This window comes from Nissabacter archeti, from assembly GCF_018257325.1.
Classification (GTDB): Bacteria; Pseudomonadota; Gammaproteobacteria; order Enterobacterales; family Enterobacteriaceae; genus Chimaeribacter; species Chimaeribacter arupi.
Genome location: NZ_JAERKB010000018.1, coordinates 1 through 57,671, shown reverse-complemented (window position 1 = coordinate 57,671; position 57,671 = coordinate 1). Strand labels below are relative to the sequence as shown.

Annotated in this window: 50 protein-coding genes and 1 tRNA gene (1 of these 51 running past the window's edge); 43 read left to right on the top strand and 8 right to left on the bottom strand. The window is 61.8% G+C overall.

Annotated elements, in window-relative coordinates; translation table 11 throughout:
* The 5 genes from ubiI to JK232_RS20840 all read left to right on the top strand — a co-directional run.
* Positions 1-626, top strand: partial view of an FAD-dependent 2-octaprenylphenol hydroxylase gene (gene ubiI, locus JK232_RS20860; protein WP_101828967.1) — the 3' portion only. It extends 586 nt beyond the left edge of the window; 626 of the gene's 1,212 nt are visible here — the last part of the coding sequence; its start codon lies off the left edge, out of view; the stop codon is at positions 624-626.
* A 496-nt stretch (positions 627-1,122) separates the two neighbouring features.
* On the top strand, positions 1,123-2,220 hold the full coding sequence (gene gcvT / locus JK232_RS20855; protein ID WP_101828968.1) for a glycine cleavage system aminomethyltransferase GcvT: 1,098 nt from the start codon (positions 1,123-1,125) through the stop codon (positions 2,218-2,220).
* Positions 2,221-2,246: 26 nt separating this feature from the next.
* Positions 2,247-2,633 carry a glycine cleavage system protein GcvH gene (gene gcvH, locus JK232_RS20850; RefSeq protein ID WP_101828969.1) on the top strand — a complete coding sequence of 129 codons (387 nt, stop codon included), beginning with the start codon at positions 2,247-2,249 and terminating at the stop codon, positions 2,631-2,633.
* Positions 2,634-2,712: 79 nt separating this feature from the next.
* The gene (gene gcvP / locus JK232_RS20845) at positions 2,713-5,592 is read left to right on the top strand and encodes an aminomethyl-transferring glycine dehydrogenase (RefSeq protein WP_101828970.1); all 2,880 of its coding nucleotides are present in this window, start codon (positions 2,713-2,715) and stop codon (positions 5,590-5,592) included.
* Between the two features lie 65 nt (positions 5,593-5,657).
* The gene (locus tag JK232_RS20840) at positions 5,658-6,404 is read left to right on the top strand and encodes an SDR family oxidoreductase (RefSeq protein WP_101857752.1); all 747 of its coding nucleotides are present in this window, start codon (positions 5,658-5,660) and stop codon (positions 6,402-6,404) included.
* Between the two features lie 16 nt (positions 6,405-6,420).
* Here the strand turns inward: JK232_RS20840 and garD are convergent, their stop codons facing one another.
* Complete coding sequence (garD, locus tag JK232_RS20835) at positions 6,421-7,986, bottom strand: galactarate dehydratase (protein ID WP_101828972.1); 1,566 nt, start codon at positions 7,984-7,986, stop codon at positions 6,421-6,423.
* 422 nt (positions 7,987-8,408) lie between these two features.
* Here garD and gudD point away from each other — a divergent pair, with 422 nt between their 5' ends.
* From gudD to rbsK, 12 genes are all read left to right on the top strand, one after another.
* On the top strand, positions 8,409-9,809 hold the full coding sequence (gene gudD / locus JK232_RS20830; RefSeq protein WP_079205320.1) for a glucarate dehydratase: 1,401 nt from the start codon (positions 8,409-8,411) through the stop codon (positions 9,807-9,809).
* A 28-nt stretch (positions 9,810-9,837) separates the two neighbouring features.
* Complete coding sequence (garL, locus tag JK232_RS20825) at positions 9,838-10,605, top strand: 2-dehydro-3-deoxyglucarate aldolase (RefSeq protein ID WP_072932739.1); 768 nt, start codon at positions 9,838-9,840, stop codon at positions 10,603-10,605.
* 68 nt (positions 10,606-10,673) lie between these two features.
* The gene (gene garR, locus JK232_RS20820; RefSeq protein WP_101828974.1) at positions 10,674-11,558 is read left to right on the top strand and encodes a 2-hydroxy-3-oxopropionate reductase; all 885 of its coding nucleotides are present in this window, start codon (positions 10,674-10,676) and stop codon (positions 11,556-11,558) included.
* A 101-nt stretch (positions 11,559-11,659) separates the two neighbouring features.
* Complete coding sequence (locus JK232_RS20815; protein WP_212589651.1) at positions 11,660-12,802, top strand: glycerate kinase; 1,143 nt, start codon at positions 11,660-11,662, stop codon at positions 12,800-12,802.
* Positions 12,803-13,310: 508 nt separating this feature from the next.
* Complete coding sequence (locus JK232_RS20810) at positions 13,311-14,132, top strand: DeoR/GlpR family DNA-binding transcription regulator (protein WP_072932734.1); 822 nt, start codon at positions 13,311-13,313, stop codon at positions 14,130-14,132.
* 57 nt (positions 14,133-14,189) lie between these two features.
* Complete coding sequence (locus JK232_RS20805; protein WP_072932799.1) at positions 14,190-15,173, top strand: substrate-binding domain-containing protein; 984 nt, start codon at positions 14,190-14,192, stop codon at positions 15,171-15,173.
* Between the two features lie 2 nt (positions 15,174-15,175).
* On the top strand, positions 15,176-16,714 hold the full coding sequence (locus tag JK232_RS20800) for a sugar ABC transporter ATP-binding protein (RefSeq protein WP_212589646.1): 1,539 nt from the start codon (positions 15,176-15,178) through the stop codon (positions 16,712-16,714).
* A gap of 76 nt (positions 16,715-16,790) precedes the next feature.
* Entirely contained in the window at positions 16,791-17,771 is a 981-nt protein-coding gene (locus tag JK232_RS20795) for an ABC transporter permease (protein ID WP_072932796.1), read from the top strand.
* Positions 17,772-17,790: 19 nt separating this feature from the next.
* Positions 17,791-18,810 carry an ABC transporter permease gene (locus JK232_RS20790; protein WP_072932729.1) on the top strand — a complete coding sequence of 340 codons (1,020 nt, stop codon included), beginning with the start codon at positions 17,791-17,793 and terminating at the stop codon, positions 18,808-18,810.
* Positions 18,811-18,851: 41 nt separating this feature from the next.
* Positions 18,852-19,523 (top strand): D-allulose 6-phosphate 3-epimerase, encoded by a 672-nt coding sequence (gene alsE, locus JK232_RS20785; RefSeq protein WP_101834820.1) that lies wholly within the window; start codon positions 18,852-18,854, stop codon positions 19,521-19,523.
* 14 nt (positions 19,524-19,537) lie between these two features.
* The gene (alsK, locus tag JK232_RS20780; protein WP_072932724.1) at positions 19,538-20,446 is read left to right on the top strand and encodes an allose kinase; all 909 of its coding nucleotides are present in this window, start codon (positions 19,538-19,540) and stop codon (positions 20,444-20,446) included.
* A complete protein-coding gene (gene rbsK, locus JK232_RS20775; RefSeq protein WP_212589645.1) occupies positions 20,443-21,369 on the top strand; it encodes a ribokinase in 927 nt (308 codons plus the stop codon). Before alsK ends, rbsK begins: the two co-directional genes overlap by 4 nt.
* Before the next feature lie 49 nt (positions 21,370-21,418).
* Here rbsK and JK232_RS20770 read toward each other — a convergent pair whose 3' ends face one another.
* A complete protein-coding gene (locus JK232_RS20770; protein ID WP_072932719.1) occupies positions 21,419-22,027 on the bottom strand; it encodes an HD domain-containing protein in 609 nt (202 codons plus the stop codon).
* Positions 22,028-22,222: 195 nt separating this feature from the next.
* On the opposite strand from JK232_RS20770, the gene trhA reads away from it, so the two are divergent.
* On the top strand, positions 22,223-22,879 hold the full coding sequence (gene trhA / locus JK232_RS20765) for a PAQR family membrane homeostasis protein TrhA (RefSeq protein WP_072932716.1): 657 nt from the start codon (positions 22,223-22,225) through the stop codon (positions 22,877-22,879).
* Positions 22,880-22,969: 90 nt separating this feature from the next.
* On the opposite strand, the gene ygfZ is transcribed toward trhA, so the two are convergent.
* A complete protein-coding gene (gene ygfZ / locus JK232_RS20760; RefSeq protein ID WP_072932794.1) occupies positions 22,970-23,965 on the bottom strand; it encodes a tRNA-modifying protein YgfZ in 996 nt (331 codons plus the stop codon).
* 229 nt (positions 23,966-24,194) lie between these two features.
* On the opposite strand from ygfZ, the gene sdhE reads away from it, so the two are divergent.
* Both sdhE and JK232_RS20750 read left to right on the top strand, forming a co-directional pair.
* Entirely contained in the window at positions 24,195-24,461 is a 267-nt protein-coding gene (sdhE, locus tag JK232_RS20755; protein WP_072932713.1) for an FAD assembly factor SdhE, read from the top strand.
* On the top strand, positions 24,442-24,900 hold the full coding sequence (locus JK232_RS20750; RefSeq protein ID WP_072932711.1) for a protein YgfX: 459 nt from the start codon (positions 24,442-24,444) through the stop codon (positions 24,898-24,900). Before sdhE ends, JK232_RS20750 begins: the two co-directional genes overlap by 20 nt.
* 78 nt (positions 24,901-24,978) lie before the next feature.
* Here JK232_RS20750 and fldB read toward each other — a convergent pair whose 3' ends face one another.
* A complete protein-coding gene (gene fldB, locus JK232_RS20745; protein ID WP_072932709.1) occupies positions 24,979-25,497 on the bottom strand; it encodes a flavodoxin FldB in 519 nt (172 codons plus the stop codon).
* Between the two features lie 120 nt (positions 25,498-25,617).
* Here fldB and xerD point away from each other — a divergent pair, with 120 nt between their 5' ends.
* From xerD to JK232_RS20685, 12 genes are all read left to right on the top strand, one after another.
* Positions 25,618-26,523: a site-specific tyrosine recombinase XerD gene (gene xerD / locus JK232_RS20740; protein WP_101855003.1), complete on the top strand. Its 906-nt coding sequence runs from the start codon at positions 25,618-25,620 to the stop codon at positions 26,521-26,523.
* Between the two features lie 41 nt (positions 26,524-26,564).
* On the top strand, positions 26,565-27,272 hold the full coding sequence (gene dsbC, locus JK232_RS20735) for a bifunctional protein-disulfide isomerase/oxidoreductase DsbC (protein WP_072932705.1): 708 nt from the start codon (positions 26,565-26,567) through the stop codon (positions 27,270-27,272).
* A 26-nt stretch (positions 27,273-27,298) separates the two neighbouring features.
* Positions 27,299-29,026, top strand: coding sequence for a single-stranded-DNA-specific exonuclease RecJ (recJ, locus tag JK232_RS20730; RefSeq protein ID WP_246538761.1), 1,728 nt, complete (start codon positions 27,299-27,301; stop codon positions 29,024-29,026).
* A gap of 129 nt (positions 29,027-29,155) precedes the next feature.
* A protein-coding gene (prfB, locus tag JK232_RS20725) for a peptide chain release factor 2 (protein ID WP_101828979.1) occupies positions 29,156-30,254 on the top strand; the annotation gives its coding sequence in 2 pieces (ribosomal slippage) (positions 29,156-29,230 and positions 29,232-30,254; 1,098 coding nt in all).
* A 9-nt stretch (positions 30,255-30,263) separates the two neighbouring features.
* A complete protein-coding gene (gene lysS / locus JK232_RS20720; protein ID WP_072932700.1) occupies positions 30,264-31,781 on the top strand; it encodes a lysine--tRNA ligase in 1,518 nt (505 codons plus the stop codon).
* 167 nt (positions 31,782-31,948) lie between these two features.
* Positions 31,949-35,098 (top strand): chitinase, encoded by a 3,150-nt coding sequence (locus JK232_RS20715; protein ID WP_212589644.1) that lies wholly within the window; start codon positions 31,949-31,951, stop codon positions 35,096-35,098.
* Positions 35,099-35,203: 105 nt separating this feature from the next.
* Positions 35,204-35,277: transfer RNA gene (locus JK232_RS20710), tRNA-Gly, on the top strand.
* 476 nt (positions 35,278-35,753) lie between these two features.
* A complete protein-coding gene (gene rfaQ / locus JK232_RS20705; protein ID WP_338086338.1) occupies positions 35,754-36,935 on the top strand; it encodes a putative lipopolysaccharide heptosyltransferase III in 1,182 nt (393 codons plus the stop codon).
* Between the two features lie 116 nt (positions 36,936-37,051).
* A complete protein-coding gene (locus JK232_RS20700; protein ID WP_246538759.1) occupies positions 37,052-38,200 on the top strand; it encodes an O-antigen ligase family protein in 1,149 nt (382 codons plus the stop codon).
* A 203-nt stretch (positions 38,201-38,403) separates the two neighbouring features.
* Positions 38,404-39,261 carry a glucose 1-dehydrogenase gene (locus tag JK232_RS20695; RefSeq protein ID WP_072932696.1) on the top strand — a complete coding sequence of 286 codons (858 nt, stop codon included), beginning with the start codon at positions 38,404-38,406 and terminating at the stop codon, positions 39,259-39,261.
* Between the two features lie 18 nt (positions 39,262-39,279).
* Positions 39,280-40,347, top strand: a complete 1,068-nt coding sequence (locus JK232_RS20690; RefSeq protein ID WP_212589642.1) for a class I mannose-6-phosphate isomerase — start codon at positions 39,280-39,282, stop codon at positions 40,345-40,347.
* Between the two features lie 42 nt (positions 40,348-40,389).
* Positions 40,390-40,569 carry a hypothetical protein gene (locus JK232_RS20685; protein ID WP_072932692.1) on the top strand — a complete coding sequence of 60 codons (180 nt, stop codon included), beginning with the start codon at positions 40,390-40,392 and terminating at the stop codon, positions 40,567-40,569.
* 23 nt (positions 40,570-40,592) lie between these two features.
* Here the strand turns inward: JK232_RS20685 and JK232_RS20680 are convergent, their stop codons facing one another.
* Positions 40,593-41,228 carry a glutathione S-transferase family protein gene (locus tag JK232_RS20680; protein ID WP_101828982.1) on the bottom strand — a complete coding sequence of 212 codons (636 nt, stop codon included), beginning with the start codon at positions 41,226-41,228 and terminating at the stop codon, positions 40,593-40,595.
* A gap of 166 nt (positions 41,229-41,394) precedes the next feature.
* Between JK232_RS20680 and JK232_RS20675 the strand changes: the two genes are divergently transcribed.
* The 3 genes from JK232_RS20675 (at position 41,395) to JK232_RS20665 (ending at position 45,335) form a co-directional block, all read left to right on the top strand.
* Positions 41,395-41,922, top strand: coding sequence for a winged helix-turn-helix transcriptional regulator (locus JK232_RS20675; RefSeq protein ID WP_241506109.1), 528 nt, complete (start codon positions 41,395-41,397; stop codon positions 41,920-41,922).
* Positions 41,919-43,193 (top strand): beta-ketoacyl-ACP synthase II, encoded by a 1,275-nt coding sequence (fabF, locus tag JK232_RS20670; protein WP_212589641.1) that lies wholly within the window; start codon positions 41,919-41,921, stop codon positions 43,191-43,193. The genes JK232_RS20675 and fabF overlap by 4 nt, the downstream gene beginning before the upstream one ends.
* A gap of 501 nt (positions 43,194-43,694) precedes the next feature.
* Positions 43,695-45,335: a PTS transporter subunit EIIC gene (locus JK232_RS20665; protein ID WP_072932686.1), complete on the top strand. Its 1,641-nt coding sequence runs from the start codon at positions 43,695-43,697 to the stop codon at positions 45,333-45,335.
* A gap of 57 nt (positions 45,336-45,392) precedes the next feature.
* On the opposite strand, the gene JK232_RS20660 is transcribed toward JK232_RS20665, so the two are convergent.
* A complete protein-coding gene (locus JK232_RS20660) occupies positions 45,393-47,138 on the bottom strand; it encodes an ABC transporter ATP-binding protein/permease (RefSeq protein ID WP_101828984.1) in 1,746 nt (581 codons plus the stop codon).
* Positions 47,139-47,297: 159 nt separating this feature from the next.
* On the opposite strand from JK232_RS20660, the gene JK232_RS20655 reads away from it, so the two are divergent.
* Together JK232_RS20655 and JK232_RS20650 are read left to right on the top strand one after the other, a co-directional pair.
* On the top strand, positions 47,298-48,026 hold the full coding sequence (locus tag JK232_RS20655; RefSeq protein ID WP_072932659.1) for a tetratricopeptide repeat protein: 729 nt from the start codon (positions 47,298-47,300) through the stop codon (positions 48,024-48,026).
* A gap of 279 nt (positions 48,027-48,305) precedes the next feature.
* Complete coding sequence (locus tag JK232_RS20650; protein WP_101828986.1) at positions 48,306-49,460, top strand: MFS transporter; 1,155 nt, start codon at positions 48,306-48,308, stop codon at positions 49,458-49,460.
* 63 nt (positions 49,461-49,523) lie between these two features.
* Here JK232_RS20650 and JK232_RS20645 read toward each other — a convergent pair whose 3' ends face one another.
* A complete protein-coding gene (locus JK232_RS20645) occupies positions 49,524-50,453 on the bottom strand; it encodes a LysR family transcriptional regulator (RefSeq protein ID WP_101828987.1) in 930 nt (309 codons plus the stop codon).
* Between the two features lie 136 nt (positions 50,454-50,589).
* Between JK232_RS20645 and lysA the strand changes: the two genes are divergently transcribed.
* Positions 50,590-51,849, top strand: coding sequence for a diaminopimelate decarboxylase (gene lysA / locus JK232_RS20640; protein WP_072932647.1), 1,260 nt, complete (start codon positions 50,590-50,592; stop codon positions 51,847-51,849).
* On the opposite strand, the gene JK232_RS20635 is transcribed toward lysA, so the two are convergent.
* Entirely contained in the window at positions 51,846-52,865 is a 1,020-nt protein-coding gene (locus JK232_RS20635; protein ID WP_212589640.1) for a LacI family DNA-binding transcriptional regulator, read from the bottom strand. The genes lysA and JK232_RS20635 overlap by 4 nt on opposite strands.
* Before the next feature lie 438 nt (positions 52,866-53,303).
* On the opposite strand from JK232_RS20635, the gene JK232_RS20630 reads away from it, so the two are divergent.
* The 5 genes from JK232_RS20630 to JK232_RS20610 form a co-directional block, all read left to right on the top strand.
* Positions 53,304-54,650 (top strand): PTS sugar transporter subunit IIC, encoded by a 1,347-nt coding sequence (locus JK232_RS20630; RefSeq protein ID WP_072932640.1) that lies wholly within the window; start codon positions 53,304-53,306, stop codon positions 54,648-54,650.
* Between the two features lie 2 nt (positions 54,651-54,652).
* Positions 54,653-56,080, top strand: coding sequence for a glycoside hydrolase family 1 protein (locus JK232_RS20625; protein WP_212589639.1), 1,428 nt, complete (start codon positions 54,653-54,655; stop codon positions 56,078-56,080).
* Positions 56,081-56,091: 11 nt separating this feature from the next.
* Positions 56,092-56,409: a PTS sugar transporter subunit IIB gene (locus tag JK232_RS20620; RefSeq protein WP_072932789.1), complete on the top strand. Its 318-nt coding sequence runs from the start codon at positions 56,092-56,094 to the stop codon at positions 56,407-56,409.
* Between the two features lie 76 nt (positions 56,410-56,485).
* Positions 56,486-57,253: an FCD domain-containing protein gene (locus tag JK232_RS20615; RefSeq protein WP_072932787.1), complete on the top strand. Its 768-nt coding sequence runs from the start codon at positions 56,486-56,488 to the stop codon at positions 57,251-57,253.
* The coding region (locus JK232_RS20610) for a GNAT family N-acetyltransferase (RefSeq protein ID WP_338086337.1) at positions 57,250-57,671 on the top strand (422 nt) is incomplete at its 3' end. The genes JK232_RS20615 and JK232_RS20610, both read left to right, overlap by 4 nt.

The following is a 57,671-nucleotide window of genomic DNA, read 5'->3' as shown; positions in this document are numbered from 1 at the left end:
AGCCGCATCAGGGCGTGGCGCGGCAGGTATTCCACGGCGACGGCATCCTGGCGTTCCTGCCGTTCTCAGACCCGCACCTCTGCTCGATTGTCTGGTCACTGCCGCCGGATGACGCAGCAAGGCTGGCCGCGCTGGATGAAGCCGCGTTCAACCGCGAGCTGGCGATGCAGTTTGACCTGCGCCTGGGCCTGTGCCGGGTCGAGGGCGAACGCCACACCTTCCCGCTGACCGGCCGTTACGCCCGCAGTTTTGCCGGCCACCGGCTGGCGCTGATTGGCGACGCAGCGCACACCGTGCACCCGCTGGCCGGGCAGGGGGTCAACCTAGGCTTTATGGATGCCGCCGAGCTGTCGGCTGAAATCCGCCGCCTGCAAAAGCAGGGCAAAGATTTCGGCCAGCATCTCTACCTGAAGCGTTATGAGCGCCGCCGCAAACACAGCGCCGCGCTGATGCTGGCGGGGATGCAAGGGTTCCGCGATCTGTTTGCCGGGCAGAACCCGGCGAAAAAGCTGCTGCGTGATCTCGGCCTGACGCTGGCAGACAGCCTGCCGGGCGTGAAACCGCGTCTGGTGCGCCAGGCGATGGGCTTAAACGATCTGCCTGACTGGCTTAATCCCCCGGCCTGAGGGGGATAACCGGCGGCAAACGCCTCTGTTTGCCGCCTGATACTGACTTTTCCCCCGGTTTTCCTGCTGTTCCTTCATTGGCCTCCTCTGACCTGACCGCCATGCCCCAAAACAGGGCAGGCTGCCGCGCGTTTGAAATATTCTAATTTCACTCCCTGTTTCGCATTAGTTTATTTTATCCGATGACCGGAATCTGTTTGTCGTATTTCAGGCTCTGAGCCTCTTTTTGTTATGGAATATCGTATGAACTGCGGGCGGATTGTTAATTATGTGCCGTGCACCGCAGTTTTTCAGTGGAATATTCTGCACGATAAGGCCGCACTTTTTTGGTGCCCGTCAGAATCCGGCCTATTTCAGCTTATGGAACAGCACCCGGTTCGGTGATAAGTTCAGCAAAAGGATAACGATTGCGTCGCTATACTTTTGCTGACGGGATTGATTAAAAAACCACCGGAATGATCGGCACAATCACATATCAGCAGGCAATGAGGGAAACATGGCAAAGCAGACCCCGCTCTATGATCAACACGTCGCGTGCGGCGCGCGCATGGTGGATTTCCACGGCTGGATGATGCCGCTGCACTACGGCTCACAGCTCGATGAACACCACGCCGTGCGTCAGGACGCCGGGATGTTTGACGTCTCGCACATGACGATTGTGGATGTGAACGGCGCACGCACCCGCGAATTCCTGCGTCACCTGCTGGCCAATGACGTTGCCAAACTGACCCAGCCGGGCAAAGCGCTCTACACCGGGATGCTGAACGCCTCCGGCGGGGTGATTGATGATTTGATCGTCTACTTCCTGGCGGAAGACACCTTCCGGCTGGTGGTGAACTCCGCGACGCGGGAAAAAGACCTGGCGTGGATCACCGAACACGCCGCGCCCTATGGCGTGGCCCTGAGTGAACGTGACGATCTGGCGCTGATTGCGGTGCAAGGCCCGCAGGCCAAAGAGCGCGCCGGCACACTGTTTACCGACGCACAACGTCAGGCGGTAGACGGCATGAAACCGTTCTTCGGCGTACAGGCCGAAGATCTGTTTATCGCCACCACCGGCTACACCGGCGAAGCGGGTTATGAGATCGCCCTGCCTAATGAAAAAGCCGCCGACTTCTGGCAGCAATTGCTGGCGGCCGGGGTGAAACCGGCGGGCCTCGGCGCGCGTGACACGCTGCGGCTGGAAGCGGGCATGAACCTCTACGGCCAGGAGATGGACGAAGGCGTCTCACCGCTGGCGGCCAACATGGGCTGGACCATCGCCTGGCAACCGGAAGATCGTGATTTCATCGGCCGTGAAGCGCTGGAGAAGCAGCGCGAGCAGGGCACGGAGCAATTGGTCGGCCTGGTAATGACGGAAAAAGGCGTATTGCGTAACGGCCTGCCGGTGCACTTTATCGATGAAGCCGGTAATACCCAGCAGGGCATCATCACCAGCGGCTCCTTCTCCCCGACGCTGGGCTTCAGCATTGCGCTGGCCCGCGTCCCGGCCGGTATCGGCGACCACGCGATTGTGCAAATCCGTAACCGCGAAATGCCGGTACGGGTGACGAAACCTATTTTTGTGCGGGCCGGAAAACCGGTCGCGCAGTAACTCATTATTTTAAAGGAGAAGGCCCGATGAGCAATGTGCCAACCGAACTGAAATATGCGAGCTCCCACGAATGGGTGCGTGACGAAGGCAACGGCGTTTATTGCGTCGGCATTACCGAGCACGCCCAGGAGTTGCTGGGCGACATGGTATTTGTTGACCTGCCGGAAGTGGGCCGTGAGGTCACCGCCGGTGAAGATTGCGCGGTGGCGGAATCGGTCAAGGCCGCCTCTGACATCTACGCGCCGATCGGCGGTGAAATTGTTGAGGTGAACGGCGAGCTGGATGGCTCCCCGGAGCTGGTCAACAGCGAACCCTACGCCGCCGGTTGGCTGTTTAAAATCAAGGCGGCTGGCCCGTCCGAGCTGGGGAACCTGCTGGACGCTGCCGCCTACCAGAGCAGCATTGACGAATAATCCCCGCAGCCCGGCCCCGCGCCGGGCATGATCCGCCGCCCGTGCCCGACCCGATGCATGATTTCAGGAATCTGTAGCAATGACCCAGACTCTCAGCCAACTTGAACACCGCACGGCGTTTGTTGAACGCCATATCGGCCCTTCCGACGCCCAGCAGCAACAGATGCTGGACGCCGTGGGCGCTTCCTCGCTGTCGGCCCTGATCCAACAGATTGTCCCGGCGGATATCCAGTTGCCGGGGCCGCCGGCGGTGGGCGAGGCCGCCACCGAGCATCAGGCGCTGGCGGAGCTGAAAGCGATGGCAGCACAGAACCAGCGCTACAAAACCTACATCGGCATGGGCTACAGCGCGGTGCTGACGCCGCCGGTTATCCTGCGCAACATGCTGGAAAACCCCGGCTGGTACACCGCGTACACGCCTTATCAGCCGGAAGTGTCGCAGGGGCGGCTGGAAGCGCTGCTGAATTTCCAGCAGGTCACGCAGGATCTCACCGGGCTGGATCTCGCCTCCGCCTCGCTGCTGGATGAAGCCACCGCCGCCGCCGAAGCGATGGCGATGGCGAAGCGCGCCAGCAAACTCAAACAGGCCAACCGCTTCTTTGTGGCGGATGACGTCCACCCGCAAACGCTGGATGTGGTGCGTACCCGCGCCGAAACCTTCGGCTTTGACATCATCATCGATCGCGCAGAAAACGTGCTGGATCTGGATGGCGTGTTCGGCGTGCTGCTGCAACAGGCGGGCACCACCGGCGAGCTGCATGACTACAGCGCGCTGATGGCAGAACTGAAAAAACGCAACATCATCACCGCCGTGGCGGCGGACATCATGGCGCTGGTGATGCTGGCCGCGCCGGGCGCGCAGGGCGCGGACATCGTGTTCGGCTCCGCCCAGCGTTTCGGCGTGCCGATGGGTTACGGCGGCCCACATGCCGCGTTCTTCGCCTGCCGCGATGAATTCAAACGCTCCATGCCGGGGCGCATTATCGGCGTCTCGCGTGATGCCGCCGGCAACACCGCGCTGCGCATGGCGATGCAGACGCGTGAACAACATATCCGCCGCGAGAAAGCCAACTCCAACATCTGCACCTCGCAGGTGCTGCTGGCGAACATCGCCAGTTTGTATGCGGTGTTCCACGGCCCGGAAGGGCTGAAACGCATCGCCGGGCGCATCCACCGCCTCACGGACATCCTGGCCGCCGGGCTGAAGCAGGGCGGGCTGACGCTGCGCCACACCAGCTGGTTCGACACCCTGACCGTCGAGGTGCAGGACAAAGCCGCCGTGCTGGCACGCGCGCTGAGTTTCGGCATCAACCTGCGCACCGACATCCACGGCGCGGTCGGCATCACGCTGGACGAAGCCACCCGCCGCGAGGATGTGCAAGCCCTGCTGGCGGTACTGCTGGGGGACGATCACGGGCTGGATGTGGACCAGCTGGACCGTGCCGTCAGCCAGGACAGCGCCTCAATCCCGGCCGCGCTGTTGCGCCGTGACCCGATCCTCACCCACCCGGTGTTTAACCGTTACCACAGCGAAACCGAGATGATGCGTTACATGCACCGTCTGGAGAAAAAGGATCTGGCGCTGAACCAGGCGATGATCCCGCTCGGCTCCTGCACCATGAAGCTCAACGCCGCAGCGGAGATGATCCCAATCACCTGGCCGGAATTCGCGGAACTGCACCCGTTCTGCCCGCCGGAGCAGGCGGCAGGTTATCAGCAGATGATCGGCCAGCTGTCACAGTGGCTGGTGCAGCTCACCGGTTATGACGCGCTCTGTATGCAGCCGAACTCCGGCGCCCAGGGGGAATACGCCGGTCTGCTGGCGATCCGCCACTACCACGAGAGCCGCAACCAGGGCGAACGTAACCTCTGCCTGATCCCAAGCTCCGCCCACGGCACCAACCCGGCGTCGGCGCAGATGGCGGGCATGGAGGTTGTGGTGGTCGCCTGTGACAAACAGGGCAACATCGACCTGAATGACCTGCGGGAGAAGGCGGCGCGTGCCGGTGACCAGCTCTCCTGCATCATGGTGACTTACCCGTCCACCCACGGTGTGTATGAGGAAACCATCCGCGAAGTGTGCCGGATCGTGCATCAGTACGGCGGGCAGGTTTACCTCGACGGGGCGAATATGAACGCGCAGGTCGGCATCACCACGCCGGGTTACATCGGCGCGGACGTGTCGCACCTTAACCTGCATAAAACCTTCTGCATCCCGCACGGCGGCGGCGGGCCGGGCATGGGGCCAATCGGCGTGAAAGCGCACCTCGCCCCGTTCGTGCCGGGCCACAGCGTGGTGGCGATTGACGGCGTACTCACGCAAAACGGGGCGGTCTCCGCCGCGCCGTTCGGCAGCGCCTCGATTTTGCCGATCAGCTGGATGTACATCCGCATGATGGGCGCAGAAGGGCTGAAGCAGGCCAGCCAGGTGGCGATCCTTAACGCCAACTACATTGCCACCCGGCTGAAAGAGGCCTACCCGGTGCTCTACACCGGCCGCGACGGCCGGGTGGCGCACGAATGCATCCTCGACATCCGCCCGCTGAAAGAGGCCACCGGCATCAGCGAAATGGACATCGCCAAACGCCTGATCGATTATGGGTTCCACGCACCGACCATGTCCTTCCCGGTGGCGGGCACGCTGATGGTGGAGCCGACGGAGTCCGAGGGCAAAGCCGAGCTGGACCGCTTTATCGATGCGATGCTGGCGATCCGTGCGGAAATCAGCCGCGTGGCTGCCGGTGAGTGGCCGCAGGATGACAACCCGCTGGTGAATGCGCCGCACACCCAGGCGGAGCTGGTCAATGACTGGCAGCACGCCTACAGCCGTGAGCTGGCGGTGTTCCCGAGTGAGGCCGCGCGTGAAAACAAATACTGGCCGGCGGTGAAACGCCTGGATGATGTCTACGGTGACCGCAACCTGTTCTGCTCATGTGTACCGATGAGCGATTACCAGTAAGCGAATCCGCAATGACTTTCCTTCAGAGGCCCGGTTATCCGGGCCTTTTTTTATCAGGAGCAAAGATGCAGAAAGTGGCAATCATTACCGGCGGAAGCCGGGGGATCGGGCGGGCAACCGCACTTTTGCTGGCGCACGAAGGTTACCGGGTGGCAGTGAACTACCGCAGCAACCAGGCCGCGGCGGATAATGTCGTGGCGGAAATCATCGCCGCAGGTGGGCAGGCGCAGGCGTTTGCCGCTGACATCGCCGACGAGGCGCAGGTGGTGGCGATGTTTGCCGCGGTGGATGAGGTGTTCGGCCCGCTGACGGCGCTGGTCAACAATGCCGGTATCTTGTGTAAACAGGCCCGGGTGGAGGAGCTGGACGCCGCGCGCATCAACCGCGTGCTGGCGACCAACGTGACCGGCAGCTTCCTCTGCTGCCGCGAGGCGGTGAAACGCATGGCAACGCGCCACGGCGGCTCGGGCGGGGCGATTGTCAATGTCTCGTCGGCGGCGTCCCGGCTCGGCGCACCGGGTGAATATGTGGATTATGCGGCGTCAAAAGGGGCGATGGACAGCCTGACCACCGGCCTCTCGCTGGAGGTGGCGGCACAGGGCATCCGGGTGAACAGCGTGCGCCCCGGCCTTATCTACACCGATATCCACGCCGACGGCGGCGAGCCGGGGCGGGTGGATCGGCTCGGCAAACTGCTGCCGATGCAGCGCGGCGGCCAGCCGGAGGAAGTCGCCGCGGCCATCAGCTGGCTGCTCTCTGATGCCGCCTCTTACGTCACCGGGTCGTTTATCGATCTGGCGGGCGGCAAATAGCCGTGATCGATCAGGGTCAGGTCACCGGTGCCGGGTTAAACACCGCCAGCGCGTTGTGAATACCCCAGCGATCTGACCAGGTCTGTTTGCGGCCGCTGGCGACATCCAGAATCAGTTCAAACAGCTGCCAGCCGACCTGCTCGATGGTCGCCTCGCCGGTGGCGATGGTGCCGGCGTTAATGTCGATCAGGTCGTGCCAGCGGTCAGCCAGCGCGGTGCGGGTCGCCATTTTGATCACCGGCACGGCCGTCAGGCCGTAAGGGGTGCCGCGTCCGGTGGTAAACACCTGAAGCGTGATGCCGGAGGCAAGTTGCTGCGTGCCGCAGACAAAATCGCTGGCGGGCGTGGCGGCAAAAATCAGGCCGCGCCGGGTCGGGCGCTGGCCGGGTGACAGCACTTCGGCAATCGCGCTGCGGCCCGATTTGGCAATCGACCCCAGTGCTTTCTCCACCACGTTCGCCAGCCCGCCTTTTTTATTGCCGGGCGACGGGTTGGCGCTGCGGTCAGTCTGCCCCTGTTCCAGATAATTATCGTACCAGGCCATCTCTTCCAGCAGCCGCTTGCCGACCTGCTCATCTGCCGCGCGCGGCGTCAGCAGGTGAATGGCGTCACGCACTTCGGTCACTTCAGAAAACATCACGGTGGCGCCGCAGCGCACCAGCAGGTCGGAGGCAAACCCCACCGCCGGGTTCGCCGTCACGCCGGAGAAGGCGTCACTGCCGCCGCACTGCATCCCCACCACCAGGGATGACACCGGGCAGGGCTGGCGGCGGCGGCGGTTAAGCCGTTGCAGGTGGCGGTCAGCAGTCTGCAAAATATCATCCACCATCGCGCCGAACCCGACATGCTGCTCATCCTGCAAGCGCACCACGCTGGCGGCCTCCATCGTCAGCGGCTGCACATCCGGCGTGCCGGTCAGCAGCCGCTCCGGTTGCAGTTTTTCACAGCCCAGGCCCACCACCATGATCTCGCCGCCGAAATTGGGGTTCAGCGCGATATTGTGGATCGTGCGGATCGGGATCACCGCCGCCGGGGCGTTGATCGCCACACCGCAGCCGTACAGGTGGTTCAGCGCCACCACCCCGTCCACGTTCGGGTAACGCGGCAGCAGATCGCGCTCAATCAGTTTCACCACATGGTCTACCACCCCGGCCACGCAGTGCACGCTGGTGGTGATCCCCAGCAGGTTTTTGGTGCCGGCGCTGCCGTCATCGTTCAGGTAGCCGTCAAAGGTGTAGCCCTCCAGCGGCGGCAGCGGGGCAGGCACACGGGTGGCGAGCGGCAGGCTCTCCAGCGGCGGCGCGACCGGCAAACTCACCAGCGACTCATCAATCCAGCTTCCCTGCGTGATGTCGCGCTCCGCATAGCCGATGATTTCGCCGTAGCGCACAATCGCGCCCCCGGCGGCAATGGCGCGCAACGCCACTTTATGCCCCTGCGGCACGTGCTCGGTCAGCGTCAAGCCGTCGGCAAAACGCGTGCCGGCTTTAAGCCCCTGATCGTTAACCACAATCGCCACGTTATCCTCTTCATGTACTTTGATGTAGAGCGGCTGGCCGGATGAAGCGGGAGAGGTAAGCATGGTGACATCCTTTTATTGCTGGACCGTTAAGGGGATCGGCGGCCACAGCGGGCCGCGCCAGTTGGCAGTATACGGGAGCCTTAGCAGCCTAATCATTATGCGGATGACCGAACCCCGCGCCGCTTTTTCCCCGGTTTCTGGGCAAGCGACCAACCGGGCGTGAACACCATCACGCCGCTGCACCCCCGGTACTGCGCAACCTTTCGTGAACTGTCGCGCAGTAACTTGGGCAGATGCCAGAACCCCTTCCGTTAATCCGCGACAATCCTGTTCTTTTGTCCAATGTGAAACGCCGGGGCGCTTCTTATACTTTTTGCTGTTTGCCGCTGTTCACGGCGGCAGCACGATCCCGTACCTCTACGCAGACATAACAAAAATGACTACCGGCACCCGCCGGCCGATGGACAAGGAGGATTCACCGCATGAGCCATAACGCCCCACACGCCGCATTCTCCGGCACCGCATCGCACCCTGAAAGCCCCTCCCACACCGACACCTCCGCCCCGCGCATTACCCGTATGCAGGTGATCCCGGTGGCCGGGCACGACAGTATGCTGCTTAACCTGAGCGGGGCGCATGCGCCGTTCTTTACCCGCAATATTGTGGTGCTGGAAGACAACGCCGGGCACACCGGCGTGGGTGAAATCCCCGGCGGTGAGGCGATTCGCCGCACGCTGGAAGAGGCACAACCGCTGGTGCTCGGCCGGACGCTGGGCGAGTACAAGAATGTGATGAACGCGGTGCGCCGCCAGTTTGCTGACCGCGACGCCACCGGTCGCGGCACCCAGACCTTTGACTTGCGTACCACCATCCATGTGGTGACCGGCATTGAAGCGGCGATGCTCGATCTGCTCGGGCAGTTCCTCGGCGTCAGCGTCGCCTCGCTGCTCGGTGACGGCCAGCAGCGCAGCGAAGTCGAGATGCTCGGCTACCTGTTCTACATCGGCGACCGCACCCGCACCGGGTTGCCCTACCAGAGCCAGCCGGATGACGCCTGTGACTGGTACCGGCTGCGCCACGAGGCGGCGATGGATCCGGCAGCGATCGTGCGGCTGGCTGAGGCGGCCTATGAAAAATATGGCTTCAACGATTTCAAACTGAAGGGCGGCGTGCTGGCCGGTGCCGAAGAGGCGGAGGCGGTCACGGCGCTGGCGCAGCGCTTCCCGCAGGCGCGCGTGACCCTTGACCCGAACGGCGCGTGGTCACTGGATGAGGCGATCACGCTGGGGCGGCAACTGCGCCATGTGCTGGCCTATGCAGAAGATCCGTGCGGGGCAGAGCAGGGCTTCTCCGGCCGGGAAGTGATGGCGGAATTCCGCCGCGCCACCGGCTTGCCGACCGCCACCAATATGATCGCCACCGACTGGCGGCAGATGGGCCACGCGCTGTCATTGCAGTCAGTGGATATCCCGCTGGCTGACCCGCACTTCTGGACGATGCAGGGCTCGGTGCGCGTCGCGCAGCTCTGCCACGAATTTGGCCTGACCTGGGGTTCCCACTCCAACAACCATTTTGATATTTCGCTGGCGATGTTTACCCAGGTGGCGGCCGCCGCGCCGGGGCAGATCACCGCGATCGACACCCACTGGATCTGGCAGGAGGGCAACCAGCGCCTGACGCGCTCGCCGCTGGCGATCCGCAACGGCAAGGTGCAGGTGCCGGAAGCGCCGGGGCTGGGCGTGGAGCTGGACTGGGACCAGCTGATGAAAGCCAATGAACTCTATACCTCCCACGGGCTGGGTGCGCGCGATGATGCCGCCGGTATGCAGTGCCTGATCCCCGGCTGGACTTTCGACAACAAACGCCCGTGCCTGGTGCGCTGAGCCACCCGCTAACCCGAGGAAACCGACCATGACCGCGATTTACCCTAACCTGTTCCGCCAGAAGCTGTTGCAGGGCGACACCCTGATTGGCTGCTGGTGTGCGCTCGCCAACCCGACCTCCGCCGAGGTGCTGGGGCTGGCCGGGTTTGACTGGCTGCTGCTGGACGGCGAACACGCGCCGAATGACATCACCACCTTTGTGCCGCAACTGATGGCGCTGAAGGGCAGCCCGAGCGCTGCCGTGGTACGCCCGCCTTACAACGAGCCGGTGATCATCAAACGGCTGCTGGACATCGGCTTCTATAACTTCCTGATCCCGTTTGTGGAGACCGCAGAGCAGGCGCGCAACGCGGTGGCCGCCACCCGTTACCCGCCGGCAGGCATCCGCGGCGTGTCCGTCTCCCACCGCTCCAATAACTACGGGCTGGTGCCGGAATATTTCACCTCGATCAACGACAACATTGCGGTGATGGTACAGATCGAGAGCCAGCCCGGTATCGACAACGTCGATGAGATCGCGGCGGTTGACGGCATCGACGGCCTCTTTGTCGGCCCAAGCGATCTGGCCGCCACCCTCGGCTACCTCGGGCAGGCCAATCACCCTGAGGTGCAGGCCGCCATCCGCCACATTTTCGACCGCGCCAGAGCGCACGGCAAACCCAGCGGCATCCTGGCACCGGTGGAAGCGGATGCCCGCCGCTACCTGGAGATGGGCGCGACCTTTGTGGCCGTCGGCAGCGATCTCGGCATCTTCCGCGCCGCCACCGTGGCGCTGTGCGATCGCTTTAAAAAGTAATCCTTTATGCGCGCTGCGGCGCGCCCCTGTTTCCACGCGTCAGCGTGTTTTTTCAAGAGGAATGAACCATGAAGATTGGTTTTATCGGGCTGGGCATCATGGGCAAACCCATGGCGAAAAACCTGCAAAAAGCCGGTTATGACCTGGTGGTGCTGGACCACCACCCGGAAAACATCCAGGCGCTGACCGTGGGCGGTGCCGTCGAGGCCGCCACGCCGCGCGAGGTGGCACAGCAGAGCGACATCATCATCACCATGCTGCCGAATTCACCGCAGGTGAAAGAGGTGGTGCTCGGCAAAGAGGGCGTGATCGAGGGCGCAAAAGCCGGCATGACGCTGATAGACATGAGCTCGATCGCCCCGCTGGCCAGCCGGGAGATCGGCGAGGCGCTGGCGGCGCATGGTGTGGCGATGCTTGACGCGCCGGTGAGCGGCGGCGAGCCGAAAGCCATCGAAGGCACGCTGTCAGTGATGGTCGGCGGTGACAAAGAGGTGTTTGACCGCTGCTACGAAGTGATGAAGGCGATGGCCGCCTCGGTGGTGCACACCGGCGACCTCGGCGCAGGCAACGTCACCAAACTCGCCAACCAGGTGATTGTGGCGCTCAACATCGCGGCGATGTCCGAGGCGCTGACGCTGGCAACCAAAGCCGGGGTCAACCCGGATCTGGTGTTCCAGGCGATCCGTGGCGGGCTGGCGGGCAGCACGGTGCTGGAGGCCAAAGCGCCGATGGTGATGGACCGCAACTTTAAACCGGGTTTCCGTATTGATCTGCACATCAAGGATCTGGCGAATGCGCTCGACACCTCACACGACGTGGGCGCGCCGCTGCCGCTGACCGCCTCCGTGATGGAGATGATGCAGATGCTGAAAGCAGACGGGCTGGAGAAGGCCGACCACAGTGCGCTGGCCTGCTATTATGAGAAATTAGCGAAAGCTGAAATCACCCGGTAACCGGCCCGGCCGGGGCGGCGCACAGTGTGGCTGCCCGGCAGGATTCAAAAGGCAGGGCAAGGCCCCTGCCACGTTACAGGATGTTGATGAAAGGGTTATCTATGAAAATTGTGATTGCTCCCGACTCTTACAAAGAGAGTCTGTCCGCGCTGGAGGTCGCCACCCAGATTGAGGCGGGTTTCCGTGACATTTTCCCCCAGGCAGAGTATGTGAAGCTGCCGGTGGCGGATGGCGGCGAAGGCACGGTGGAGGCGATGGTGGCCGCCACCGGCGGGCGCATTATCCGTGTGACGGTCACCGGCCCGCTGGGTGACCCCATCGAGGCGTTTTACGGCCTCTCCGGCGATGAGCAGAGCGCGTTTATTGAGATGGCGGCCGCCAGCGGGCTGGAGCAGGTGCCGCCGCACCAGCGTAACCCGCTGCGCACCACCTCGTACGGCACCGGCGAGCTGATCCGCAATGCGCTGGACCACGGTGTGAAGCACTGCATTATCGGCATCGGCGGCAGCGCCACCAATGACGGCGGGGCCGGGATGGCGCAGGCGCTGGGGGCGAAACTCCGTACCGCGCAGGGCGAAGAGATCGGCCACGGCGGCGGGGAACTCACCCACCTGGCGAACATTGACATCAGTGAGCTTGACCCGCGCCTGGCGCAGTGCCAGATCGAAGTCGCCTGCGATGTGACCAACCCGTTGACCGGCGATCAGGGTGCCTCGGCAATTTTCGGCCCGCAAAAAGGTGCCACGCCGGAGATGGTCAAACAGCTCGACGGTTACTTGGCGCATTATGCCCAGATCATCCAGCGGGATCTCGGCATCGACGTCGACACCGTGCCGGGCGCAGGTGCCGCGGGCGGCATGGGCGCGGCACTGCTGGCGTTCTGCGGGGCGGATCTGCGGCGCGGCATTGAGATTGTCACGGAGGCGCTGGGGCTGGAGGCACTGGTCAAAGACGCCGATCTGGTGATCACCGGGGAAGGGCGCATCGACAGCCAGACCATTCACGGCAAAGTGCCGATTGGCGTGGCGAAAGTCGCCAAGCGCCACAACAAGCCGGTGATCGGTATCGCCGGCAGCCTGACGGCGGATGTCGGCGTCGTGCATCAGCACGGGCTGGATGCGGTGTTCAGCGTGCTTTATACGATTTGCACACTGGACGAAGCACTGGAAAATGCCGGTGACAACGTCCGCATGACGGCGCGCAACATTGCCGCCACCCTGAAGCTGGCCGGATCTTTCCACTGACCCTGCCCAGGCATTGAAACGGTCTGCTGCGGCAGGCCGTTTTTTTTTGCAAAATTGAAAACGGTTGTCCGGTTATTTTCCCCGCCTTTTCTCCCTCCTGCGTCTGTTTATTTCTGCCCGATCCCCTTTTCCGCCCGTTTTATCGGTCAGTTTTGTGGTGCAACGCAACCGGTTTACCCGCCGTGCTGCCTGAAGCGTGGCTACGCTTTAAAGGCGGGGGAAGAACCAAAAACGGTCATCGCCACAGAAACGGGCATGAACGGTCAGGCCGGGGCATGAGGGATTGTGACCGTTTACAAATTCCCGTTTGCGGCGGCTGCCCGGAAAACCGCGTTTACTGCAGGGCACACCACAGATCAGATATTTAACATTTCATCCTTTTCCTTGTTTTCGTGAGCCATATCACAGGCCGCGCCGGGCAATTTTATGCGCCCGGCGGCTTTGACTGCTCCCGCAAAACCACATTGACCTTTTACGTATCGTAATCACATCAGCCAGGAGAAGACCCATGTTGCCTGTAGAACGCCATCGCTTTATCGCCGACCTCCTCAGCCAACGGGGCCGGGTGCTGGTGCAGGAAGTGGCCGCACTGTGCCGGATTTCGCTGGAGACCGCCCGCCGGGATCTGACGCTGCTGGAACGGCGCGGGATTTTGCAGCGCAGCCACGGTGGCGCGGTGTACATCGATTCCCCCAGCCCGGAGAAGCGTCCGTTACCGGGGCAGATTGAGCAGGGGGAGTCGTTCCGCCAGCGCAGCAACCAGGCGCCGGAGATGAAAACCCGCATCGCCAAACGGGCACTGGGGTTTATTGAGCCGGGCGATTGCCTGTTGCTCGACAGCAGCTCCACCAGCTGGTTTCTGGCGCGCCAGATCCCGGACATTGAACTGGTGGTGCTGACCAACTCGCTGCACATCATCCAGTCGCTGGCTGCCAAGCCGAATGTCCGCACCATCGGCCTCGGCGGCGAGTATTCAGCAAAGTATGAGGATTTCATCGGCGTGCTGGCCGAGCAGATGCTGAAGGAGTTTGTGATCAACAAAGTCTTCTTCTCCTGCCACGGCCTCAGCCCGGAGGGGGGCATCCGTGAAAGTAACGAGCACCATGCGCGGCTGAAGCAGCAGATGTTGCTGGCCTCGGAGCGCAAATTCCTGCTGGCGGATGCCAGTAAATTTGGCCGCCGGTCATTCGCCCGTATCTGTCACTACCGCGAGATCGACACCCTGATCACCGACCGGCTGGACGATGAGGAGTTCCGGCAGGAGCTGGCCTGGAACAACGTGGATGTGATTGAGGTGGCCCCGGCTGCCCACCGCCGCCGGGGCGGCTGACTTTACCCCCGTGATCGCGACAGGTGGCATCCGGCCACCGCTTATGGAGAGAACATGATGAAAAAATCGGTACTGGCCTGCTTGTTTGCCTCGGCGTTGTTGTCATTGTCGGCGCAGGGCGCGGAGAAGATCCGCATGGGCGTGGTGGTGAAGATTGGCGGCATCCCGTGGTTTAACGCGATGGAGGCCGGCATCAAAAGCGAAGCGGCCAAACGCGGCATTGATGCCTGGCAGGTCGGGCCGACTGCCGCCGACCCGGCGTTGCAGGTGCGGGCGATTGAAGACCTGATCGCGCAGAAAGTCGATGTCATCGGTGTGGTGCCGAATGACGCCAAAGTGCTGGAGCCGGTGCTGAAACGTGCGCAGGCGGCGGGCATCAAGGTGATTGTGCATGAGTCGCCGGGGCAGAAATTCGCCGACTGGGATTTCGAGCTGGTGGACGCCAAAGACCACGGCATCAACCACATGAAAGCGCTGGCCGCCTGCATGAAAGAGCAGGGCAAGTATGCGGTCTACGTCGGCAGCCTGACGGTGCCGCTGCACAACCTCTGGGCGGATTCCGCCATCGACTACCAGAAAGCGCACTACCCGAAGATGGAGATGGTGGCGGACAAATTCGGCGTGGCTGAATCGCTGGATGACACCATGCGCACCACCAATGACCTGATGGCCAAATACCCGGATCTGAAAGGCATCGTGGCCTTTGGTTCCCAGGGGCCGATCGGGGCCGGGCGCGCGGTAATGAACCGCGGCAAAACTAAGGACATCTGCGTGCTTGGGCCGTTCAGCCCCGGCCAGGGCGCCTCGCTGGTCAACCGCGGTGCCATCCGGGGCGGGTTCATCTGGAACCCGATGGTGGCGGGCGAGGTGTTTGTGCGGGTGGCGGACATGCTGGAGAAAGGTGAAAAAATCACCGACGGCATGACCATCGAGGGCATGGGCAAAGTGAAAGTGGACGAGGCGAGCCGCACCATCCTGGGCAATGAAACCGAAAGCCTGGACAAAGCCAACCTGCCGAAACTGGTCAAAATGGGGCTGTAATCATGGCAATTGCTGACACTCTCCCGGCCGGTGCGCCCGCTGATGCGCCCGGCACCGCACCGCTTATTGACGTGCAGCACCTGTCGATGACCTTCGGCGGCCAGCGGGCGTTAAATGACATCAGCCTGACGCTGATGCCGGGCGAGGTGCACTGCCTCGCCGGCACCAACGGCTGCGGCAAAAGCACGCTTATCAAGGTGATCTCCGGCGTCTACCAGCCGGATGACGGTTGCAGCATCCGGCTTAACGGCGAATCCTTCCGCCGCCTGACGCCGGATCAGGCACGCGCCTTCGGCATCCAGGTGATTTATCAGGATTTGTCGCTGTTCCCTAACCTCACGGTGGCGGAGAACATCGCCTTCGAACACAACCTGCACGGGCTGTTCGGCTGGTTCCGCCCGGCGCGGTTGCGCACCACGGCTGAACGCATCCTGGCGGAGCTTAACTTCTCGCTCGACCCGGAGAGCCTGGTGTCAGAGCTGCCGATCGCCCAGCGCCAGCAGGTGGCGATCTGCCGCGCGCTGGTGGCGGATGCCCGGCTGGTTATCATGGATGAGCCGACCGCCTCGCTGACCCGCACCGAGGTGAACCAGTTGCTGCGCACCGTGCACTACCTGAAAAGCCGCGGCATCAGCGTGGTGTTCGTCAGCCACCGGCTGGATGAAGTGCTGGAGATCTCCGATCGCGTCACGGTGATCCGTGACGGCAAAAAAGTCGGCACCTTCCCGGCCGCGGAGGTCAGCAGCCAGCGCCTGACCGAGCTGATGACCGGCCTGACGCTGGACTACAAATTGAAAGGGGCGAACCGCCACGCCGGGCGCATCATGCTGGAGGTGGAAAACCTCAGCCGCGCCGGGCAGTACCAGGATGTCAGCTTCAGGCTGCATCAGGGCGAAGTGCTCGGGCTGTGCGGGCTGCTGGGGGCCGGGCGCACCGAGCTGGCGCTGAGCCTGTTCGGCATGACCCGGCCCGACAGCGGCAAAATCTACCTCGACAGCAAACCGGTGCGGTTCCGCAGCCACGAGGACGCGATCAAAGCGGGCATCGGCTACGTCTCGGAAGACCGGCTGACGCTGGGGCTGGTGCTGCAACAGTCAGTGGCGGACAACACCGTGCTGGCGATCCTCGACCAGCTGCGCGGCCGTTTCCACCTGATTGATGAGTACCGCAAAAACAAACTGATCCTGCAATGGATCGAGAAACTCGGGGTGAAAGTCAGCGATCCGGACCAGGCGATCGCCACCCTCTCCGGCGGCAACCAGCAAAAAATCGTGCTGGCGAAATGGGTACTGACCCAGCCGAAAATCCTGATCCTCGACTCGCCCACCGTGGGCGTGGATGTCGGGGCCAAGGCCAGCATCTATGCGCTGATCCACCAGCTGGCGGATGAGGGCATCTCGGTGCTGCTGATCTCCGACGAAGTGCCGGAAGTCTATTTCAACTGCGACCGGGTGCTGCACGTCAGCGAGGGCCGCATCCTCGGCGAATACCTGCCGCAGAACATCAGCCAGCAACAGCTTGCGGAGGCGGTCAATGCTTGACGTTAACTCCCCTTTGCCGGTGAAAAACACCCCGGCCAAAAAAACGGTACCGCCTAAAAAAAGCCTGGCACACCCGCTGCGCCGTTTGCTGCCGCGCCACAACGAAGGCTACCTCGCCTGGGTGCTGGTGGTGGTGGTGGTCACCTTCTCCCTGTTAAGCGACCAGTTCCTGACGCTGCAAAACCTGCTCGACCTGAGCGAGAGCTACGCGGTGAGCGGCATCTTCGCCCTCGGGCTGTTTGTGGTGCTGGTGACCGGCGGCATCGACATCTCCTTCGCGGCAGTGGCCTCGGTGGTGCAGTACCTGATTGCCACCCTGGCGATGCATTACGGGCTGGCCAACCCGGTGCTGAGCATTGCGCTGGCGGTGGCCGCCGGGGCGCTGCTCGGCATGGTGAACGCCCTGCTGATTTACGGCCTGCGGATTGTGTCGATCATCGTCACCATCAGTATGCAGGCGCTGCTGTTCGGCATGCTGATGTGGCTGACCAACGGCCGCAGCCTGTATGACCTGCCCGAATGGTGGACGATGCCGCTGCAGGTGCTGCCGTTTTCCGTCGGCGGCCAGGAATACCAGATTGGCCTGCCGTTACTGGTGATGCTGGCGGTGGCGCTGCTCACCTGGCTCTTGCTGAACCGCACCCACCTCGGCCGCCAGTTGTTTGCGATGGGCGGCGATCAGGAGTCGGCACGGCGCATCGGCATCCGCGTCGGGCTGCTGCACCTGTTCGCCTACGGCTACCTCGGCGCGATGGCGGCGCTCGGCGGGCTGGTGCAGGTCTACCGCGTCGGGGAAGTGGTGCCGAATGCGCTGGTCGGCGGCGAGCTGGATGTGCTGGCGGCGGCAGTGCTCGGCGGGGCCAGCCTCAACGGCGGCAAAGGCAGCGTGGTCGGCACGCTGATGGGGGTCTTCCTGATCGGCATGCTGAAAAACGGCCTGAACCTGATCGGCGTCTCCAACTACTTCATGAACGTGGTGATCGGCATCGTGATCGTCGCCGCCATCACCGTGACCCACTACAAAAAGCGCAAAGAGACCGATGTCGGTTTTGTGTGATGACGTAACCGGAGGAGCGATGTTCAAACAGTTCAACAAGGTGGACACCACCACCCGCAGCCTGCTCGGCTTGCTGGTGCTGGTCATCGCCGGCTTTACCCTGGCGCTGCCGGGGCAGTTCTTCAACGGCGGCACCTTTATGAGCGTGGCGTTCCAGTTGCCGGAGCTGGGGCTGCTGACGCTGGCGATGTTCATCCCGATCCTCAGCGGCGGCCTGAACCTCTGCATTATCGCCACCGCCAACCTCACCAGTTTGCTGATGGCCTGGGTGTTCCTGACCTGGCTGCCGCCGGAGGCGGGGCTGGCGATGCAGGCGCTGTGGCTGGTGCTCGCGCTGGCCGGGGCGATGCTGCTGGCGGCACTGATTGGGGTGTTCACCGGCGCGCTGGTGGCGTACATCGGCGCGCACCCGATTCTGGTGACGCTCGCCACCATGACGATGGTCAACGGCCTCGGCATCTACCTGACGCGCGGCGCGGCCCTGAGCGGGATGCCGGAAATCGTGCGTTTCATCGGCGCGGAAACTGTGCTGGGCATCCCGGTGCCGCTGATCATCTTCCTGGTGACGGCCGCGCTGCTGGCGCTGTTCCTGGAGAAAACCCGGCTCGGCAAAACCATCTACATGAGCGGCAGCAACATCAACGCCACCCACTTCAGCGGCGTGAATACCCACCGGGTGCTGATGGCGATCTACATGATCTCCAGCCTGCTGTGCGTGATCGCCGGGCTGGTGATGATGGCGCGCTTTAACTCGGCCCGCATGGGCTACGGCGACTCCTACCTGTTGCTGACGGTGCTGGCGATCATCCTCGGCGGCACCGATCCGTTCGGCGGCTTCGGCCGCGTCAGCGGCGTGGTGCTGGCGCTGGTCGTGTTACAGGTGATCGCCACCGGCCTCAACCTGCTCAACGTCAGCCCGCACTTCAGCCTGGCGATGTGGGGCGCGGTACTGATTCTGGTACTGGCGGGTAAATTCTTCCGCCAGCATTTCCTGCAACGGCGGGCGGTGCGCCGCAGCGCCGCACAGGCCCGGCGCTGACCCTTTTTTTCACCCTCTCTTTTACCCTGGGGACTTTGATCATGGATTACAAAATTTCGCCCTCGCTGATGTGCATGAATCTGATGGAGATCCGCCAGCAACTGGCGGTGCTCAACCGCCGCGCCGACATGCTGCACATCGACATCATGGACGGCCACTACGTGAAGAACATTACCCTGTCGCCGTTCTTTATCCAGCAGATCCGCCCGCACACCCCGCTGGTGCTGGATGTGCACCTGATGGTGGAAAACCCCACCGATTTCATCGTGCCGATTGCCGAAGCCGGGGCGGACTTTATCTGCCCCCATGCCGAAACCATCAACCGTGACGCCTTCCGCGTGATCAACCAGATCCGTTCGCTGGGCAAACAGGTCGGCGTGGTGCTTAACCCGGCGACGCCGGTGGGCTACCTGCGCCACTACATTCACCTGCTGGACAAGATAACCGTGATGACGGTGGACCCAGGCTACGCCGGGCAGCCGTTTATCCCGGAGATGCTGGAGAAAATCCGGGAGCTGCGCGATCTGAAGCGCGAGCACAATTATCGCTACCTGATCGAAATCGACGGCTCCTGCAACACCGGCACCTACCATGACCTGATGGCCGCCGGGGCGGAGGTGCTGATCGTCGGCAGTTCCGGCCTGTTCAACCTCGACAGCGATCTGGACGCGGCCTGGGACAAAATGCTCGATCACATGCGCCGGGCGGCGTAAACGCGGAGAGGCGTATGCAGCAATTTCTTGGGGTCGATATCGGCGGCACGCACACCCGGCTGATCGTGATGGACGCACAGCAGCAGTTCAGCGGTTACCGCAAGGTGAAAACCGCAGAGTGGGCGCAACAGCCGCAGCCGTTGCAGGGGCTGACTGACCTGATTGGCGCGGCGCTGCCCGCCTTGGGGGAAACGCGGGTGATGCTCGGGCTGCCGGGCATCTTGTCCCGCGACCGGGCGCGGGTGCTGTCACTGCCGTTTATCCCGGCGCTGGATGACCAGCCGGTGGCGGCGCAACTGGCGCAGGCGCTGGGTGTGGAAGTGCGGATGGACAAAGACGTCAACCACCTGATGTGGTGGGATTTAACCCGCCTGCCGCAACTGCCGCGCGTGGCGGCCGGGGTCTACCTCGGCACCGGCATGGGCAACAGCCTGTGGCTGGACGGCGCGTTTTACCACGGCGCGCACGGGGCGGCAGGCGAGCTGGGGCACATTCCCTGGCCGGGGCTGGAGACGCAGTGCCGCTGCGGCAAACAGGGCTGCGTGGAGAGCGTGACCGCCGGGCACTGGCTGGCGGCGTGGGCGGCAGAACACGCGCCTGGGACGGCCATCGGCGCGCTGTTTGTGGAGCAGGGGGCGCACCCCGATGTGCAGGCGTTTATCACCCGGCTGGCGCAGGCGATCGCCACTGAGATGAACATCCTGGACCCGGAGCACCTGGTGCTGGGCGGCGGCGTGCTGGCGATGCCGGGCTTCCCGCAGGCAACACTGGTGGCGCAGATCCGCGCCCATCTGCGTGCGCCGCAACCGGCCTCAGGGCTGGCAATCACCTTCAGCGATGTCACCGATGAGACCGGCTGCCGCGGCGCCTGTCTGGCGGCCGCACGCGACCCGCTCTTTTCCGGCAGCAGGAGACAGGCATGAGCAACAAAGTATGCGTTTTTGGATCGTTTAACCTGGATATCGTGGCCGGCATGGCGCGCTTTCCCCAGCCGGGTGAGTCGCTGATTGCGCGCACCAGCATGATGGGCGCGGGCGGCAAAGGGGCCAACCAGGCGATTGCGGCACTCAAAGCGGGCGCGCGGGTGCATTACATCGGAAAAGTGGGGCGCGATGACTTCGGCCAGTTTGCCCGCCGCCACCTCGACAGCGCCGGGTTTGACGCCGTGACGCTGTTTTCCACCGGCGAACGCCCCACCGGTAACGCGCTGATTTATGTGGCGGGTGAAGACGCCGAGAACATGATTGCGGTGGACCCCGGTGCCAACCTCACCGTCACCGATCAGGAGATTGACCAGTGCCGCCCGGCGATTGCTGCCGCCGATATCCTGCTGACCCAGCTCGAGAATAACCTGTCGGCCGTAACGCGGGCGATTGCGCTGGCACGCGAGGCGGGCACGCCGGTGATCCTCAACCCCGCGCCGTTCCAGCCGGTGCCGGATGCGCTGTTGCCGCAACTGTTCCTGCTGACGCCGAACGCCACCGAGTGCGCATTGCTGAGCGGCGTCCCGGTCACGGATGTGGCGTCCGCCCGGCGGGCGGCAGAGGTGCTGCACCGCAAGGGCGTCACGGCGCTGATTATCACGCTCGGCACCCAGGGCGCGCTGCTGTCATTGGACGGTGAAACCACGCTGATCCCGGCCTGCCGCGCGACGCCGGTAGACACCACCGGCGCGGGGGATGCCTTTAACGGTGCGCTGGCGGCGCGGCTGGCGGCCGGGGCGACCCTGACGCAGGCCGCGCAATTTGCCTCGGCCTATGCGTCGGTCTGTGTGGAACGGCCCGGTGCTGCCGCCTCCATGCCGGAGTATGCAGAAGCGCTGGCGCGCCAGCAGGCCTGCGCCTGAGGCGCTTTTTTCATCCTGCGCGGGGCGCTGTTTCCGCCTGCGCGGGACGTTATTTCAGCCAGCCTTGCTGGTGGGCCGCCTGCAAATGGGTTTCCAGGTAACGCCACAGCTCCGGGTGCACCTCGCCGATAAAGGCGTTGCGGTTCAGCACCTGCTCCAGCCGCACGCCGTTCTCTACCCAGCTCTGGCCCTGGTTGTTCAGGTTCATGATCACCGGCAGCACCCGGTCAATCAGCAGGGCGAAGCGCGCTTCCGGCGTTTCACCCTGTTCATACTCATGCCATAACGCCAGAAAACGGCTGCTCTGCGGCTCCGGCAACAGGCCGAACAGCCGCACCGCCGCCGCCTGCTCTTTCTCCTGCACCGCCGCCCGCCCGGCGAGGTCATACACCAGCACATCCCCCGCGTCGATCTCCACGATGTCATGCAGCAGCGCCATCTGAATCACCGTCGGCAGGTCAATTGGCTCCCCGGCGTAGGGGGCCAGCGTCATCGCGGCGACGGCAAAGTGCCAGCTGTGTTCGGCAGAGTTCTCATGCCGGGTGGTGCCGAGCACTTTGGTGCGGCGCTCCACGGTTTTGAGCTTGTCGATTTCCATCAAAAAATGGAACACCTCGGTCATGGAACCAAAATCAAGGGCAGGGGACAGCAAAGACATGGCGACTCCAGAGCAAACAGTGAAAAGGGATAGATTCGTTAATGCCGAGTATTTCGTTAACGGCGTGTTGTGACAAGGTTTCACCGTTTATTTTAAGCGTACACGTGTACACTGGAATAATTCTCAGTTAGGCTGTGGGGTGACTGATGACGATGAGTGGTGAAATTTTTTTATGCTGAAAGGAACCGGAAAACGATGACGGAAACCGTGACCACCCAGAAATCCGCCGCTTACCCGTGGGCGGAAGAGGTAGCAAACAGCATCAGCCACGGCATCGGGTTGTTGCTGGGCATCATCGGCACGGTGATGCTGCTGATGGGGGCCTTCGGCGAAAAGGCCGGGCTGACCACCTTAATCAGCTACAGCGTCTATGGCGGCAGTATGGTGCTGCTCTACCTGGCCTCAACGCTCTACCATGCGATACCGCACGCACGCGCCAAATACTGGCTGAAGAAAATTGACCATTGCGCCATCTACCTGCTGATTGCCGGCACCTATACGCCGTTCCTGCTGGTGGGGCTGAACTCGCCGCTGGCGCAGGGGCTGATGGCGGTGATCTGGGGGCTGGCGCTGGTCGGGGTGCTGTTCAAACTGGCGTTTGCCCACCGCTTCGAAAAGCTGTCGCTTATCACCTACCTGACGATGGGCTGGCTGTCGCTGGTGGTGATTTACCAGCTGGCCGTGACGCTGCCGTGGGGCGCAGTGGCGCTGCTGGCGCTCGGTGGGGTGATTTACAGCCTGGGGGTGATTTTCTACGCCTCTGAGCGCTGGCGCTTTGGCCACGCCATCTGGCACCTGTTTGTGCTGGGCGGCAGCCTCTGCCACTTTCTGGCGATTTACCTGTACGTATAATGAAACGTGCGGTGATCGCGAGGCGATAAACGCGCAACGTATAAAAAACGGAACCCCAGGGGTTCCGTTTTTTTTCATGCCGCCAACCTGTTATTTCTCTTCGGCCAGGGAATAGGGCAGCGGCTGGATAGACAGGGTGCCGGAGGCGTCGTCACGCACGCGGAACACGCTCTCCGGGGCCAGATCGTTATTCATCACTACCTGTACCCACAGGCTGCCGTCGCTGAGCTGAACGGCCGCCAGCACCGTGCCGGTGCGCCGCCAGTTTTCGCCCATCTGCATCTCCAGGTCCTCCCCGGCTTCCGGCACGCGCGCTGCCTGCCCGGCCAGCCAGTAGAGCGCACGCTTGTTTGCCCCGCGGTATTTGGCGCGCGCCACCATCTCCTGCCCGGCATAGCAGCCTTTGCTGAAACTGATGCCCGCGGGCAGGGCCTGCAGGTTGGTGGCCTGCGGGATAAACTGCGCGCTGTTGGCGCTGTCGATCACCGGGTAACCGGCCTCGATGTCCAGCGCCAGCCACTGTTCGCTGTCATTGTACTGCGCCTGTTCGCCCAGTTTTGCCATCAGCGCCCCGGCTTTTTCCGGGGTGGTGACCAGCAGGTAACGCTCGGCAGGCAGGGCGAAGTGCAGCAGCGTGGAGTCGCCGGCGTGCACCACCGGGTGCTCTGCCGTCGGCAGCTCATCAAACAGCCCGGCCAGCGCGGCGCGAGCCTGGAAACCGGCCACGCCCAGCAGCGCCGCCTGATCGTCGGCCGCAAAGGTCACTTTGGAGAATACCGCGTACTTCTTGATCTCAGCCAGCTGGCTGTCACGCACGCTGCGGCGCTCCAGGTAGGCCCAGCCGTCACCGTACGGGAACAGCCGCAGGTTGCTCCACATTTTGCCTTTGGCATCACAGTGGGCGCACAGCACATGCTGGTCAGTGCCCAGTGACGCCAGATCGGCCGTGACCTGGCCTTGCAGGTAACTGACGGTGTCAGCACCGGCCACCGTCACCAGCGCCCACGCCTCCAGGGAGATCAGGGTCAGGGGCAGATGGGAGGACGCCGAGGGTTTTTGTGGGGGAAACGGGGTGGTATACGCCATATAAGGTTCCTGCCGGTAGAGGGCCATAAGGGTTTGCCTTAATGGTAAAAGAGGCTCAGGGGATTGCAACAGGTATTCGTGGCATCCGCTGCGCAGAACCCTGCTGCCCGGCAAGGGGTTGCAGACTCTTTTTCCGGCATGTGCCGAATTGTTACGTCGCCGCGCGTGCAGAATGTTAAAATCAATTTAAACTGATGCACTCCCCTGACAGAAAAGGCCGGTAAAACACATGGATATTAACAACAAGGCACGCATTCACTGGGCATGCCGCCGCGGTATGCGCGAGCTGGATATCGCCATCATGCCGTTCTTTGAACACGAATATGACACCCTGAACGAGACGGACAAACAGCTGTTCGTCCGCCTGCTGGAGTGTGACGATCCGGATCTGTTCAACTGGCTGATGAATCACGGCGCGCCGCAGGACAATGAATTGCAGCGCATGGTTACCCTGATTCAGACGCGAAATAAAGACCGTGGCCCAGTGGCGATGTGATATCCGGGTCTCCTGGCGGACGCAATTACTCTCCCTGTTCCTGCATGGCGGGCTGATCCTGCTGGTGCTGCTGGCCCCGTGGCCGGAAGGTTACCTGCTGGTGTGGCTGACGCTGGTGGTGCTGCTGGTGTTCCAGTGCATCCGCAGCCAGAAAAATATCTCGGCGCGGCACGGGGAGATGGTGTTTCTGGCGCCTGCGCACCTGCGCTGGAAACAGCGTGAATGGCTGGTGGTGCGCCCGCCGTGGCTGATGCGCAGCGGCATGATCCTGACGCTGCAACCGCTGGCGGACGGCACGCGCCTGCCGTTCTGGCAGCGCCGCCGCCAACGGCTGTGGCTCGCCTCAGACGCCCTGACGCCCGCGGCGTGGCGGCACCTTTGCCTCTATGCACGCCAGCAGGGCAGCGCCCCGCACGGGGCCGACAACCACAGCCCCTGAACGGCATGACAGACCTGAACGGGATTACAGTCCTGATCGGCGTTACAGTCCTGAACGGGATTACAGTCCTGAACAGTGTTACAGCAGTGGGGCCATCTCCTCGAGGATCTGTTCGCACCACTGCTGGAGGCGTTCGTCGCTCAGCTCATACTGGTTCACCTCATCCAGCGCCAGCCCGACAAAGTGTTTGCCGTCCGGCGTCACGGCTTTGGGGCTGGTGAACTCAAAGCCCTCGGTGGGCCAGTAGCCGATAAAATGCACGCCTTTCGGTTTCAGCTGGTCATGCAGCAGGCCGAGGGCATCCAGGAACCATTCGCCATAGCCGAGCTGGTCGCCCATGCCGTACATGGCGACAATTTTGCCTTTCAGGCTCAGGGTCACCAATTGGTTCCAGACGGCTTCCCAGTCCTCCTGGATTTCGCCGAAGTCCCAGGTCGGGATGCCGAGGATCAGTACCGGGTATTCTTCCATCAGTTTGGGGTCGGCATCGCGCAGGTTGTGCAGGTCAACCAGCTCCTCGCCCAGGATGTCGCGGATCTTTTCCGCGGCCATTTCGGTGTAACAGGTGCTTGAACCGTAAAACAGACCAATCTTCATCTTTATGTTGCCATTTGGTTACTGAATTGCAGATAAGGTGAGTGTATCAGATTTGCCCCACTATTTTGCCCGGCGATAAGGCATAATGGCGGGCGAATTCACCTCATTCCGGGAGCCGGTGTGACAGAGCATGAGCACGATCACAGCCTGATTGAACAGTTTCTTGATGCCCTCTGGCTGGAGCGCAATCTGGCACAGAATACCCTTGATTCCTACCGTCTGGATCTCCAGGCGCTGGCCGCCTGGCTGCATCACCATCAGGCCGGGCTGCTGAGCGCCGATGCCCCGGCGTTACAGGCGTTTCTGGCCGAGCGGGTGGAGGGCGGCTACAAGGCCAGCAGCTCGGCGCGCCTGCTCAGCGCCATGCGCCGTTTGTTCCAGTACCTCTACCGTGAAAAGCAGCGCAGCGATGACCCGACAGCGCTGCTCTCGTCACCCAAGCTGCCGCAGCGGCTGCCGAAAGATCTCAGCGAGGCGCAAATCGAGGCGCTGTTGCAGGCGCCCAGCACCGAAAACCCGCTGGAACTGCGCGACAAAGCGATGCTGGAGCTGCTCTACGCCACCGGGTTGCGCGTCTCGGAGCTGGTGGGGCTGACGCTGAGCGACGTCAGCCTGCGGCAGGGCGTGGTGCGGGTGATCGGCAAAGGGAATAAGGAGCGGCTGGTGCCGCTGGGCGAAGAGGCCGTGCACTGGCTGGAGAATTACCTGGAGTTTGGCCGCCCGTGGCTGCTGAACGGCCAGGCGCTCGACATCCTGTTCCCCAGCAACCGCAGCCAGAAAATGACGCGCCAGACCTTCTGGCATCGCATCAAGCACTATGCGATCCTTGCCGGCATTGACAGTGAGCGGCTGTCGCCCCACGTGTTGCGCCACGCTTTCGCCACCCATCTGCTGAACCACGGTGCGGATTTGCGGGTCGTACAGATGTTGCTGGGCCACAGCGATCTCTCCACCACCCAGATTTACACCCATGTGGCGACGGAACGGCTGAAACAGCTTCACCAACAGCATCACCCCCGCGCCTGAGTGCCGGGTGAACCCATCAGGATATGCACAAGGAACTGACCATGAAAAACCATTTTGTGTCGCTGGCACTGCTGACCGCCGTGTTGTGCGGCAGCGCGCAGGCGGACGATGCCGCCATCAAAGCCAGCCTGAAAGGGCTGGGCGTGCAGCATGTTGAGATTTTGCCTGCGCCGGTGGCCGGGCTGAAAACGGTACTCACTGAAAATGGCGTGCTTTACACCACGGACGATGGCCGTTACATGGTGCAGGGGCCGCTGTATGACGTCAGCGGCAAGCAGCCGGTCAACATCACCAACCGCCTGCTGCTGGACAAGCTGAACAAGCTTGAGCCGGAGATGATCGTCTATAAAGCCGCCCAACAGAAACACGTGATCACGGTGTTTACCGACATCACCTGTGGCTATTGCCATAAGCTGCATGAGCAGATGAAAGAGTATAACGATCTGGGCATTACCGTGCGCTACCTGGCGTTCCCGCGCCAGGGGCTGGACTCGGTGACCGAGAAAAAGATGCAGGCCATCTGGTGTGTCGCTGACCGCAAGAAAGCGTTTGATGACGCCATGCGCGGCGAGGCCATTTCCCCGGCGACCTGCGACACTGACATCGCCCGCCACTTTGAGCTGGGCGTGCAGTTCGGCGTCTCCGGTACCCCGGCTATCGTGCTGGAAAACGGCAGTATGGTGCCGGGTTACCAGCCGCCAAAAGAGATGGCCGCGATGCTGGATGCCCAGAAATCCGCACAAAATTAAAGAACGGTGGTAAGCCCTGAGTGATCATGCAAACAACCCTCCGCCGCCGTGAGGCGGCCCCGGCCGACGGCCTGCCCGCAGACCTCAACCCGCTGTTGCGCCGGCTTTATGCCGCGCGCGGCGTCCGTGCCCCGCAGGAGCTGGAGCGCGGCGTGCGCGGCCTGCTCAGCTACCAGCAACTGAGCGGTATTGAGCGGGCGGTCGCGCTGCTGCAACAGGCGCTGGCTGACCGGCGGCGCATCATGGTGGTCGGTGATTTCGATGCCGACGGCGCCACCAGTACCGCGCTGACGGTGCTGGCGCTGCGCAGCATGGGCGGCAGCGAGGTGAATTATCTGGTGCCGAACCGCTTCGATGACGGGTACGGCCTCAGCCCGGAAGTGGTGGAACAGGCCGCGGCGCGCGGCGCGGAGCTGATCCTCACCGTCGACAACGGCATCTCTTCCCATGCGGGCGTTGACCTGGCGCACCAGAAAGGGATTCAGGTGCTGGTCACCGATCACCACCTGCCGGGCGAGACGCTGCCCGCAGCAGAGGCGATCATCAACCCGAACCTGGCCGACTGCGATTTCCCCTCGAAATCCCTGGCTGGGGTCGGCGTCGCGTTCTACCTGATGCTGGCGCTGCGCAGTGCGCTGCGTGACGCCGGCTGGTTTGCCCAGCGCGGCCTGAAAGAGCCGAACCTCGCGGAGCTGCTCGACCTGGTGGCGCTCGGCACGGTGGCGGACGTGGTGCCGCTGGATGCCAACAACCGCATCCTGGTGTTCCAGGGGCTGAACCGCATCCGTGCCGGGAAATGCCGCCCCGGCATCCGTGCGCTGCTGGAAGTCTCCGGGCGTGAGGCGCGCACCCTGGCGGCCAGCGACCTCGGTTTCGGCCTCGGGCCGCGGCTGAACGCGGCCGGGCGGCTGGATGATATGTCGATCGGCGTGGCGCTGCTGCTCAGTGACGACATCGGGCAGGCGCGCGCGCTGGCCAACGATCTTGATGCGCTGAACCAGACGCGGCGCGAGATCGAACAGGGGATGCAGGCTGAGGCGCTGGTGCTGTGTGACCAGCTTGAGCGCACCACCACCGAGCTGCCCTACGGGCTGGCGATGTACCACCCGGAGTGGCATCAGGGCGTGGTCGGCATTCTCGCCTCGCGCATCAAAGAGCGCTTCAACCGGCCGGTGATCGCCTTTGCCCCGGCGGGCGAGGGGGTGCTGAAAGGCTCCGGCCGCTCGATTGCCGGGCTGCACATGCGCGATGCGCTGGAACGGCTCGACACCCTGCACCCCGGCCTGATGATGAAGTTCGGCGGCCACGCGATGGCGGCCGGGCTGTCACTGGAGGAGGCGCAGTTTGAGCGCTTCCGCGACTGCTTTGCGGAACTGGTGGGCGAGTGGCTCGACCCAAGCCAGCTGGAAGGGGTGGTCTGGTCAGACGGTGAACTCGCGCCGCAGCAGATGACGCTGGACACCGCCGAACTGCTGCGTGAAGGCGGGCCGTGGGGGCAGGCGTTCCCGGAGCCGACGTTTGACGGCATGTTCCGCATCCTGCAACAGCGGCTGGTGGGTGAGCGCCACCTCAAGCTGATGGTGGAGCCGCTGGGCGGCGGCCCGCTGCTGGACGGCATCGCGTTCAACATCGACACCACCCTCTGGCCCGACAGCAGCGTGCGTGAAGTGCAGCTCGCGTACAAGCTCGACGTCAATGAATTCCGCGGCAACCGTAACGTGCAATTATTAATCCAGCATCTGTGGCCGCGCTGAGCGGCCGCAGGGCGGGAAAGCGCGCCAGAAATCGGCGCAACTTGCTATAAACCGGCAGCCAGATCCGCTAGAATTACCGGTTCGAATGGCATTCCGTCATCTGCGACACTAACGTAAGACTTAAAAACCATGTTTGAAATTAATCCGGTAAAAAATCGAATTCAGGACCTGTCTGCACGGACAGCGGTCCTGAGGGGGTATCTTTGACTACGATGCCAAGAAAGAGCGACTGGAAGAAGTAAACGCCGAGCTGGAACAGCCCGACGTCTGGAACGAGCCTGAACGCGCCCAGGCGCTGGGCAAAGAGCGCGCCTCACTGGAAGCGATCGTCGAGACCCTCGACCAGCTGAACCAGGGGCTGGAAGATGTCAGCGGCCTGCTGGAGCTGGCGGTGGAAGCCGAGGACGAGGACACCTTCAACGAAGCGGTTGAAGAGCTGGACGGGCTGGACGGCAAGCTGCAACAGCTTGAGTTCCGCCGCATGTTCTCCGGTGAATATGACAGCGCCGACTGCTACCTGGACATCCAGGCCGGTTCCGGCGGCACCGAAGCCCAGGACTGGGCCAGCATGCTGGTGCGTATGTACCTGCGCTGGGCCGAGGCCAAAGGCTTCAAGACTGAAATCATCGAAGAATCCGACGGTGACGTGGCCGGGCTGAAATCCGCCACCATCAAGATCATCGGCGACTACGCCTTTGGCTGGTTGCGCACGGAGACCGGCGTTCACCGTCTGGTGCGTAAAAGCCCGTTTGACTCCGGCGGCCGCCGCCACACCTCCTTCAGCTCCGCGTTCGTCTACCCGGAAGTGGAAGAGGACATCGATATCGAGATCAACCCGGCAGACCTGCGCATTGACGTCTACCGTGCCTCCGGCGCGGGCGGCCAGCACGTTAACCGGACGGAATCCGCGGTGCGTATCACCCACATTCCGACCGGCACGGTCACCCAGTGCCAGAACGACCGCTCCCAGCATAAAAACAAAGATCAAGCGATGAAGCAGATGAAGGCGAAGCTGTATGAGCTTGAGATGCAAAAGAAAAATGCTGAGAAACAGGCGATGGAAGAGAACAAATCTGACATCGGCTGGGGCAGCCAGATCCGCTCTTATGTGCTGGATGATGCCCGCATCAAGGATCTGCGCACCGGCGTTGAGACACGTAATACCCAGGCCGTGCTGGACGGTGACCTGGACAAATTCATTGAGGCAAGTTTGAAAGCCGGGTTATAAGGAACCAAAATGTCTGAGCAACAACCCCAAGGCGCAGATCAGGCGCAGGAACTCAACAGCGAACTGAAGGCGCGCCGCGAAAAGCTGGCCGCCCTGCGCGAAAAAGGCGTGGCGTTCCCGAATGATTTCCGTCGTGACAGCACCTCCGACACCCTGCACGCAGAGTATGACAGCAAAGAGAACGACGAGCTGGAAACCCTGGGTGTGGAAGTCACCGTCGCCGGCCGGATGATGACCCGCCGCATTATGGGCAAGGCGTCGTTCGCCACCCTGCAGGATGTCGGCGGCAAGATTCAGATCTACGTGTCACGTGATGATCTGGCGGAAGGCGTCTACAACGAGCAGTTCAAGAAGTGGGATCTGGGCGACATCATCGGCGCACGCGGCACGCTGTTCAAAACCAAAACCGGCGAGCTGTCGATCCACTGTACCGAACTGCGTTTGCTGACCAAAGCCCTGCGCCCGTTGCCGGACAAATTCCACGGCCTGGCCGATCAGGAAACCCGCTACCGCCAACGTTACCTTGACCTGATCGCCAATGATGAATCGCGCCACACCTTCAAGGTGCGTTCGCAGATCATGTCCGGCATCCGGACCTTCATGGTGGAGCACGGCTTCATGGAAGTCGAAACGCCGATGATGCAGGTGATCCCGGGCGGTGCGTCAGCGCGCCCGTTCATCACCCACCATAACGCGCTCGACATCGACATGTACCTGCGTATCGCGCCGGAACTCTACCTGAAGCGCCTGGTGGTCGGCGGGTTCGAACGCGTGTTCGAAATCAACCGTAACTTCCGTAACGAAGGGGTCTCCCCGCGCCACAACCCTGAGTTCACCATGATGGAACTCTACATGGCGTACGCGGATTACCGTGACCTGATCGTCCTGACCGAAAACCTGTTCCGCACCCTGGCGCAGAGCGTGCTGGGCACCACCGTGGTGCCGTATGGCGAGCAGGAGTTCGATTTCGGCAAGCCGTTCGACAAGCTGACGATGAAAGAAGCGATCCAGAAATACCGCCCGGAAACCAACCTGGCCGACCTGGATGATTTCGACAAAGCCGTCGCCATTGCCCACTCCCTCGGCATCAAGGTCGAGAAGAGCTGGGGCCTGGGCCGGGTGGTCACGGAGATCTTCGAAGAGACCGCTGAAAGCCACCTGATCCAGCCGACCTTCATCACCGAATACCCGGCGGAAGTCTCGCCGCTGGCGCGCCGCAACGACGAAAACCCGGAGATCACCGATCGTTTCGAGTTCTTCATCGGCGGCCGCGAAATCGGCAACGGCTTCTCGGAGCTGAACGATGCAGAAGATCAGGCGGAGCGTTTCCAGCAGCAGGTGAATGCCAAAGATGCCGGTGATGACGAAGCGATGTTCTACGACGAAGATTACGTCACCGCACTGGAGCACGGCCTGCCGCCGACCGCGGGTCTCGGCATCGGTATCGACCGCATGGTGATGCTGTTCACCAACAGCCATACCATCCGCGACGTGATTCTGTTCCCGGCGATGCGCCCGCAGAAATAACCTGCTGTTCTGTTCTGAAAGGGCGCTCCGGCGCTCTTTTTTATGCCTGTTATCTGGCGTGAGTGATGTGTTATGACCAGGCCTGATATTTTGTTATGGGCTAAATGATAGGAATAACAGTGCCTTAGTGTGACGCTGGTCAGACACGTTCAGACAAGGGGCACATCATGGCAACACAACTACCGTCCGGCCTGCATCTGGCTGCCAGCGCAATTGACGTCAATAGCTGGTACCAGCCGGCCACCCTGACCTTCAGCAACCGCGGCACGCAGCCGCTGGATCTCAATCAGGCCGAGCTCTGTTTTACCGCCAACGGCAGCATCGACCACTATGCGCCGGTGGGCGGCAGCCTGATGCCCGGCAAAACGCCGGATATCACCTTTATCGATGAATGGCCGCTGAAACACAGCCGGGTGGTGCTGGATAACGGCGGGCCGCTGCTGCTGGCACCGGGAAAGCAGGGCACGCTGGTGTTCAACCTGGCGGCCAGCCAGATCCCGTTTGAGGTGAGCCACTGGACGCTGACGCTGGCGTCCGGCGAAGCCAGCGGGCCGGTAGCGCCTGCGGAGCCGGACGCGCCCGCCGAGCCTGAGGAGCAGCCGCCGGCCGACGATTTCCTGCCGGAGTTGCCGGATGAACCCGCGTTACCGGATGAACCCGCGTTACCGGATGAACCCGCGTTACCGGACGAGCCGGCCGTGCCGGAGGAACCCGTCTTGCCGGACGAGCCGGATGAAGAGACGCCCATCACGCCGCCAACCCCCAGCGGCAACCCGGCCGAGGCCAGCGTGGCCGTCAGCGTCAGCGGGCTCTCCTCGAACAGTTGGTACCAGAAAGTCACCTTCACCCTCACCAATACCTGCCAACAGATGATTGACCTGGCGCAGGCAAAAATTGAGTTTATGGCCACCGGCCACCCCGATGAGTACAGCCCGTTCAGCGGCACACTCTTCTCCGGCACCGCGCCCACCGTCACGCGTGACGGTGGCTGGCCGCTGGAGAAAAACACGCTGGTGCTGCCGTCGGGCGGCAAAATGAGCCTCGCCCCCGGTGCCACCGGCACCCTGAGCTTCAGCCTGAGTGCCACCCAGACCCCGGTCACACTGGGCGACGTGCATGTCACGCTGGTCAATGACCCGGCACGGCAGGGTGAACTGGTGATCGCCACCCCCGCCAGCCCGCTGGCCGGTTTCCCGCCGCCGCAGGTGATCCTGACGGACCCCGAAGGCAACCGCGAGACGCATACCCTGCAATGGAACAGTGCGCAGCGCATCAAAAGCCTGAGCTATGGGCGTTACAGCCTGCAACTGCCGGTGCTGGAGAACCAGGAAGCGAGCCTGACGCCGCAACAGCCGCAGCTCACGATCACGCTGTCAGCAAGTAATTCGCCTTACCATGCGACGCTGGCCTACCATCCGCCACGGATTTTCGCGTCTGCCGCGCTCTCCCTGATGAGCAACAACAGCATCAAACAGGGCAACATCGGCATTACGCTGACTCAGGCCGGGCAAACGGTCGCGGGCGACCATCGCCTGACATTCGGCACGCCGCTGACCATTAACAAACTGACGCATCAGGTGGCCTGCCAGGTAAAAATCATCACCACCAGCATCAACAACACCGAGTTCTCCGGCCTGACGGCGCTGACCTCGTTTATCCCGAATAAAAACAACGTGCTGCCGGTTACCGTGGACTACCAGACCCGGCGGCTCAATACCGGCAATATGATCAAGGCCACGCTTCAGGCCGGTGGGCTGCCCTCCGGCAGCCATAAACTTAACGTCTCGTTGATAAGCCCGGACGGCACGACCCAGTACTATTTCACCCTGAACGGCACAGGCAAGCTGGCGGTGCCTTATCCGCTGGCGGCGGGCGATTACCTCATCAGCGCCGAGAAACTGACGCTGAACGGCCGCAGTTATCTGCCGGTACGCGGGGCAAAGGTCACGGTGTCGGCCGGCAACGCCGCGTTGCAACTGGCGTTTGAACAGGGGGTGGAACTGCAGGTACGCGGCTGGCCCGATTACCTGGCCCACGGCGGCGTGACGGTCAACGCCAATGCCTCCGTCACGGCCTACAGCGGCGTGCCGGTCAGCGCCATTTTCAAATATGACGGCTTTGACGGCGGCGGTGACCCGATCCCGGCGGCGGAAGTGGATAAAAACGGCGACGGCTACCTCGACCTCGACAGCCTGCCGGTGCACCGCACCTGTGACGTCGCCCGTAAAATTGCGCAGGAAGCGAACCGCCCGGTGATGCCGGTGATGGTGGTGTACACCGCCAACGCCAGCGGCGGCAGCGCCCTGCCGGATCTCCAGGATGAGCAGCGGCTGCGCAACCATTTCGGCAGCTTTATCACCCAGTGCGTGGCGGCGCAGAGTTACAAAGACGCGGCGCACCCGGTACCGGTGACCTTTGTGCTGAACCCCGATTTCCTTGGTGCGATGCAGCAGGAGCCTCATGGATACATGGTGGTGCGCGGGCTGGGCAGCGTGAAGGTCAACAGCCTGTTGCAGAGTGCAGTACGGGATCTCCAGCCGCTGTTGCGGTTCAGCACGCCGCTGTTGCCGACCTTCAGTGATGATCTGTACGGTTACCTGCAGGCGATTAACTTTATCGTGCGGCATTTTGCGCCGGATGTGCCGTTTGGCTGGCAGACCAACGTCTGGGCGACCGGCACCGCCGACTGGGTGCTGCGGGAGAACGTGGACGCGCGCGAACATGCCAATGCGGTGGTGGATTTCATCAACGAACTGCGTGTCTACCAGGGCCAGTACGCGCCGGATTTCATTGTGTTTGATAAGTTCGAACGTGACTGCTTCAGCCCGGACGCGCTGGCGCACTACGGCTGGAACGCGTCAAGCTGGCTCAACTACCTGAAGCTGGTGAAATACACCGCGGCCGGGCTGAACAAACCGGCGATGATCTGGCAGATCCCCGGCGGCCACATGCCGACGGAAGAGGAGGGCACCAGCCTGATCCCCAGCACGCACTTTGCCTCCGGCGGCACCTTCTTTATGGGCGACGAGCGCATCGGCAAGGAGGTGTCCACGATTTACGCCGGGCTGCGCAACACGGCGATAAACCCGGTGAACTATGGCGTCAGCCGGGTGGGGGAGTTCCTGCAACGTGACAACGGCTACGACTGGTCGCAGCAGCAGGTCTACAACCTGCCGGACTACAACATCTTCTCGATATTGTGGGGCGGCGGCTCGACGGTCAGCATCACCACTATCCACTCCAACGGTGACGACGGCGGCTGGCTGGCAGAGAAAATGCGCGCCTACTACCAGGCACCCTGCTACTTTGCGAAATAGGTTTTTATACCAAAATGGACTGACTGCTCAAAACACCGCCAATTGGCGGTGTTTTACTGCTTGTCACTCAGCGAGTTAGGGTTATAATGCCCAACGCACACCGACGCGGGTGTAGTTCAATGGTAGAACGGCAGCTTCCCAAGCTGCATACGAGGGTTCGATTCCCTTCACCCGCTCCAAAAACACTTCCGGCACCACCTTCTGAAATTCTGACAAACCCAGTGATAGCAAGGCTGCAAATACGGCTGATTCGTTTGTTGTTATCCGCTGGCAATTTGTGCCAAATCCCTAAAAAAAGAGTAACACCCCCTGAAAAGCTTCCGGTCATTGCTTTATCCCCTGCTAAAAAGTGCATTTCATTTTATAGATAATTAATTATTATTTAATTTCAGGTGAAGTGTTAACGTATAAATCCTGCTGTAATAATATCATCTCAAGACTATTTCAAAAAATATTGATCGTTTTTACCGATCGGTTTGCCAGATATTGATCTGTACAACCAATTATCTTTATCGTTTTGGCTTGGTTAATATCGCTCAGAATATTCTGGTGTCATTATTTTATGGTTTCCTTCAATTGGCGGGGTTTAATTAATCCTGGCGCGGCTTCTTATATTTATGATTTATAGGAGAGGCGTGATTATTCATAATCAGTGATGGCGATAATGCAGAGAAAATGGCGCGCAGAGGCGCAGGGTGCGGAGACTGTCCGGTGTCTCAGTGCCTCGTTACCCTCACAAGAAATAAAAAACATATTGGTCATTAAGTTACGTCATTTTGGTGATGTGCTGCTGATGACGCCGCTTTTACGCACATTGAAAATGCATTATCCCCACGGAGTAATAAATGTCTTAGTTTATGACGGCACGGAGGTAATGTTGGCGGGAAATAAGGATGTTTATCTGTGCTATACCGTAGACCGGCAGTTAAAACATCAGGGGGTTAAAGCGCAATGGCGAGGCGAAAAAGCACTCTGGAATAGTCTGAGTATAATGCGCTACGATCTGGTTATTAATCTTTCCGATCAGTGGCGCGCAGCCCTTTATTGCCTGTTACTTAAACCGGCATTCAGTCTCGGTTTTCGCTGGCCAAGGAGAAATAACATATTCTGGCGCAAATGCCATCACCAATTAGTTGATACCCACGGCTATCACCAGCACCATACGGTGCTAAATAATCTCTCTGTGCTCCAGCCTTTGGCGATTTCGCCGCTTAATACGCAGGTGAGTATGTGTTGGCGGAAGGAGGATGCAGATTATATCGACCGGCTGCTGCATCGCTACCATCTGCGGGACTATGTACTGATTCACCCCGGCGCACGCTGGGCATTCAAAACCTGGTCAACGGCGGCTTTCTCTGCGCTGATCAATCACCTTTCCCGTCAGGGGCGACGTATCGTATTAACCGGCGGGCGCTCGCAGGAAGAGGGTGAAAAGGCTGCCGCCATTCTGGCCGGGCTGACATCGCCCGAACATGTGGTAAACCTGACGGGCCGGTTGGAAATGCCGGAACTGGCGGTAGTGATTAGCCGCGCCCGGTTGTTTATCGGCGTGGATTCCGCACCTATGCACATGGCTGCGGCGCTCTCTACGCCCTCTGTGGTGCTGTTTGGCCCCAGTAATGTCGCGCAATGGCACCCCTGGCAGGCACCGCATACGCTGCTGTGGGCTGGCGATTACCGGCCGCTGCCGCGGCCGGATGAGGTTGATACCGCCACGCCGGAGCGCTATCTGGACGCGATCCCGGTCAGTGACGTGATCCGGGCTGTGGATCAGTGGCTGGTGCCGGCGTTGCCCGCTGTTTCTTCCCGTCGCCGCGCCGGCGTGCTGACCGTGTGAGATAAAAAATGAATGTGATGACTATGCCTGCCCGGCCGCTTTGTACAGAGCGGCAAACGCTGCGGTATGCGGCCGCAGGGCTGCTTGGGTTCTCTCTGCCGGTATCCAATTTGCTGATGAATATCGCACTGGTGCTGGCTGCACTTTGTGTGCTGACGACCCGTGACAGGGTGTCATGGCGTGGACTGGCGCGGCAGCCACTGGTCTGGTTACCGGCGTTGATATTTGTGCTGCTGGCCTTGTCGTTGCTGGTTTCTTCGCACGTTTACGGGCCTGTGATGGTGGGAAAATATAAAAAGCTGTTATACGTGCTGCCGCTGGCACTGTTTTTTCTGCTGCACCTCAAGTTAAGCACCACTTTTATCCGGGGGTTTTTGCTGGCAAACGGGATCATTCTGGGATTGAGCCTGCTGGGAGGGCTTTTTCACCTGCTCCCCTTATGGATTAACCCGGTTAATCCCACCGTGTTTAAACTGCATATTACGCAGAACTTTTTTATGGCGTTGTCACTGATCTTTTGGCTGGACTACGCCCGGCAAAGCCATGGCCGCAGGCGCATTGCTTACCTGCTGCTGGCGCTGTTTGCCGGAGGCAACGTGATGTTTATGGTGCAGGGTCGCACAGGGTATGTGGCATTGGCGGCAGGTGGCGGTATTTGGTTATTACTGTCACTGCGGCCGCGTCAGGCATTGATCAGCGTGGCGGCGGCCTGTATGGCAATCTGCTTGCTGTTTACGGTACCTAACCGGGCTGCTGAGCGGCTGAGCCTGGGGGTAGAGGAGATTCAACGCTGCCTGACCTCCTCCGGCGACGCCGCCTTTTTTGCCTGTAAAAGTTCGATGGGGCAGCGGCTGGTCTTTATTCTGCATTCTGCGCAGTTAATCCGGCAGGCACCTTTATTGGGCCACGGTGCAGGCGCATTCAGCTATGGCCGGGCAGATATTCATTACATGGTGTATAACCCGCATAACCAATATCTGCTGGATACAGTGCAGTGCGGCGCCGTGGGCCTGATGCTCTTTCTGCTATGGATGTTCAGGTTCGCTCAGTCAGCGTGGCACTGTGCGCCGGGTGCAAAGAATGTCCTGCTGGCGGTGCTGGCCAGCTATATGGGCTGCCATCTGTTTAATGCCTTTTTGCTGGATTCTGCGGAAGGGCACCTGTTTGTGATTCTGACGGCAATGCTCGCCGCAAAACAAGCACGCACTGCCGGCAGAACTGTCAGCCCGGGAGCCGCCACAGCAAGGGAGAAAGAGGCGCCGTGAGCGCCGCTTTTCCTCTGTGCCCTGGTTGTTACCCCGTCCCCTTATTTCCCCCTTCCGCCTTGCAATCTGTGTCAATGCACTATACTGAAAACAGCGTAACGCTTTGCATAACCGTGTGAGGTATATCGAATTTTTAGCGTCAGGCTGCGGCCTGGCCCCCATTCTCAGGCGAGATTCGCCGTCAGATAACAGGAGACAGACCCATGACAAACCGTCCTACTCCCCCACAACCTGAACAGCAGCAAACCGTACCGGGCACCATTTTTGACATGAAACCGGCCCCGGATCATGGTGAAACCAGCTACCAAGGCTCCGGCCGCCTGGCGGGCAAAAAAGCCATTATCACCGGCGGTGACTCCGGCATCGGCCGGGCGGTGGCGATTGCCTACGCCCGTGAAGGGGCAGATGTGCTGATCTCCTATCTGAACGAGCATGAAGACGCCAAAGACACCGCACGGCTGGTGGAAGAGGCCGGGCAGAAAGCGGTACTGGTGCCGGGTGATTTAACGGAAGCCGAGCATTGCCGCGCCGTGGTCGACAAAGCGGTAGAAGCGTTTGGCCGTATCGACATCATCGTGAATAACGCCGCCTTCCAGATGGTGCGCCAGTCGCTGGATGAGATCAGCGAGGAAGAGTTCGACCGCACGATGAAAACCAACATCTATGCGATGTTCCGCATCGTAAAAGCGGCCGTGCCGCATATGCCGCAAGGCAGTTCGATCATCAGCACCACGTCGATCAACGCTGACCAGCCGAAACCGATGCTGGTGGCCTACTCCGCCACAAAATCTGCCATCCTGAATATGTCCGGCAGCCTGGCACAGTTGCTGGCTGAAAAGGGCATCCGCTCCAACACCGTGGCCCCCGGCCCGATCTGGACGCCGCTTATCCCGGCTACCATGCCGGCTGATCAGGTCAAAGAACTGGGCAGCGCCATGCCGATCAAACGTGTCGGGCAACCGGCCGAACTGGCTGCACCATATGTGATGCTGGCCAGCGACGAAGCGAGCTACATCTCCGGTGCCAACATCGCCGTGACAGGTGGCCAGCCCATTATCTGATAACAGCGGGAGGTACGCATGAAGGCTTATCCTTTATCGCTGACCCTGCCGCTCGCCACCCATATTTTTGGCGGGCATAACATCAGGGAAAAATTGGGCAAGGCAGGGCTGCCGGACGGCCGTATCGCTGAAACCTGGGAGGTCAGCGATGTTGACGGCATGATCGCCACGGTGAAAAACGGGGAACTGGCCGGCCAGACCCTGCGTGAACTCACCGAACGTTATCCCGATCATCTGGTCGCGCCCGGCTGGCGCGGCCCCCATTTTCCGTTGCTGACCAAGTTTATCGACGGCAACGGGATGTTGCCGGTGCACCTGCATGCCAATGATGAGGCCGCGGCCCGGCTTGAAGGCCAGCCAAACGGCAAAACCGAGGCGTGGCACATCCTCTGGGCGGCAGAAGGGGCGACCTGCCTGCTGGGCGTCAAACCGGGCGTTGACCGGGCGACGCTGCGCAGTGCGCTGCTCGACGGCGACTACGATGCGGTGATGTACCGCTACCCGGTACGCGCCGGGGACACCTTCTATGTGCCGGGCGGCATGTTGCATTCGTTTGGGCCGGACACGCTGATCTATGAGATCGAGCAGACCTCCAACATTCAGCAGCATGCGATGCCGTGGAACATGGAGGATGGCTCGCGCCTTGCCAGGGCAACCCAGGAGAAAAACATCGACGCGCTGCTCGACGAACTGCGCCCGGCGCTGGTGTCATTGCCGTATCCGGGCCTGCTGCGTGAAGAGACGCCCGCCTGCCGACGGGTGATGTGTTGTGCCGGGCCCTATTTTGCGCTGGAGCGCTGGCGCATCGCGTCGGAATACGCGTACACCTTCGGCAGCGTGCGGCTGGTGTCTAACATCGGCGAGCCGTGCGAACTGGAGGCCAATGGCGAGCGCTACCCGCTGGAGCGGGCAGAGAGCCTGCTGCTGCCGGCGGCCCTGAAACAGGTGACGTTCCACGGCCCCGGCGAGGTGCTGGTGGGGTATGTGCCGGATCTGGAAAACGAGGTGCGTGCACCCTTGCGTGCACAAGGGTGTGACGACCAGACCATCCGGTTGTTGGGAGATGTGTGGGATGAGCGGCGCTGACAGCGGCCGCCGCCCGTAAACAAGCTAACCAAAGGAGCAGATATGAGCGCCAGTTATAAAGTGGTCTTTGAGCGTCAGGACGGCAGCCATGCCAGTGCGGAAGAGTTGGTTATCGTGAGTGAACAGGAACTCACGGACAAAAGCCCGGAAGTGCTGGAGCAGGCGAAACAGAAAACCGGCGGTAAAGAGGTGAAAATCATCTCCGTGGTGCCGGTTCCCTGAGTTTTATCCCTGAGCCGGTGGCGTTACAGCCAGCCGGACAGGGCCTCGCGCGCCCGGAGCTGTTGGTAAGCCGGGCGCGCAGTTAACCGCTCTGCATACGCCTTCAGCCGCGGCCATTGTGTCGCCGGTCTGGCCATCTCGCGTGACCGGTACATCAGCATCACCGCCATAAGATCCACCGTGGAAAGGGCATCACCCACCAGATATTCCCCGTTGCGGCTCAGTTGGGCATCCAGGGTTTCCCACGCCTGTTCAATCCGCTGCTGAGCCCGTTGCCGCACGGTTGGGGCCAGTTCAGCCGCACCATCCTGGTCGGCATAAAACCAGTCGCGCATCGCGGGCAACAGCGTATTGGCGAAGAAGATCATCGTCTCCAGCCACACCGCACGGTGCTCACTGCCCGGCAGCGGGGCCAGCCCGCCCTCCGGGTGGCGCTCGGCCAGCAGCATCAGCAGCGCGCTGGACTCACACACCGTTTCGCCGTCAACAAACAGCGCCGGGACGCGGCCCAACGGGCTGATTTTGCGGTACTCACGCGAATGCTGTTCACCCTCATGTAACTTGACCCACACGGCGTCAAACGGCACGCCCAACTCCAGCAACATCCAGTGCACCGCCATACTGGTCGAACCCGGCGAATAAAAAAGAACATAATTCATGGTGCACACCTCTGAGAATAGTGAATCCACCGTAACAGCCGGGGTGGCCGCGGCGCAAGGCGGGCGGGGCAGATTTCACCCGGCAGCCGCAACGGCTTCCCCAGTGCAGTAAATTGCATAATGCAAGTGACTCCGGTAAAGTGACTTTCATTATGCAAGTGAGGTAATGATGAAACGCAAAAATTTAAGCGGGGAGCGCTGCCCGATTGCGCGCAGCCTGGAGCGCGTCGGTGAGTGGTGGAGCCTGCTGATTATCCGCGATGCGCTCCACGGGCTCTGCCGCTTTGATGAGTTCCAGCAGAGCCTGGCGATTGCGCCGAACATCCTTAGCCGCCGGCTGGCAACACTGGTCGAAAACGGGTTGCTGGAAAAGCACCCCTACAACACCCGGCCGCTGCGCTATGAATACCGGCTGACCGACGCCGGGCGCGGGCTGGAGCCGGTGTTGTTCACGCTGTTGCAGTGGGGCAATACCCATTTCTCGCCGGAAGGGGCCAGCATTTTGCTGGCGGAGCGCACGACCGGCACGTTGGTGGAACCTACACTGTTTGATCAGGTTCACCAGAAACCCATCAGCCTGGCTACCCACCAGCTGGTGGCAGGCCCGGCAGCCGATGGGAAAATGGCTGCCCGACTCGCGCGGGCTGCCGCACAGCATCAGGCTGATTCAGCCACAAAGGAGAACACACCATGAGTTTGCAACGCATTGTCGTGACCGGCATGGGGATCGTCTCCCCGCTGGGTTGTGGGGTAGGGCCGGTCTGGCAACGCCTGCTGGCAGGGGCGTCCGGTATCCGGCCGCTGGCGGAAGAGGTGGTGGCCGATCTGCCGGTGAAAATCGGCGGCGTAGTGCCGACCCTCGCTGAAGACCCGGAAGCCGGGTTTGATGTGGATCAGGCGGTGCCGGTCAAAGAGCAGAAGAAGATGGACCGCTTTATCACTTTCGCGCTGGGTGCCGCCAAAGAGGCGCTGGCGCAGGCGGGCTGGCAGCCGGAGACCGACGCGCAGCGTGAACGCACCGCCACCGTCATCGCCTCCGGTATCGGCGGCTTCCCGGCGATTGCCAACGCGGTGACCACCACCGAACAGCGCGGTCCGCGCCGTCTGTCGCCGTTTACCGTACCCGCCTTTCTGGCGAACATGGCCGCCGGTCACGTCTCGATGGCGTTTGGCTTTAAAGGCCCGCTGGGCACCCCGGTCGCGGCCTGCGCGGCCAGCGTCCAGGCGATTGGCGATGCGGCGCGGTTGCTGCGTAATAACGAGGCGGACATTGTGATCTGCGGCGGCAGTGAGGCAGCCATTGACCGCGTCAGCCTCGGCGGCTTTGCCGCCGCGCGGGCGCTCTCCACCGGCTTCAACGACACGCCGGAACTGGCGTCCCGCCCGTTTGATACCGCGCGTGACGGCTTTGTGATGGGCGAAGGGGCCGGGGTGCTGGTGGTGGAAACCCTGGAACATGCGCTGGCACGCGGCGCGACACCGCTGGCGGAAGTGGTGGGCTACGGCACCAGCGCAGACGCCTACCACCTCACCGCCGGGCCGGAAGACGGCAGCGGCGCACGGCGTGCGATGAGCATCGCGCTGCGCCAGGCCGGGATTGAACCGCACCAGGTGCAGCACCTGAATGCCCACGCCACCTCAACGCCGGTCGGCGATCGCGGCGAACTGGCGGCGATCAAGGCGCTGTTCGGCACTGAAAACCGCATCGCGGTCACCTCGACCAAATCCTCTACCGGCCACTTGCTGGGCGCGGCGGGCGGCATTGAGGCGATCTTCACGGTGATGGCCCTGCGTGACCAGATTGCACCGCCGACCCGCAACCTGGAGCACCCGGACCCGGACGCCGAAGGGGTGGATCTGATCGGGCGCGAAGCACGGCCGATGGCGATGGAGTACGCGCTCTCCAACGGGTTTGGGTTCGGCGGCGTCAATGCCAGCGTGATCTTCAAACGCTGGACGGACTGACGTTTCCCGCCCACCTCTGTCTGTACACATCAGCCCGTAAACACCAGCCCGCCGGCGTCAGCCCGGTGGGTTAATCACACGCAGCGCGGCCGGTAACGGGCCGCGCTGCTGCATGACCAGCCCGCAAAACCTCTGGCCCCCCGTGGCCCGGCCCATCTTCCTGGCAGGGGCATCACGCGCCACCGCGATTCAGCCATCCCGGAAATAGCCGGGAAAGGTGACATACACGCGCTCTCTTGAAAGGTAATTAATCAGGCCGCTGACGATAAGCAGGCGAATGACGTGCATCTCTGATTTCCTGCCGGGAACACAGGGGAAAAATCTGCCCTGTACGCGCAACCTGGTGCCAAAAGCGGCGAATTTGCCAGGCAAACCGGCCGGCAGCCGGAGCGGTGAAAATGTGACCACCCTCATACTCTGGCCGATGCTGTCTATACAACGCCGGGGTTCGTGACTTTACTCAAAGTACGAATTTTCACCCTGCCTCAAGGAGTTCGGCACATGATCAAGCTCAGCAGCAAAATCCATGATCTGGGTAAGGCGCTGATGACGCCCATCTCGGTGATTGCCGCCGCCGGGATTTTTCTCGGGCTGGCAGCGGCCTTACAGAACCCGGCGATCACCGGGGATGCCTTCAATGACATGCGTTACCCACAGCTGGTGATCGGCTTCATCCGGGCGGTGTCCGGGGCGCTGTTTGCCAACCTGCCGCTGTTTTTCGCCGTGGCAACGGCGATGGGGCTGGCCAATGCGGAGAAAGCCACAGCGGCCTTTGCGGCCGGTATCGGCTTTATCGCGCTGCATGTCGGGGTCAATTTCTGCCTGAAGGCGCAGGGCATCACGGCGGCCACCACCACGGTGGCGCATCTGACCGGGCAGGGCATGGCGCAAACGGAAGCGATGATGTACGCCGCCGAGTTCACCAATACGCTCGGTATTTTCACTTACAACATGAGCGTACTGGGCGGGGTGATCACCGGGCTGGTGGTGATGCTGCTGCATAACCGCTTCTATACCATCACCCTGCCGACGGCGATTGCCTTCTTCGGCGGACGGCGTTTTGTGCCGATCATCACCGTGCTGGTGCTGCCGCTGGTCGGGGTCGGGATGGCGCTGATCTGGCCTGCGGTGGCGCAGGGTATTTTGTGGGTCGGGGAGCTTATCGGCAAAACCGGGGAGGTAGGCACCTTTATTTATGCCACCTCGGAGCGGTTACTGATCCCGACCGGCCTGCACCACATCATCAATGAAACCGTGCGCTTCACGCCGATCGGCGGCATGACCACCGTGGACGGCCAGAGCATCGTCGGCGCGCTGAACATCTTCAACGCTGCGCTCTCGACACCCGGCTCCATCCCGGATGAGATCACGCGGGAAGCCACGCGCTTCCTGGCGCAGGGCAAAATCCCGGTGATGATGTTCGGCCTGCCTGCGGCGGCGCTGGCGATGTACCACACCGCCCGGCCGCAGCACAAAGAGCGGGTCAAGGCGCTGATGATGGCGGGGGCGCTGGCCTCGTTTACCACCGGCATCACCGAGCCGCTGGAGTTCTGCTTTATCTTCGTGTCGCCGGTGCTCTACATCCTCCATGCGTTGCTGACCGGGCTGTCGTTTATGCTGATGCAGATAATGGATGTGATGATCGGTAACGTGCAGGGCGGGGCGATCGATTTCCTGATCTTCGGCGTGCTGGGCGGCGCGCGTACCCACTGGTGGGATGCGCTGATCCTCGGGGCTGTCTATGCGCCGCTTTACTACTTCTCGTTCCGCTGGGTTATCCTGAAAATGCGGGTGGAAACCCCGGGGCGCGAGAGCGAAGGCGAACTGGGCGAAGTCACCAACTCCCCACAACCGGCTACCGGCACCACCGCCGCGGTCGGCACCAAACCGGCGGCGGGTGACCAGTCACAGGTGATCATCGACGGGCTGGGCGGCGTGGCCAATATCCTGCAAGTGGATTGCTGCTTTACCCGCCTGCGGGTGAAGGTGAATGACATGGCGCAGGTGCTGGATGACAAACTGAAAACCACCGGCGCGCATGGCGTGAAACGGGTCACTGAACATGATGTGCATGTGATTTACGGCCCGCAGGTGGAGAAGATTGCCAATCAGGTGAAAGTGGCGCTGGGCGCAACGGCGTAAAGCGCGGCACAAACAGAAACGGCGGCCATCTGGCCGCCGTTTTTTATCGCGTCTTTATTACGCCGGTTCAGGCAGCGCCGACGGCGTCAGCACCACCGCGTGTTGGGCCTGATCGGCCTGGAAGCGCCAGCACTGCTGGTGGTATTTCGCCACGCTGTTGCGGTGCGCGACGCTCACCAGCGTCATCTCCGGCAGGTTCTCCACCATCAGCGTATACATCTGCTGTTCGGTCTCGTCATCCAGCGCGCTGGTGGCTTCGTCCAGGAACAGGATATCCGGTTTGATCAGCAACACGCGGGCAAACCCGAGCCGCTGCTGTTCGCCCGGCGAGAGGCGGTGGCCCCAGTTCCCGGCCATATCCAGCATCGGTTGCAGGTGTTTCAACCGACACTGCTCCAGCACCGCCAGCAGTTCGCTGTCCGGGTGGCGTGACGGGTCATCCGGGTAGCTCAGCGCCTCACGCAGGGAACCGATCGGGATGTAACTGCGTTGCGGCAGGAACAGCGTGGTCTGTTGGCGGTTGGCGGCGATCTGCCCGCTGCCGTACGGCCAGATCCCTGCCACCGCACGCAGCAGCGTGGATTTGCCGCAACCGGACGGCCCGGCAATCAGCACGCGGTCACCGGGCTTCAGCGCCACGCTCGCCGGGGCAAACAGCGGTGCGCCGTCCGGCAGGGTGAGTTGCAGTTTGTCGAGCACCAGCGCATGGTCAGGGGAGTCGGCGTGCTGGATGCCGTTCGGCCGCGCTTCAATTTCATCCACGGCGTTGTTGAAACCGGCCAGACGGTTCACACAGGCTTTCCAGGTCGCCAGATCGTTAAAGGCATCGATAAACCAGGAGAGCGCCCCCTGCACCTGCCCGAAGGCGGAGGAGATCTGCATCAGCATCCCGAGCTGGATCGAACCGGAGAAGTAACGCGGGGCGGCCACCAGGAACGGGAAAATAATCGCGAATTGCGCATAGAAGGTTGAGGCAATATTCAGCGACTTGGTGACGCGCATGATCGACCACCAGTTGCTGCGGATCGCCTCGAAACGGCCCTCAAGTTGCTCACGTTCGCGCTTTTCACCCTGATAGAGGGCGATGGCGTCGCTGTTCTCACGGATGCGGATCAGCCCGAAACGGAAGTTTGCCTCGAAGCGTTCCTGGTTGAAGCCAAGGCGCACCAACGGCCGGCCGATCCAGCCCACCAGCAGCGAGCCGAGCACGGCGTACAGCAGGGCAAACCAGACCATATAACCGGGGATGGTAAAGGTATGGGACGACACCATAAAGGTCAGCGGGCCGCTCACCGCCCACAGGATCGAGACGAACGACACCAGCGTCACCACGCTCGACAGCAGCCCCAGCGTCAGTGACAGGGTGCCGTTGGTCAGCACATTGAGGTCTTCGGCGATACGCTGGTCGGGGTTATCCACCGTCTGCTGCTGTTCGGTGTGGTAATAGGCGTGGTGCTTCAGCCACTTGGACATATATTGCTTGGTCATCCAGCGCCGCCAGTACATTTGTAACCCCTGGGTCAGGTAGACCTTGTAAATCGAGATCACGATAAACGCCAGTGCCAGCCAGGTGAAGTGCAGCAGCTGTTCTTTGAACACCGGGTAATTTTTGTTTTGCAACGCATCATAAAAGACGCGGTTCCATTCGTTCAGCAGCACATTGATATAGACCGTGGCCAATGACAACGCCACAATGGTGGCGAGCATCGTCCAGGCGCGCCACTTCTCTTCGGAGTGCCAGTAAGGTTTAATCAGGCGCCAGATCTGGCGCCATTGGCTGTGTGTTCCTGGGGTTTTTGTCATAGTGAATCCAACTTCCAGCAAAAAAGAGTCTAGGTCTGATCATGGCCAAATAAAGGCCAGAATGGGTGTCTGTGATCCAACTGGCAATTATAGACTTGTAAGGATGTTTTTCGTTCCCCCGGTGATCATCAGGGCGTGCAACACAACAGAGGAAAACGAATGAAGGGTTTGCCGACAGGCGTGGCGGCCGGTGCCGTACTGCTCGCCGGGGTGCTGACGGCACTGAATGCCGCGGCAAAAATAGATGAGCCGGACATTGAGGCGGATTGCCGCAACGTCGGCCAGTATGCGGTAAAAGGGCAGGCGGCTTACCAGAACGGTGACTATGCGCGGGCGCGGGACATTTTCCGCGATCAGGTCGCCTGGAGCGAATTCTGCCGCCAGCCGGAGGGCGCCACCGTCACCGCTTACAACAACATTGCGCTGGCTTACCTGCGGCAGGGGATGTGGCTCAAGGCGCGCGCCTGGCTGCAACTCGCCCCGGACGATGAGAAATCGCGCTATAACCTCAGCCTGATGCAACCGCAGCTCGACGCCCTGCCGCCGCCGCGCAGCCCGGCGGGCGAATACTGGCAATATGCCGGGTACGGCAACTGGAATACGCTGGTGGTCAAACCGCAGGGCGACCGCTTCGCGATTGAGTACAGCGGCCTCTACATGGGCGCAATGGCGCTCTACTACGGGCCGAACATCGGCGAGTTTTCCACCGTCACCGCGATCCGTGACCGGCACGCGGTGTACCACCAGTCCGCCGAGTCCGATTTCGGCAGCGCCTGCGACGTCAGCATGGCCTTCACCGACCATGACGTGACGCTGGCCACCGACGGCGACTGCGGTTTCGGCCACAACGTCCGCGCCCAGGGTGTCTACTGGCGGGTCACGCCGTAAGGAATTAGACGACTGTGCGCTCCACCGCCTGCCGGCTGGCCTTGCGGCGGGCAGGTGTGGTATCTCTATCAGGTAACGGATAAGAAAAGCCTGACAAATGAAAGGGCTATCCGGTGCCTCCGGGCGGTGTCACGCCTGACCTTCACTTTTATGACGACCCGGCACACGGCGTTTTCCGTGGGCTGGCTTATCGTCTGTGATAAACATAACGTTGTTATAAAAATTCATCTGCGATAACGCCGCCGCTGTGCGGCGGCTGCAATCACACGGGGAGCGTGTATGCCTGTTTCACTTCTGGCGCTGGCAATGAGTGCCTTTGCCATCGGGACCACTGAGTTTGTCATTATGGGCCTGCTGCCGCAGGTCGCGGGGGATTTGCAGGTCAGCATTCCGCTGGCGGGCTGGCTTATCAGCGGCTATGCACTGGGTGTGGCGATTGGCGCACCGATTATGGCGATCCTGACCGCCCGGCTGCCGCGCAAAATGACGCTGCTGTTGCTGATGGTGATTTTCATCGTCGGTAACCTGATGTGCGCGCTGGCCTACAGTTACCACTTCCTGATGCTGGCGCGGATCATCACGGCGCTGTGCCACGGGGCGTTCTTCGGCATTGGTGCCGTGGTCGCGGCCAATCTGGTGGCCCCCAACCGGCGCGCCTCCGCGGTGGCGCTGATGTTTACCGGCCTGACCCTGGCGAACGTGCTGGGCGTGCCGCTCGGCACTGCGCTGGGGCAGGCGCTGGGCTGGCGGTCAACCTTCTGGGCCGTGGTGGTGATCGGCTTTATCTCGCTGCTGGCGCTCTACACCAAATTACCGGACGTGAAAGAGGAGCAGCCGACCAACCTGCGCAAAGAGTTGAGCGCGCTGCGCGGGCTGGGCATCTGGCTCTCGCTACTGATGACGGTCTGCTTTGCGGCGGCGATGTTCGCGCTGTTCACCTATATCGCGCCGGTGTTGACGGATATTACCGGGGTGTCACCGCATGGGGTGAGCTGGACGCTGCTGCTGATGGGCGTCGGGCTGACGGTCGGCAATGTGCTGGGCGGCCGCCTGGCGGACTGGAAACTCCCGGTCAGCCTGACACTGACCTTCCTGCTGATCGCGCTGTTCTCGGTGCTGTTCAGCATCACCAGCCACCATCTGGTGGCGGCGGAAGTGACGCTGTTCCTCTGGGCGGCGGCGGCGTTCGCGGCGGTACCGGCGTTGCAGATAAACGTGGTGGCCTACGGCAAGAACGCACCGAACCTGGTGTCAACGCTCAACATTGCCGCGTTTAACGTCGGTAACGCGCTGGGTGCCTGGGTCGGCGGATCGGTTATCGCCGGTGGGCTGGGGCTGACGGTGGTGCCGGTGGCGGCAGGCGGGCTGGCGCTGCTGGGCTTTGTGCTCTGCGTGTTCACCTTCCGCCGGGCTGCGCGCAAAGCAGTGGCGTGACGGGCATAACGCAGCAATGATCTTTCGCCGCGCCTACGCGGCGATGTAAACCGCCTGGCCCGGCTAGCGGTAGGCGATAGCCGCCGCCAGCCGGGCAGGGAACTGCGCCGCCAGCCGGTGCAGCCAGGTGATAAAGGCGTCCACCACGTCAGACGAGGGGCGGTGCAGCGGGCGGATCAGGCTCACGGTAAACGGCACCGCCACACTGAACGGACGTACCGCAATGCCGCCCTGGGCGGCGTAATCCACTGCCGTCAGCGGGTTCACCACGGAAACACCGACCCCTTCCCGCACCATCGCGCACACTGACGCGGCGCTGTGCGTCTCCAGCACCATCCGCCGCGTGACCCCGGCCTCCAGAAACAGCGCATCCAGCAATTGCCGGTAACTGTCGGTGCCGGAGAGGCTGACATAGTTTTCGCCCTCAAAATCGTGCGGGGTCAGTTGCGTTTTCGCCAGCAGCGGGTGCCCGGCCGGCAGTACGCACACTTCATTGTGCGTCATCAGCGTAAAACGTTCAGTCCCGGCCGGTGTCAGGGTGGTTTCCGTCAGGCCGAGATCGTGGCGTTGGGCGGAGAGCCACTCCTCCAGCAGCGGTGACTCCTGCGGCACCACATTCAGGCTGACGCCGGGGTAGGCATCGGTAAAGGGCTTGCAGACTGACGGCAACAGCGACTGGCTGAACGCGGGCAAACAGGCGATGGAGAGCTGCGCCTCCTGAAACTGGCGGATGCCCGCCGCCGCGGCGCTGATGCGCTCCAGCCCATAGTACGAACGCTGCACCTCCTCAAACAGCCGCAACCCCTGCACCGTGGGCACCAGCCGCCCGCGCACCCGGTCAAACAGCGACAGGCCGACGCTTTTTTCAAAGCGCGCCAGTTCGCGGCTCACGGTGGGTTGCGAGGTGTGCAGCAGCGCGGCGGCTTCCGTCAGGTTGCCGGCGGTCATCACCGCATGGAAAATTTCAATCTGGCGCAGGGAGAGGGCAGGCATCAACGGAGTTCCGGCGAAAAGCTATATCATAAATGAATAGCCTGCCGCCAAACAGATATTTTCCCGCCGTGCGGCGCGCAGGTAGCATGGCAGCCATACTTGTTATTCTGACCCTGACTTAACCGGACAGCCGCTGATGCCTTACGCCCTGAATGATCATTCTACCGCCCTGAATGCGGACAACCTGCTGGCCCTGCCGGCCCGTTTTGGCTGCCCGGTCTGGGCGTATGACGCAGACATTATCCGCCAACGCATCGCTGAATTGCGCCAGTTCGATGTGATCCGCTTTGCGCAGAAAGCCTGCTCCAACACCCATATCCTGCGGCTGATGCGCGGGCAGGGCGTGCGGGTGGACTCTGTGTCGCTGGGGGAGATCGAACGGGCGATGCACGCCGGTTACCAGCCGGGGCCGGAAGGGGAGATTGTCTTCACCGCTGACCTGCTGGACGAGCCGACGCTGGCGCGCGTGACGGAGCTGGCGATCCCGGTCAATGCCGGTTCCATCGACATGCTGGCCCAACTGGGCGAACGCCGCCCCGGCCACCCGGTCTGGCTGCGGGTTAACCCCGGTTTTGGCCACGGCCACAGCCAGAAAACCAACACCGGCGGTGAGAACAGCAAACACGGCATCTGGTATGCCGATCTGCCGCAGGCGCTGGCGCTGATCCGCCACTATTCGCTGACGCTGGTCGGCATCCATATGCATATCGGTTCCGGTGTGGACTACAGCCACCTGGAGCAGGTGTGTGACGCGATGGTACGCCAGGTTATCGAGCTTGGGCATGACATCGAGGCGATCTCCGCCGGCGGCGGCCTCTCGATTCCTTACCAGTTCGGCGGTGAGCGCATCGATACCGACCACTATTTCGGCCTGTGGGACCGGGCGCGCCAGCAGATTGCCGCGCACCTCGGCCACCCGGTGAAGCTGGAGATCGAACCGGGGCGCTTCCTGGTGGCGGAGTCCGGGGTGTTGCTGGCGCAGGTGCGGGCGGTGAAAAACATGGGCAGCCGCCACTTTGTGCTGGTGGATGCCGGGTTCAACGATCTGATGCGCCCGGCGATGTACGGCAGTTACCACCACATTTCGCTGCTGCCTGCAGACGGCCGGGACACCACCGGTGAGCCGCTGATTGAGTCGGTGATCGCCGGGCCGCTGTGTGAATCGGGGGATGTGTTCACCCAGCAGGCGGGCGGCGGCGTGGAAACCTGCGCCCTGCCCACGGCGCAGATTGGCGACTATCTGGTGTTCCACGACACCGGCGCGTATGGCGCGTCGATGTCCTCCAACTACAACAGCCGCCCGCTGCTGCCGGAAGTGCTGTTTGACGGTGACGACGTGCGGTTGATCCGCCGCCGCCAGACCATCGAAGAGCTGCTGGCGCTGGAACTGATTTAACTCCCCGGCGTGAAAAACGGCCCCGCCGCCACCGAGTCGCGCACCCGCAACTGACCGGTGAACGGGGCCAGCGGCACCACCGGCTGGCGGTTAAGCAGCCGCAGCGCCTGGGCGATGGCGGTTTCGATCATCGCATCAATCGGCAGGTAGACAGTGGAGAGCGCCGGTTGCAGGAACGCCGCCGCAGGCTGGTCATCAAACCCAAACAGCGACACCTCCTCCGGCAGTGTTTTGCCCGCCTCCTGTAACGCTTTCATCGCGCCAATCGCCATATCATCATTGCTGCAAAACAGCGCGCTGAACCTGCCGTCATTCGCCAGCAGGGTGCGGCAGGCGTGGTACCCGCCGGTGACTTTATTGTCCCCTTCCGCCACCCAGGCGGGGTTAAAGGCGATCCCGTGCGCGTCGAGCGCCGCCCGGTAACCGGCCAGCCGCTGCTGCGCGGTGGGGGTCGCCAGCGGCCCGGTGATGCAGGCAATCGCCCGGTGGCCCCGGCCGATCAGGTAACTCACTGCCTCAAACACCGCCTGCTGTTGTTCGAAGAAGACACAGCGGTCGCGCGCCTGCGGCACATCGCGGTTAATCACCACCAGCGGCATCGGCAGCGTCTCCAACAGCGCCATGATCTGCGCCTCTGACATATGGCGGGTATAGAGCACGATCGCGTCACAACGCCGATCCGCCAGCAGGCGCACCGCTTCTGCCTCATCTTCCGGCGTATCGTGGCCGTCGGTCACAATCAGGTGCTTGCCGCTTGCCTCCACATCTTTCGCCGCCTGGCGCAGCAGCGTACCGAAATAGGGGCCATCGAAATTGGAGAGCACCAGCCCGATGCTGTTGGAACTGCGCGTCGCCAGCGACTGCGCCAGGAAATTGGGCCGGTAGCCCAGCTCCTCCATGGCGCGGAACACCGCATTGCGCGTGCTCTGCCTGACCTGCCCGGTGCCGTTCAGCACGCGGGAGACCGTGGCCTTTGACACCCCGGCCCGCAGTGAGACATCCAACATGGTGATCATCCGTCAGCACCCTCAATAACCGGCTGCAATGCCGGGAAAACGTTGATATGGCCGCAGTTTAGCATAGGCGGCAGAGGGAAAAGGGGCACCCCCGGCCAGCGCGATCGCCGTGGATCTTCCCTCCCGGCCCTGCGATCCCCCGTCCGGGTTACCGCTTCGTTGCGAAAAATCCTATTTGGTATACCAAAACGCGTTTTAGGCCATTATTGGAATTCCAATTCTCGCTTGTGCGGTGATGATCACAGAAATTTAACCTCATTCCGTTAACTTTGGCATACCAAACGCGATTAAGCCGCACGCGTTTTGTTGGACACTTTTCGCCATCTGATGCTCTGTGCTGCCCGATACGATCGGGCAGGGCGGCCCGCATTTACCTCTGGCCATGCGGGCCGACCCTGCGCACAGAACACCGGCACCACCAACAGTTACGAGGTGCGTATGTCATATAAGGACCGGCTGATTGACTCTCTGGGGAGTTTTGCCAATACCTTCAACAGTTACCGCTACATCATGGCAATCAAAGCCGCCTTCATCACCCTGATGCCGGTGATCATCGTCGGGGCGTTCTCGGTGTTGATCTCCAACATGGTGATGGACCCGAAAAACGGCCTGGCGAGCTTTGAGATCTTCTCCTTCCTGGCTGTGCTCAAGCCGATCATGACCAGCATCAACTACGCCACCCTGAGCTTTATCACCATCGGCGCGGTGTTTTTGATCGGGATTGAACTGGGCAAGATCAACGGCAACCGCACACTGTTCCCCGGTATGCTGGCGGTGATCTGCTTTATCGCGGTGACGCCCACCACGCTTGAGCTGATGGTCAACGACCAGTTGCAGGTGGTGAAAGATGTGCTGGCGAAACAGTTCTCTGATACCAAGAGCCTGTTCCTGGGGATGTTTATCGCCATCCTGTCGGTGGAAATTTACACCCGGCTGGAGCGGATCAACGGCCTGCGCATCAAGATGCCGGAGAGTGTGCCGCCTAATGTCGCCGCCTCGTTCTCGGCGTTGATCCCGGCGATTATCACCGTGGTGCTGATCGCCACCTTCGGCTTTGTGTTCCACCGGGTTACCGGCATCTACCTCTATGACGCGGTCTACAAAGTCATCCAGCAGCCGCTGGAGTCGGTGATGCAGAGCCTGCCGGGCATCCTGATCCTGATGTTTGTTGCCCAGCTGTTCTGGGTGATCGGCATCCACGGCAACCAGATGATCAAGCCCATCCGCGAACCGCTGCTGCTCGGCGCGATCACCGTCAACATGACGGCGTTTGAGCAGGGCAAAGAGATCCCGAACATCATCACCATGCCGTTCTGGGACGTCTATATGAGCATCGGCGGCTCCGGCTGTACCATCGGCCTGCTGCTGGCGGTGATCCTCGCGTCACGCCGCAAAGAGATGAAAGAGATCGGCAAGCTGTCGCTGGGGCCGAGCTTCTTCAACATCAACGAACCGGTGATCTTCGGGATGCCGATCATGCTGAACCCGATCCTGGCGATCCCCTTCATCATCACCCCGCTGGTCACCGGCACCATCGGCTACTTCGCCACCAGCCTCGGCTTTGCCGGGCGCGCCGTGGTGATGGTGCCCTGGACTACGCCGCCTGTCATCAATGCCTGGCTCTCGACCGCCGGGTCAATGGGCGCGGTGGTCACGCAGCTGGTGTGCATCGGCGTCTCGGTGGTTATCTACCTGCCGTTTGTCAAAGTGGCTTCACGCCGGGCGGATGCGGCCCAGCTGGCGGCCGAAACCGGTAATGAACTTGGCACCCAACCCGTGAGGTAAGCATGAGCAAGGTTTCACTGGCACTTCCTGAAGGATTCATCCTCGGCGCGGCGGCGTCCGCCTGGCAGACCGAGGGCTGGAGCGGCAAAAAGCCGGGGCAGGACTCCTACCTCGATGCCTGGTACAAAAACGACCGCCATGTCTGGCACAACGGCTACGGCCCGGCGGTTGCCACGGACTTCATCAACCGCTACCCGGAAGACGTGGCGCTGATGAAGGCCAGCGGCCTCAGCCACTACCGCACCTCGATCAATTGGTCGCGCTTTCTGACGGACTACGAAACCGCGACGGTGGACGAGGAGTACGCGGCCTATCTCGACCGCTGGCTGGACGAGATGGAGGCGGCCGGGATTGTGCCGATGCTCTGCCTCGAGCACTACGAGCTGCCGGCGGCGCTGCTGGAAAAGTATGACGGCTGGAGCAGCAAGCACGTGGTTGAGCTGTTCGTGCGTTACGCCGAAAAGGCGTTTGAACGCTTCGGCCACCGCGTCACACGCTGGTTTACCTTTAACGAGCCGGTGGTGGTGCAGACCCGCGTCTACCTCGACGCGCTGCGCTGGCCGTATGAGCAGAACACCGCCAAATGGATGCAGTGGAACCACCACAAGGTGCTGGCGACAGCGAAAGTGGTGGAGCTGTTCCGCCGCCGTGGGCAGGCCGGGACGATTGGCGTGATCCTCAACCCGGAAGTGACCTACCCGCGCTCGCAGGCGGCACACGACCAGCGCGCCGCCGAGCTGTACGATCTGTTCTATAACCGGGTCTTCCTCGACCCGCTGATCCTCGGTGACTACCCGGCGGAGCTGCTGGCGCTGCTGTGCCGCCATGAGGTGATGTTTGAGCATGACGCGGCGGAGCTGGCGACCATCCGCGAAAACACCGTGGATGAGGTCGGCATCAACCTCTACTACCCGCACCGGGTGAAAGCGCCCAGCCGGGCCTGGAACCCGGAGACGCCGTTCCACCCGGCCTGCTATTACGAGCATTTCGAGCTGCCGGGCCGCCGTATGAACCCGTCACGCGGCTGGGAGATCTACCCGAAAATCATTTACGACATGGCGCAGCGCCTGAAGCAGGATTACCGCAACATTCCGTGGTTTATCGCAGAAAACGGCATGGGCGTTGAAAACGAGGCGCAGCACCGCGGCGCGGACGGCGAAATCCAGGACGATTACCGCATCCGCTTTATCGGCGAGCACCTCTACTGGACGCTGAAAGCGTGCGAAGAGGGGGCAAACTGCCGGGGCTACATGCTGTGGGCATTTACCGATAACGTCTCACCGATGAACGCCTTTAAAAACCGATACGGGCTGATTGAGATAGACCTCAACAACCAGCGCGCGCGCCGCCGTAAAAAATCTTCCCACTGGTTCGCCGCCCTGAGCGAATCCCGCACCCTGACACTGACCCTGGATGATGATGAAAAATGAGTGAAGCCAACCTGAAACGTATCGTACTCGCCTGCTCGGCAGGCATGTCCACCTCGCTGGTGGTGACCAAAATGGAGAAAGAGGCTGAGGCTCGCGGGCTGGCGTTCCGCATTTACGCCATCCCGGAACAGAACCTGCGCGATGAGCTGCAAAACTACGGCAATGACGTGGTGGCGGTGCTGCTGGGGCCGCAGGTGCGCTTCAAGCTGGCGGCCAATAAAAAGATCACGGATGAACACCAGGTGCCGATCGGTGTGATCGATTCGGTCGCCTACGGCACGCTGAACGGGGCAAAAGTGCTCGATCAGGCGCTGGGTTTGATAGACTAGCCGCCTCGATCCCCGTCCGCCCTTCCGGCAGGTGGGGCGGCAGGCTAATCATTGCAAGGTGCTTCAGGGTGAAACCGTGGAAAAAGGCGTAATTCCGCAGGAAAAGAAACAGTATCAGGAGATTGGCCAGGATCTGCGGGCGCAGATCCAACAGGGCCACTATCCCGTCGGGTCACGGCTGCCGCCGGAACGCAATATGGCGGAGAACTACGGCGTCAGCCGCACCATCGTGCGGGAGGCGCTGCTGATGCTGGAGCTGGAAGGCACGGTGGACATCCGCCAGGGCTCCGGCGTGTATGTGATCCGCATTCCGTCGGATGACGAGCAGGATGACGATTTGCTCAATGAAATCGGCCCGTTTGAGGTGTTGCAGGCGCGGCAACTGCTGGAGAGCAACATCGCCGCCTTTGCCGCCACGATGGCCACCAAAGCGGACATCGAAAACCTGCGCCGTACGCTGGAGCAGGAGCAGCGGGCGATTGTTGCCAATGACACCAGCGGCGACAACGACAAGCTGTTCCACCTGCTGATTGCCGGGGCCACGCAAAACCAGATGCTGCTGGAGACGGTAAAAAGCATCTGGCAACGGCGTGACAACAGCCCGCTCTGGCAACAACTCCACAGCCATATCGCCACCCGTGGCTACCGGCTGAAGTGGCTGGCGGATCACCAGAACATCCTGGCGGCCCTGCGCCGCCGCGATGTGATGGGGTCGTACCAGGCGATGTGGCAGCACATGGAAAATGTGAAGAGCACCCTGATGGAGCTGTCAGACGTCGATGCGCCGGAGTTTGACGGTTACCTGTTTGAATCCGTGCCGATTTTCCAGGGGAAACTGGTGTGACTGCCGTTTCGCCGGGCACGATCACCCTCGGCTTTCTGGCCGATTTTCCAGAACACCACCCGCAGGTTACCGACTGGCTTTGCCAGGCGTTCGGCAATGCGCAGAGCCGCGCTTTTTTTGACAGCATCGTGGTCAGCAGCCTGAAAAAAACCGGTTTGCCCATCACCTTTATTGCCCGCGACGGCGACCGGCTGGTGGGCACTGTCGGGCTGTGGCGCAGCGACCTGTTAAGCCGCCAGGATCTGACGCCCTGGCTGGCGGCGCTGTATGTCGATGAGGCATACCGCGGCCGCGGCATCGGGCAGCAGTTGCAGGCGCATGTCGTGGAGGTTGCGCGGCAGGCCGGGTTTGCCGCGCTTTATCTCTATGCGACGTTCAATGGGTATTATGAGCGGCATGGGTGGGGGTTGATGGGGGA

Bases quoted from the DNA above. Each gene is read 5' to 3' on its own strand.
- gcvT (WP_101828968.1), top strand. From the start codon at position 1,123: ATGGCAAAGCAGACCCCGCTCTATGATCAACACGTCGCGTGCGGCGCG.
- gcvH (WP_101828969.1), top strand. From the start codon at position 2,247: ATGAGCAATGTGCCAACCGAACTGAAATATGCGAGCTCCCACGAATGG.
- gcvP (WP_101828970.1), top strand. From the start codon at position 2,713: ATGACCCAGACTCTCAGCCAACTTGAACACCGCACGGCGTTTGTTGAA.
- JK232_RS20840 (WP_101857752.1), top strand. From the start codon at position 5,658: ATGCAGAAAGTGGCAATCATTACCGGCGGAAGCCGGGGGATCGGGCGG.
- garD (WP_101828972.1), bottom strand. From the start codon at position 7,986: ATGCTTACCTCTCCCGCTTCATCCGGCCAGCCGCTCTACATCAAAGTA.
- gudD (WP_079205320.1), top strand. From the start codon at position 8,409: ATGAGCCATAACGCCCCACACGCCGCATTCTCCGGCACCGCATCGCAC.
- garL (WP_072932739.1), top strand. From the start codon at position 9,838: ATGACCGCGATTTACCCTAACCTGTTCCGCCAGAAGCTGTTGCAGGGC.
- garR (WP_101828974.1), top strand. From the start codon at position 10,674: ATGAAGATTGGTTTTATCGGGCTGGGCATCATGGGCAAACCCATGGCG.
- JK232_RS20815 (WP_212589651.1), top strand. From the start codon at position 11,660: ATGAAAATTGTGATTGCTCCCGACTCTTACAAAGAGAGTCTGTCCGCG.
- JK232_RS20810 (WP_072932734.1), top strand. From the start codon at position 13,311: ATGTTGCCTGTAGAACGCCATCGCTTTATCGCCGACCTCCTCAGCCAA.
- JK232_RS20805 (WP_072932799.1), top strand. From the start codon at position 14,190: ATGAAAAAATCGGTACTGGCCTGCTTGTTTGCCTCGGCGTTGTTGTCA.
- JK232_RS20800 (WP_212589646.1), top strand. From the start codon at position 15,176: ATGGCAATTGCTGACACTCTCCCGGCCGGTGCGCCCGCTGATGCGCCC.
- JK232_RS20790 (WP_072932729.1), top strand. From the start codon at position 17,791: ATGTTCAAACAGTTCAACAAGGTGGACACCACCACCCGCAGCCTGCTC.
- alsE (WP_101834820.1), top strand. From the start codon at position 18,852: ATGGATTACAAAATTTCGCCCTCGCTGATGTGCATGAATCTGATGGAG.
- alsK (WP_072932724.1), top strand. From the start codon at position 19,538: ATGCAGCAATTTCTTGGGGTCGATATCGGCGGCACGCACACCCGGCTG.
- rbsK (WP_212589645.1), top strand. From the start codon at position 20,443: ATGAGCAACAAAGTATGCGTTTTTGGATCGTTTAACCTGGATATCGTG.
- JK232_RS20770 (WP_072932719.1), bottom strand. From the start codon at position 22,027: ATGTCTTTGCTGTCCCCTGCCCTTGATTTTGGTTCCATGACCGAGGTG.
- trhA (WP_072932716.1), top strand. From the start codon at position 22,223: ATGACGGAAACCGTGACCACCCAGAAATCCGCCGCTTACCCGTGGGCG.
- ygfZ (WP_072932794.1), bottom strand. From the start codon at position 23,965: ATGGCGTATACCACCCCGTTTCCCCCACAAAAACCCTCGGCGTCCTCC.
- sdhE (WP_072932713.1), top strand. From the start codon at position 24,195: ATGGATATTAACAACAAGGCACGCATTCACTGGGCATGCCGCCGCGGT.
- fldB (WP_072932709.1), bottom strand. From the start codon at position 25,497: ATGAAGATTGGTCTGTTTTACGGTTCAAGCACCTGTTACACCGAAATG.
- dsbC (WP_072932705.1), top strand. From the start codon at position 26,565: ATGAAAAACCATTTTGTGTCGCTGGCACTGCTGACCGCCGTGTTGTGC.
- recJ (WP_246538761.1), top strand. From the start codon at position 27,299: ATGCAAACAACCCTCCGCCGCCGTGAGGCGGCCCCGGCCGACGGCCTG.
- lysS (WP_072932700.1), top strand. From the start codon at position 30,264: ATGTCTGAGCAACAACCCCAAGGCGCAGATCAGGCGCAGGAACTCAAC.
- JK232_RS20715 (WP_212589644.1), top strand. From the start codon at position 31,949: ATGGCAACACAACTACCGTCCGGCCTGCATCTGGCTGCCAGCGCAATT.
- rfaQ (WP_338086338.1), top strand. From the start codon at position 35,754: ATGGCGATAATGCAGAGAAAATGGCGCGCAGAGGCGCAGGGTGCGGAG.
- JK232_RS20700 (WP_246538759.1), top strand. From the start codon at position 37,052: ATGAATATCGCACTGGTGCTGGCTGCACTTTGTGTGCTGACGACCCGT.
- JK232_RS20695 (WP_072932696.1), top strand. From the start codon at position 38,404: ATGACAAACCGTCCTACTCCCCCACAACCTGAACAGCAGCAAACCGTA.
- JK232_RS20690 (WP_212589642.1), top strand. From the start codon at position 39,280: ATGAAGGCTTATCCTTTATCGCTGACCCTGCCGCTCGCCACCCATATT.
- JK232_RS20685 (WP_072932692.1), top strand. From the start codon at position 40,390: ATGAGCGCCAGTTATAAAGTGGTCTTTGAGCGTCAGGACGGCAGCCAT.
- JK232_RS20680 (WP_101828982.1), bottom strand. From the start codon at position 41,228: ATGAATTATGTTCTTTTTTATTCGCCGGGTTCGACCAGTATGGCGGTG.
- JK232_RS20675 (WP_241506109.1), top strand. From the start codon at position 41,395: ATGATGAAACGCAAAAATTTAAGCGGGGAGCGCTGCCCGATTGCGCGC.
- fabF (WP_212589641.1), top strand. From the start codon at position 41,919: ATGAGTTTGCAACGCATTGTCGTGACCGGCATGGGGATCGTCTCCCCG.
- JK232_RS20665 (WP_072932686.1), top strand. From the start codon at position 43,695: ATGATCAAGCTCAGCAGCAAAATCCATGATCTGGGTAAGGCGCTGATG.
- JK232_RS20660 (WP_101828984.1), bottom strand. From the start codon at position 47,138: ATGACAAAAACCCCAGGAACACACAGCCAATGGCGCCAGATCTGGCGC.
- JK232_RS20655 (WP_072932659.1), top strand. From the start codon at position 47,298: ATGAAGGGTTTGCCGACAGGCGTGGCGGCCGGTGCCGTACTGCTCGCC.
- JK232_RS20650 (WP_101828986.1), top strand. From the start codon at position 48,306: ATGCCTGTTTCACTTCTGGCGCTGGCAATGAGTGCCTTTGCCATCGGG.
- JK232_RS20645 (WP_101828987.1), bottom strand. From the start codon at position 50,453: ATGCCTGCCCTCTCCCTGCGCCAGATTGAAATTTTCCATGCGGTGATG.
- lysA (WP_072932647.1), top strand. From the start codon at position 50,590: ATGCCTTACGCCCTGAATGATCATTCTACCGCCCTGAATGCGGACAAC.
- JK232_RS20635 (WP_212589640.1), bottom strand. From the start codon at position 52,865: ATGATCACCATGTTGGATGTCTCACTGCGGGCCGGGGTGTCAAAGGCC.
- JK232_RS20630 (WP_072932640.1), top strand. From the start codon at position 53,304: ATGTCATATAAGGACCGGCTGATTGACTCTCTGGGGAGTTTTGCCAAT.
- JK232_RS20625 (WP_212589639.1), top strand. From the start codon at position 54,653: ATGAGCAAGGTTTCACTGGCACTTCCTGAAGGATTCATCCTCGGCGCG.